Annotated in this window: 48 protein-coding genes and 2 pseudogenes (1 of these 50 running past the window's edge); 26 read left to right on the top strand and 24 right to left on the bottom strand. The window is 67.5% G+C overall.

All coding sequences use genetic code 11. The annotated features are described in order from the left end of the window. A partial coding sequence (locus P3H15_RS19625; RefSeq protein WP_276138782.1) for a class I adenylate-forming enzyme family protein occupies positions 1–510 on the top strand: 510 nt, incomplete at its 5' end. Between the two features lie 46 nt (positions 511–556). After that, the gene (locus P3H15_RS19630) at positions 557–2,371 is read left to right on the top strand and encodes an FAD-dependent oxidoreductase (protein WP_276138783.1); all 1,815 of its coding nucleotides are present in this window, start codon (positions 557–559) and stop codon (positions 2,369–2,371) included. A gap of 452 nt (positions 2,372–2,823) precedes the next feature. Here the strand turns inward: P3H15_RS19630 and P3H15_RS19635 are convergent, their stop codons facing one another. Beyond that, entirely contained in the window at positions 2,824–3,453 is a 630-nt protein-coding gene (locus tag P3H15_RS19635; RefSeq protein WP_276138784.1) for a hypothetical protein, read from the bottom strand. A gap of 391 nt (positions 3,454–3,844) precedes the next feature. On the opposite strand from P3H15_RS19635, the gene P3H15_RS19640 reads away from it, so the two are divergent. Together P3H15_RS19640 and rox are read left to right on the top strand one after the other, a co-directional pair. Continuing rightward, positions 3,845–4,558, top strand: a complete 714-nt coding sequence (locus tag P3H15_RS19640) for a GntR family transcriptional regulator (RefSeq protein ID WP_276138785.1) — start codon at positions 3,845–3,847, stop codon at positions 4,556–4,558. A gap of 10 nt (positions 4,559–4,568) precedes the next feature. Beyond that, the gene (gene rox, locus P3H15_RS19645; RefSeq protein ID WP_276138786.1) at positions 4,569–6,038 is read left to right on the top strand and encodes a rifampin monooxygenase; all 1,470 of its coding nucleotides are present in this window, start codon (positions 4,569–4,571) and stop codon (positions 6,036–6,038) included. An 87-nt stretch (positions 6,039–6,125) separates the two neighbouring features. Here the strand turns inward: rox and P3H15_RS19650 are convergent, their stop codons facing one another. The 5 genes from P3H15_RS19650 to P3H15_RS19670 form a co-directional block, all read right to left on the bottom strand. Continuing rightward, a complete protein-coding gene (locus tag P3H15_RS19650) occupies positions 6,126–7,274 on the bottom strand; it encodes an ABC transporter ATP-binding protein (RefSeq protein ID WP_276138787.1) in 1,149 nt (382 codons plus the stop codon). Positions 7,275–7,286: 12 nt separating this feature from the next. Next, positions 7,287–9,059 carry an iron ABC transporter permease gene (locus tag P3H15_RS19655; RefSeq protein ID WP_276138788.1) on the bottom strand — a complete coding sequence of 591 codons (1,773 nt, stop codon included), beginning with the start codon at positions 9,057–9,059 and terminating at the stop codon, positions 7,287–7,289. 72 nt (positions 9,060–9,131) lie between these two features. Next, positions 9,132–10,193: an ABC transporter substrate-binding protein gene (locus P3H15_RS19660; protein ID WP_276138789.1), complete on the bottom strand. Its 1,062-nt coding sequence runs from the start codon at positions 10,191–10,193 to the stop codon at positions 9,132–9,134. Positions 10,194–10,198: 5 nt separating this feature from the next. Continuing rightward, positions 10,199–11,083 (bottom strand): amidohydrolase, encoded by an 885-nt coding sequence (locus P3H15_RS19665; RefSeq protein WP_276138790.1) that lies wholly within the window; start codon positions 11,081–11,083, stop codon positions 10,199–10,201. A 56-nt stretch (positions 11,084–11,139) separates the two neighbouring features. Beyond that, positions 11,140–12,045 carry a hypothetical protein gene (locus P3H15_RS19670; protein ID WP_276138791.1) on the bottom strand — a complete coding sequence of 302 codons (906 nt, stop codon included), beginning with the start codon at positions 12,043–12,045 and terminating at the stop codon, positions 11,140–11,142. A 586-nt stretch (positions 12,046–12,631) separates the two neighbouring features. On the opposite strand from P3H15_RS19670, the gene P3H15_RS19675 reads away from it, so the two are divergent. From P3H15_RS19675 to P3H15_RS19710, 8 genes and pseudogenes are all read left to right on the top strand, one after another. Next, complete coding sequence (locus P3H15_RS19675) at positions 12,632–13,204, top strand: SRPBCC family protein (RefSeq protein ID WP_072943569.1); 573 nt, start codon at positions 12,632–12,634, stop codon at positions 13,202–13,204. Further along, positions 13,188–14,042, top strand: a complete 855-nt coding sequence (locus P3H15_RS19680; protein WP_276138792.1) for an HpcH/HpaI aldolase/citrate lyase family protein — start codon at positions 13,188–13,190, stop codon at positions 14,040–14,042. Before P3H15_RS19675 ends, P3H15_RS19680 begins: the two co-directional genes overlap by 17 nt. A 30-nt stretch (positions 14,043–14,072) precedes the next feature. Continuing rightward, complete coding sequence (locus P3H15_RS19685) at positions 14,073–15,131, top strand: amidohydrolase family protein (RefSeq protein ID WP_276138793.1); 1,059 nt, start codon at positions 14,073–14,075, stop codon at positions 15,129–15,131. Next, positions 15,128–16,780: a thiamine pyrophosphate-binding protein gene (locus tag P3H15_RS19690; protein WP_276138794.1), complete on the top strand. Its 1,653-nt coding sequence runs from the start codon at positions 15,128–15,130 to the stop codon at positions 16,778–16,780. The genes P3H15_RS19685 and P3H15_RS19690 overlap by 4 nt, the downstream gene beginning before the upstream one ends. A gap of 43 nt (positions 16,781–16,823) precedes the next feature. Then, on the top strand, positions 16,824–17,705 hold the full coding sequence (locus tag P3H15_RS19695) for a hypothetical protein (protein ID WP_276138795.1): 882 nt from the start codon (positions 16,824–16,826) through the stop codon (positions 17,703–17,705). A 35-nt stretch (positions 17,706–17,740) separates the two neighbouring features. Then, entirely contained in the window at positions 17,741–18,721 is a 981-nt protein-coding gene (locus P3H15_RS19700) for a 4,5-dihydroxyphthalate decarboxylase (protein ID WP_276138796.1), read from the top strand. Between the two features lie 31 nt (positions 18,722–18,752). After that, positions 18,753–19,604 (top strand): amidohydrolase, encoded by an 852-nt coding sequence (locus P3H15_RS19705; RefSeq protein WP_276138797.1) that lies wholly within the window; start codon positions 18,753–18,755, stop codon positions 19,602–19,604. A 101-nt stretch (positions 19,605–19,705) separates the two neighbouring features. Beyond that, positions 19,706–20,931, top strand: a pseudogene (locus tag P3H15_RS19710) (MFS transporter). Here the strand turns inward: P3H15_RS19710 and P3H15_RS19715 are convergent. Together P3H15_RS19715 and P3H15_RS19720 are read right to left on the bottom strand one after the other, a co-directional pair. Then, on the bottom strand, positions 20,928–24,182 hold the full coding sequence (locus P3H15_RS19715; RefSeq protein ID WP_276138798.1) for a protein kinase: 3,255 nt from the start codon (positions 24,180–24,182) through the stop codon (positions 20,928–20,930). The pseudogene P3H15_RS19710 and the gene P3H15_RS19715 sit on opposite strands and share 4 nt — an antisense overlap. A gap of 131 nt (positions 24,183–24,313) precedes the next feature. Beyond that, positions 24,314–25,339, bottom strand: coding sequence for a LacI family DNA-binding transcriptional regulator (locus P3H15_RS19720; protein ID WP_276138799.1), 1,026 nt, complete (start codon positions 25,337–25,339; stop codon positions 24,314–24,316). A gap of 163 nt (positions 25,340–25,502) precedes the next feature. Here P3H15_RS19720 and P3H15_RS19725 point away from each other — a divergent pair, with 163 nt between their 5' ends. Then, the gene (locus tag P3H15_RS19725) at positions 25,503–26,933 is read left to right on the top strand and encodes a cytosine permease (protein ID WP_276138800.1); all 1,431 of its coding nucleotides are present in this window, start codon (positions 25,503–25,505) and stop codon (positions 26,931–26,933) included. Between the two features lie 49 nt (positions 26,934–26,982). Further along, positions 26,983–28,119 carry a C45 family peptidase gene (locus tag P3H15_RS19730; RefSeq protein WP_276138801.1) on the top strand — a complete coding sequence of 379 codons (1,137 nt, stop codon included), beginning with the start codon at positions 26,983–26,985 and terminating at the stop codon, positions 28,117–28,119. A gap of 54 nt (positions 28,120–28,173) precedes the next feature. On the opposite strand, the gene P3H15_RS19735 is transcribed toward P3H15_RS19730, so the two are convergent. The 4 genes from P3H15_RS19735 to P3H15_RS19750 all read right to left on the bottom strand — a co-directional run bounded on the left by P3H15_RS19735 (position 28,174) and on the right by P3H15_RS19750 (position 32,192). Continuing rightward, complete coding sequence (locus tag P3H15_RS19735) at positions 28,174–28,824, bottom strand: GntR family transcriptional regulator (RefSeq protein WP_276138802.1); 651 nt, start codon at positions 28,822–28,824, stop codon at positions 28,174–28,176. A gap of 116 nt (positions 28,825–28,940) precedes the next feature. Next, entirely contained in the window at positions 28,941–29,933 is a 993-nt protein-coding gene (locus P3H15_RS19740) for a transketolase family protein (RefSeq protein WP_276138803.1), read from the bottom strand. 1 nt (position 29,934) lies between these two features. After that, complete coding sequence (locus P3H15_RS19745) at positions 29,935–30,822, bottom strand: transketolase (RefSeq protein WP_276138804.1); 888 nt, start codon at positions 30,820–30,822, stop codon at positions 29,935–29,937. Further along, positions 30,819–32,192 carry an MFS transporter gene (locus P3H15_RS19750; RefSeq protein WP_276138805.1) on the bottom strand — a complete coding sequence of 458 codons (1,374 nt, stop codon included), beginning with the start codon at positions 32,190–32,192 and terminating at the stop codon, positions 30,819–30,821. The genes P3H15_RS19745 and P3H15_RS19750 overlap by 4 nt, the downstream gene beginning before the upstream one ends. Before the next feature lie 238 nt (positions 32,193–32,430). On the opposite strand from P3H15_RS19750, the gene P3H15_RS19755 reads away from it, so the two are divergent. From P3H15_RS19755 to P3H15_RS19765, 3 genes are all read left to right on the top strand, one after another. After that, positions 32,431–33,204 (top strand): SDR family NAD(P)-dependent oxidoreductase, encoded by a 774-nt coding sequence (locus P3H15_RS19755; RefSeq protein ID WP_276138806.1) that lies wholly within the window; start codon positions 32,431–32,433, stop codon positions 33,202–33,204. A 144-nt stretch (positions 33,205–33,348) separates the two neighbouring features. Further along, the gene (locus P3H15_RS19760) at positions 33,349–33,771 is read left to right on the top strand and encodes a YciI family protein (RefSeq protein WP_072943599.1); all 423 of its coding nucleotides are present in this window, start codon (positions 33,349–33,351) and stop codon (positions 33,769–33,771) included. Then, positions 33,744–35,072 (top strand): RNA polymerase sigma factor, encoded by a 1,329-nt coding sequence (locus tag P3H15_RS19765; protein WP_276138807.1) that lies wholly within the window; start codon positions 33,744–33,746, stop codon positions 35,070–35,072. The genes P3H15_RS19760 and P3H15_RS19765 overlap by 28 nt, the downstream gene beginning before the upstream one ends. Here the strand turns inward: P3H15_RS19765 and P3H15_RS19770 are convergent. From P3H15_RS19770 to P3H15_RS19785, 4 genes are all read right to left on the bottom strand, one after another. After that, positions 35,052–36,254, bottom strand: a complete 1,203-nt coding sequence (locus tag P3H15_RS19770) for a serine hydrolase (RefSeq protein ID WP_276138808.1) — start codon at positions 36,252–36,254, stop codon at positions 35,052–35,054. The genes P3H15_RS19765 and P3H15_RS19770 overlap by 21 nt on opposite strands. Before the next feature lie 191 nt (positions 36,255–36,445). Continuing rightward, entirely contained in the window at positions 36,446–38,887 is a 2,442-nt protein-coding gene (locus P3H15_RS19775) for an excinuclease ABC subunit UvrA (protein ID WP_276138809.1), read from the bottom strand. 63 nt (positions 38,888–38,950) lie between these two features. After that, positions 38,951–39,361 carry a VOC family protein gene (locus tag P3H15_RS19780; protein ID WP_276138810.1) on the bottom strand — a complete coding sequence of 137 codons (411 nt, stop codon included), beginning with the start codon at positions 39,359–39,361 and terminating at the stop codon, positions 38,951–38,953. Between the two features lie 5 nt (positions 39,362–39,366). Continuing rightward, positions 39,367–39,816 carry a helix-turn-helix transcriptional regulator gene (locus tag P3H15_RS19785; protein ID WP_276138811.1) on the bottom strand — a complete coding sequence of 150 codons (450 nt, stop codon included), beginning with the start codon at positions 39,814–39,816 and terminating at the stop codon, positions 39,367–39,369. A gap of 390 nt (positions 39,817–40,206) precedes the next feature. Between P3H15_RS19785 and P3H15_RS19790 the strand changes: the two genes are divergently transcribed. The 3 genes from P3H15_RS19790 (at position 40,207) to P3H15_RS19800 (ending at position 41,550) form a co-directional block, all read left to right on the top strand. Next, on the top strand, positions 40,207–40,908 hold the full coding sequence (locus P3H15_RS19790) for an RNA polymerase sigma factor (protein WP_124391905.1): 702 nt from the start codon (positions 40,207–40,209) through the stop codon (positions 40,906–40,908). 3 nt (positions 40,909–40,911) lie between these two features. After that, positions 40,912–41,136: an anti-sigma factor gene (locus P3H15_RS19795; RefSeq protein WP_072943609.1), complete on the top strand. Its 225-nt coding sequence runs from the start codon at positions 40,912–40,914 to the stop codon at positions 41,134–41,136. 120 nt (positions 41,137–41,256) lie between these two features. Beyond that, complete coding sequence (locus tag P3H15_RS19800; RefSeq protein WP_276138812.1) at positions 41,257–41,550, top strand: hypothetical protein; 294 nt, start codon at positions 41,257–41,259, stop codon at positions 41,548–41,550. A gap of 82 nt (positions 41,551–41,632) precedes the next feature. Here P3H15_RS19800 and P3H15_RS19805 read toward each other — a convergent pair whose 3' ends face one another. Continuing rightward, the gene (locus tag P3H15_RS19805; protein ID WP_276138813.1) at positions 41,633–42,649 is read right to left on the bottom strand and encodes an Lrp/AsnC family transcriptional regulator; all 1,017 of its coding nucleotides are present in this window, start codon (positions 42,647–42,649) and stop codon (positions 41,633–41,635) included. An 85-nt stretch (positions 42,650–42,734) separates the two neighbouring features. Between P3H15_RS19805 and P3H15_RS19810 the strand changes: the two genes are divergently transcribed. The 4 genes from P3H15_RS19810 (at position 42,735) to P3H15_RS19825 (ending at position 47,677) form a co-directional block, all read left to right on the top strand. Further along, positions 42,735–44,213: an MFS transporter gene (locus tag P3H15_RS19810; RefSeq protein ID WP_276138814.1), complete on the top strand. Its 1,479-nt coding sequence runs from the start codon at positions 42,735–42,737 to the stop codon at positions 44,211–44,213. Positions 44,214–44,247: 34 nt separating this feature from the next. Next, positions 44,248–45,642 (top strand): amidase, encoded by a 1,395-nt coding sequence (locus tag P3H15_RS19815; RefSeq protein WP_276138815.1) that lies wholly within the window; start codon positions 44,248–44,250, stop codon positions 45,640–45,642. A gap of 38 nt (positions 45,643–45,680) precedes the next feature. Further along, complete coding sequence (locus P3H15_RS19820; protein ID WP_276138816.1) at positions 45,681–47,087, top strand: M20 family metallopeptidase; 1,407 nt, start codon at positions 45,681–45,683, stop codon at positions 47,085–47,087. A 125-nt stretch (positions 47,088–47,212) separates the two neighbouring features. Continuing rightward, positions 47,213–47,677, top strand: a complete 465-nt coding sequence (locus tag P3H15_RS19825; RefSeq protein ID WP_276138817.1) for a nitroreductase family deazaflavin-dependent oxidoreductase — start codon at positions 47,213–47,215, stop codon at positions 47,675–47,677. Positions 47,678–47,687: 10 nt separating this feature from the next. On the opposite strand, the gene P3H15_RS19830 is transcribed toward P3H15_RS19825, so the two are convergent. From P3H15_RS19830 to P3H15_RS19845, 4 genes are all read right to left on the bottom strand, one after another. Beyond that, positions 47,688–48,125 (bottom strand): type II toxin-antitoxin system VapC family toxin, encoded by a 438-nt coding sequence (locus P3H15_RS19830; protein ID WP_276138818.1) that lies wholly within the window; start codon positions 48,123–48,125, stop codon positions 47,688–47,690. Then, positions 48,122–48,349 carry an Arc family DNA-binding protein gene (locus P3H15_RS19835; RefSeq protein ID WP_276138819.1) on the bottom strand — a complete coding sequence of 76 codons (228 nt, stop codon included), beginning with the start codon at positions 48,347–48,349 and terminating at the stop codon, positions 48,122–48,124. Before P3H15_RS19835 ends, P3H15_RS19830 begins: the two co-directional genes overlap by 4 nt. 219 nt (positions 48,350–48,568) lie before the next feature. Next, complete coding sequence (locus P3H15_RS19840) at positions 48,569–49,348, bottom strand: NAD(P)-binding domain-containing protein (protein WP_276138820.1); 780 nt, start codon at positions 49,346–49,348, stop codon at positions 48,569–48,571. Between the two features lie 51 nt (positions 49,349–49,399). Beyond that, the gene (locus P3H15_RS19845; protein ID WP_276138821.1) at positions 49,400–49,801 is read right to left on the bottom strand and encodes a carboxymuconolactone decarboxylase family protein; all 402 of its coding nucleotides are present in this window, start codon (positions 49,799–49,801) and stop codon (positions 49,400–49,402) included. Between the two features lie 76 nt (positions 49,802–49,877). On the opposite strand from P3H15_RS19845, the gene P3H15_RS19850 reads away from it, so the two are divergent. Then, entirely contained in the window at positions 49,878–50,543 is a 666-nt protein-coding gene (locus P3H15_RS19850; protein WP_276138822.1) for a TetR/AcrR family transcriptional regulator, read from the top strand. A 27-nt stretch (positions 50,544–50,570) separates the two neighbouring features. Here the strand turns inward: P3H15_RS19850 and P3H15_RS19855 are convergent, their stop codons facing one another. The 3 genes from P3H15_RS19855 to P3H15_RS19865 all read right to left on the bottom strand — a co-directional run bounded on the left by P3H15_RS19855 (position 50,571) and on the right by P3H15_RS19865 (position 55,355). Next, positions 50,571–51,947 (bottom strand): NAD-dependent succinate-semialdehyde dehydrogenase, encoded by a 1,377-nt coding sequence (locus tag P3H15_RS19855; RefSeq protein ID WP_276138823.1) that lies wholly within the window; start codon positions 51,945–51,947, stop codon positions 50,571–50,573. A 32-nt stretch (positions 51,948–51,979) separates the two neighbouring features. Continuing rightward, positions 51,980–53,599 (bottom strand): NAD(P)/FAD-dependent oxidoreductase, encoded by a 1,620-nt coding sequence (locus P3H15_RS19860; protein ID WP_276138824.1) that lies wholly within the window; start codon positions 53,597–53,599, stop codon positions 51,980–51,982. 373 nt (positions 53,600–53,972) lie between these two features. Further along, positions 53,973–55,355 (bottom strand): MFS transporter, encoded by a 1,383-nt coding sequence (locus tag P3H15_RS19865; RefSeq protein WP_276138825.1) that lies wholly within the window; start codon positions 55,353–55,355, stop codon positions 53,973–53,975. 328 nt (positions 55,356–55,683) lie between these two features. Between P3H15_RS19865 and P3H15_RS19870 the strand changes: the two are divergent. Continuing rightward, positions 55,684–57,671 (top strand): annotated as a pseudogene (locus tag P3H15_RS19870) (protein kinase); it runs 1,422 nt beyond the window's last position.

Genomic DNA, 57,671 nt, shown 5'->3' on the forward strand with positions numbered 1-57,671 from the left:
GATCCGCAGACCGGTGCTGCGAGCGAACTGCTCGCACGGTCCAACGTCGTGTTCAAGGGATATTGGGAACAGCCGGAGGAGACGGCGGCCGCGCTCGACGGCGGCTGGTTCCACACCGGTGATGGTGCCGAGATAGGTGATGACGGCTACGTCACCATCAAGGACCGCAGGAAGGACGTCATCATCACCGGCGGCGAGAATGTCAGCTCCATCGAGGTCGAGGACCTTCTGTTCTCCCACCCCGCTGTCGCCGAGGTCGCGGTGATCGGAGTTCCGAGCGACACGTGGGGCGAGACGATCAAAGCCCTCGTCGTCCTCGCGGATGAGGCCGAGCCCGGCCCCGCCATGGAGCGTGAGCTGATCGCATGGTGCAAGGACCGGGCGGCCGGATACAAGGCTCCGACGTCCGTCGATTTTCGTGCCGCGCTCGCCCGCACGGCCACCGGAAAGCTGCAGAAGTTCACGTTGCGGGCGCCGTTCTGGAAGGACATGGCTCGCGGCGTGAACTAGCCCGACTCGTGCCAGCCCGATGAGCAACCACACATAGGAGAGTCCGATGACAGAAGATCAGCCTCTGCCCGAGGGCCATCACATCCTTGTCGAGGCCGAGGAGTTCGACGACTTCGGTGGCTGGACACTCGACTCCCAGTTCGAGGCGGAGATGGGCTCGTCGTACCTTCTCGCGCACGGTCTGGGTGTCCCCGTCGCCGACGCCACGACCACAATCGACGTCGACGCGGCCGGCACCTATCGCGTCTGGGTGCGTGCCAAGGACTGGGTGCCCTCCCATCACCCCGGCCGATTCGCCGTCTCGTTCGACGGCGAGCGGCTGCCGGTCGAGCTCGGCGCGAACGGACAAGACTGGAGCTGGGAACACGTGGGCCGGATCGACCTGGCTTCCGGCCCGACCAGGATCGCACTCACCGACCTGACCGGGTTCGACGGCCGATGCGATGCCCTCTACCTGACCACCGGCGACACGGAACCACTCAACGGCATCGATCCCGAAACTCGTTCCTGGAGGCGTCGGCTGCGTGGCCTGCCGCACGAGCCGGTCGACGGCGGAACGTTCGACCTGGTCGTCGCCGGTGGGGGCGTCACCGGCTCTGCAGCCGCACTCGCAGCGGGCCGGCTGGGCCTGACCGTGGCCCTCATCCAGAATCGCCCGGTTCTGGGCGGCAACGCAAGCAACGAGATCGGACTGACCCCCCGCGGAGAGACCGGTCCCCTCGTCGAGGCACTCTCAACACGGCACGAGGACGGCGATCTTGCCGCTCTCGATCTCCTGCGAGCAGAACCCACCGTGTCGGTGTTCCTCGAGCACCAGATCTTCGACGTTGCCCGTACCGGCGACCGGATCGCCTCGATCGATGCTCGGGACGCCCGCTCCGGACGTGAGACCCGATTCCACGGCGCGATCTTCATCGACTGCACCGGCACCGCGATCCTCGGCCTGCTCGCCGGCGCCGAAACCATGTTCGGCTACGAGAGCCGAGCCGAGTTCGACGAGCCACTCGCTCCCGAGAACCGAGTCGAATCGCATCACGGCAACACCGTGTTCTTCCGAACCCGACAGGCAGATCAGCCCACCGACTTCCCTGATGTCCCCTGGGCCGTCGACGTCGCCAAGGACTACGCCAACCTCGGCGGACAGCTCGAACGCCCCGGCATCGACAACGCACCCGGACCCGTGGCGGGCCCCGCCCGCACCCCGGACCCGAGCATCCGCCGACGTATGCTGTCCCCGCTGACCCACTTCTGGGAGTACGGCCACGACCTCGATCCCTACACCGACGCCGAACACATCCGTGACCACCTCTTGCGGGCCGTCTACGGAACGTTCTCGAACGTCAAGACCCTCGAACCTGAGACCTATGCGAACCTGGCACTCGACTGGGTCGGACACGTTCCCGGCCAAGGCGAGTTCCGCCGGTACAAGGGCCCGTATGTACTCACCGAGAACGACATTCGTGAACACACGAGGTTCGACGACACCGTCGCCTGGAACTCCGGCGCGTTCTGTCTCCACTACCCAGGCCACGACACGTACGATTTCCGGCTCCGGGACTGGAAGTGGGACACCCGCGACGACATTCCGTTCGAGGTGCCGTTCCGGTGCCTGTACTCAGCCGACATCGACAACCTGATGATGGCCGGAAAACACATCAGCGTGACCCACATCGCCGGATCGGTCACCAAGTTCATGGGCAATGGCGGGCAGCACGCCATCGCCACCGCTGCCGCCGCGAAGGTGTGCCTCGAGTACGACGCCACACCGGCGCAAGTCCTCGTGAATTATCTCGAGGAACTTCAGGAGACCGTCACCAAGCTCAGCGGATCCGCCGGGCACCCCGCGGGTCTGCCCAGGTGACGGTCGATCTTGATTTGTCGATGACGGGCCACCGAGGAGGGGAAGCCGCGACCAGACTCGGCACCCGTTGTCACGACAGGACCACGGTCCTCCTGCAGCTTACAGTTCGCGAGCCTCGGTCGCCTTGTCGACCTTGTTCTGCATGGTTTCTTGCTTCAGGCGAGGATCCGACGATGCTTTCACCCGGGGTGCCCTGGCCTTCGTCTGCGGATCAGTGGCGGTGGGCTGGGCTGGCGCTGCCCCTCCCGGTGACGCTTCACTTTGATTCTTCGCCACGGCGCTCAGTCTCCTTCTGCTCGATGTACCGCTTAGCCCGCGCGACCGAGCCTTGGTCACCGTCGAGATTGCCGACCAGATTTGGGTCCGACCTCAGCCGCACCCTCGGTGCAGCCTTAGGCGCGCGTTCAACGTGGGTTGATTCACTCATTGCGCCTCCTCGGCTACGCGTCGATCTAGTAATTCAGAATAGCCCCGATGAAGAGGACCAATACCGCAAGAGGAAGCAAGAGGGTAGCGCCCTGCAACAGCTGGCCCTTCCGTCGAACTCGACCTTCCTCCTCTTTGAACAAATCCGCCAAAGTGGACAGTGTGTTGAATCTGGTCACCGCCGGGTCCTCCAACGCATACCCCTCGAGCAGTTCGACCGGGGAGAGCGTGTTGGCTGTGCCAGGAAAAATAACAGCCCCGGCCAATGCGCCCGCTAGGACCGCGAGAACGCCCCCGACGATCCCCCAGCCATGCAGATGGTCGATGTCCCGGAACACAAGTCCGACAATGACACCGGCAAAACCGAGTAGCACCCCTCCTCGTTGGTCCATGCTGGTAACGCGTCGTTCCTGTGAATCGACGGTTCTTTCGATGTATCCCTCGATAAGCTCGAGCGAGGGATAGCTCCCAGGGTCACTGTGATCTTCGATGGGGGGCACCTCGGCGTGTACCGCGAGAGCGCTAGCTCGTGGAAATAGGCGAGTCCAGACCATCCAGATGGCCGCTACGACTCCCCCGGTGACTACGACGACCGCCATGATGTCGATCAAGGCTGCTTGCTCGAGTAGATGCGCGAGGAGTCGCAGCGGATCCATCTAGCGATCATCACCTACGGAAGTCCATTGGTGGCCATTGTCGGCGCGTGTCGTGCCCGCACTTGGGCCCGAGCGCTTCCGTCAACTGCTTGCGCAGCACAGTTTTTGCCCTCATCGAGCACCGCCACCTGCGGCGTCTCCATGCGATCGCCGGCGGTCCTTCGTGGTCGGCTGCGGCGACCGTGCAGACATCGGACTGGGGCGTGAATTGTGCAACAATAGTGCACGTCAGCACGGACCTGATCGACTCGGGAAGGGAAGATTTTCATGCCCCCGAACTGCGTTCGCATCGAGCGCTCGACACGGTACGTTCGATGTTGTTGTACAACATGACGGGTGAGGCTCCGATGACGACGCTGCCCACTCGTCCCGGCGAGTCAGGTGACACACGATGGTGCTAGCTGCGGGCGCAGACCCGGACAACGAGGGCGGCCCCGATTCGGGCGCCAACCGGACGCTGCAGGCGTATCACGACCTGCGCGCCCTGATCCTCTCCGGTCATTACGAACCGGACTCCCGCCTCACCGAGTCGGGACTCACCACCCAGCTCCAGGTTTCACGCGGGACGATCCGTTCGGTGCTGGCGCGCCTCGCGCAGGAGGGCTATGTCACCACCGAGGCGAACCGGAGCGCTCGCACCCGCTCGTTCTCGGTGGACGAGGCGATCGAGATTCTCGAGACCCGCGCGGTCCTGGAGTCGGCGCTGGCAGCGAAGGCCGCCGAACGCGCCACCGAGACGGACATCGCCGCGATGACCGAGACCTGTAAGCGCATGTGGGACTTGCAGAAACCCGGCGGACGCGAGGAATACTGGAATCTCAACCGCAAGTTTCACGAACAGGTCAAGCAGGCGGCACGGCAGGCCACACTCACCAGGTTCGTCGACAGCCTGCTCTATCCGCTCGTCGTGCAGCAGTACCGCGACGCGGACCGCCGCGCGAACCCGCGCACCGACTCCGTCAGAGAGCACGAGGCCATCCTCGCGGCGATCGTCACGCACAACCCGGAGTCCGCCGCCGCGGCGATGCGGCATCACCTGTCTTCGGCCCGGCGAGCACTTCAGCTGAACTTCCCGACGTCGGACGACCAGCTGCGGAAAGGATGAACGGGGTTTCATGACCGATGTGATCATCGCCGGCGGCGGACCGACCGGCATGATGCTGGCCGCCGAATTGCGACTGCACGGTGTGGACGTGCTGGTGCTGGAGAAGGAGACCCAGCCGAACGAACAGGTCCGTTCGCTCGGCCTGCACGTGCGCAGCATCGAGATCCTGGATCAGCGCGGACTGCTCGAACGTTTTCTCGAGCACGGCAAACAGTACCCGGGTGGCGGTCGCTTCGCCGGCATCGACAAACCGTGGCCCGACCGTCTGGACACCGCGCACGCCTACATTCTCGGCATCCCCCAGCCGGTCACCGACCGCCTGCTGGCCGAGCACGCCGCCGAACTCGGAGCCGACATCCGGCGCGGCAGCGAACTGGTCGGCCTGAGCCAGGACGCCGACGGGGTGACCGTCGAGCTGGCCGAAGCAGGGTCGAAGACAGGGTCGCTCGGCAAGCCTCGCTCCGGCGGCACCCGACTGCACGCGCGCTACCTCGTCGGCTGCGACGGCGGCCGCAGCACCGTCCGCAAGCTGCTCGGCGTCGGATTCCCCGGCGAACCCGCCAAGGTCGAGTGGCTGCGGGGTGAGATGGAGGCGACCACTCCGCCGGAGGAACTCGCCGCGATCGTGGCCGAGGTCCGCAAGACCCACAAGGGGTTCGGCGTCGGTCCCGCCGGGAACGGACTGTACGGGGTCGTCGTCCCCGCCGAGAGCGTCACCGAGGACAGCACCGTCCCCCCGACGCTCGAGGAGGTCAAGAGGCAACTGCGAGCGTTCGCCGGCACCGACTTCGGTGTCCACTCACCACGCTGGCTCTCCCGCTTCGGCGACGCCACCCGTCAGGCCGAGCGCTACCGGGCCGGACGGGTGTTCCTGGCGGGCGACGCCGCGCACGTGCACCCGCCGCTGGGAGGACAGGGCCTCAACCTCGGGATCCAGGACGCCTTCAACCTGGGCTGGAAACTGGCCGCCGAGATCAACGGCTGGGCACCGGTCGATCTGCTGGACAGCTACCACTCCGAACGGCACCCGGTGGGTGCCGACGTACTGAACAACACCCGCGCTCAGAGCGAGCTCATGTCCACCGAACCGGGCCCCCAGGCGGTGCGCCGGCTGGTGACGGAGCTGATGGACTTCGAGGTCGTGAGCCGCTACCTGATGGAAAAGGTCACCGCCATCGGGATCCGCTACGACTTCGGCGACGGGCACGAACTGCTCGGCAAACGGCTCCGGGACATCGGCCTCGCGAGCGGGCGCCTGTACGAACGGATGCACCGTGGCCGCGGACTTCTGCTCGACCGGACCGGCCGGCTCTCGATCGACGGCTGGGCGGATCGGGTCGACTCCGTCGTGGATGCGGACGCCGAGTCGGTCGCGCCTGCCGTGTTACTCCGTCCGGACGGCCACGTCGCCTGGGCCGGCGACGACCAGCCGGGACTCGACAAGCAACTGTCGCGGTGGTTCGGCGCTCCCGTCGGCTGAGCACTCGCGGTGAGGACCTCCTCCATTCGTGAGGAGGTCCTCGGCCGGCTCAGAACACCACGCCGGCCGCCCGCTACCCGGCGGCGGTTACGACCACAGCGCGACCGTCCACGCCGGGTCCAGGACAACGGTCACGTCGTCGCCCGGGCGAGCACGGAGGTGCGCGTCGGCGTGCGCGCGGAGCGACACGTCCCCGACGGTGACGACCATCTCCTGGCGGTCGCCGAGATACTCGGTGGTCACGATGCGCCCCGGGAATCGGTTGGGACCGTGAGTGTCCCGCTCCTCGGGGAGGATACGGATGTTTTCGGGCCGGATGCACACGAACATTTCCTGGCCGGGGGTGGGCGGGGTGGGTGGGGGTGTGAAACGCTCGCACCGCACCACCCCGACGGTCGTCTTGGCGTCGACGACGCGGTCGCCGGCGCCCGCCGGCCGGTCGAGCACTCCGGGGATGAGGTTGGCGCTGCCGACGAAGTCTGCCACGAACCGCGTCGCCGGCGAGTCGTAGATCTCGCTCGGTGATCCGATCTGTTCGACCCGCCCACGATTCATGACGACGATCGTGTCGGACATGGCCAGGGCCTCACCTTGGTCGTGCGTCACGTAGATGGTGGTGACGCCGAACTTCTGCTGGAACGAGCGCAACTCGGCGCGCAGCTGTGAGCGCAGCTTGGCGTCCAGGTTGGACAGCGGTTCGTCCAGCAGCAGGACCTCCGGCTCGCACAGCAGGGCGCGGGCCAGCGCCAGCCGCTGCTGCTGGCCGCCGCTGAGCTGGGTGGACCAGCGGTCGGCGTACTCCGACAGGCCCACCTGTTCGAGCATGGTTCGGACGCGACGCTCCCGCTCGGCGCGCGGGTACGTCTTGCGGCCGTACTGCAGGGGGAATGCGGCGTTGTCGAACACCTTCATGTGCGGCCAGATTCCGTAGGACTGCGGCACCATCGCGATCGGCCGGACGTCGGGAGACACGTCGCGGCCCGCCGCGGCGGAGAAGACGGCCTGGCCGTTCATCCAGATCTCGCCGCTGTCGGCGGTCTCCAGTCCGGCGAGGCAGCGGAGGGTGGTCGTCTTGCCGCACCCACTGGGCCCGAGCAGGGTGAAGAAGCTGTTCTGCGGCACGGAGAAGCTGACATCGTCGATGACGCGGGTCACTTCGCCGCTGTGTGGGCGGGTGAAGTGTTTCTGCAGGCCGGAGATCTGCACGGAATGGTCGGAACCAACGAGGGTTTTCATGTTCACGGCACCTCAGATGTGTTGTTGGAAGCCACGGCGGTTGACCCACCAGACGGAGACGGCGGACAGGGCGAGCAGGAGGACCGCGAGGGCGCTGGCCTCGGGATAGTTCGCGCTTTCACCGATCATGTCCCACAGCAGCACCACGACGGTGCGGTTGTCGGAACTGGACAGCAGCAGCGCGATCGGGAGTTCGCCCAGGGAGTTGGCGAACACCCACAGCCACGTGCTCGACACCGCGGGGGCAACGAGCGGGAAGACCACCCGGCGCAGCACGACGGCGTTGGACGCCCCGCTGACGCGGCCCACCTCTTCGAGTCCCTTGTCGAGTTGCAACAGTGCCGTCTGGATCATGCGTGATCCGCGTGGGATGTAGCGGGTGGTGAACGCGATGACGATGATCCAGATCGTGCCGTAGATCGGGATGGGCAGGTACAGGTAGAGGAACAGCACCGCCATGCCGAGCACGACGCTGGGGATGGCGAAGACCAGGAAGGACAGATCGAACAGGCCCCTGCCGAGGCGTCCGGCGCGGGTCGAGGCCAGTGCCAGCCACAGGGCGAACCCGGCAGTCAGCGTCGCCGTGATCAGGCTGATCACCAGGGTGTTGACGACCGCGTGCGTCAGGTTCGGGTTGGTGAAGATCGCGCCGTAGTTGGCGAGGCTGAGCGCACCCAGGTTGTCGAAGTTGATCGGCTGCAGGTACGGGGTCAGGCTCGTCCAGACCAGGGTCAGGATGGGCACGATGATCGCGACGAGAACGTAGAACGAGACGATGCCGGCGACCGGGATGCGCCACCGCCCCAGCCGCACCGGTGTGGACCGGTACCCCTTGCCGCCCACCACCTGGAATCGGTGGGACTCGCGGGTCTGACGCCGGTAGACGGCGATCATCACGAGGGACAGCAGAACGAGCATGATGCCGTAGGCACTGGCCTGGCCGTAATTGGCAAGACCCGACGGCGGCTGCAGGGACGCCTGGATGAGGCTGCTGAACACGAAGATCTGGTCCGGCATTCCGAGGATGGCCGGGATCGCGAACTCCTCGAGCGCAATGACGACGAGCAGCATGCTGGCCGCGGAGATCCCCGGCATCGTCAGCGGCAGAACCACTTTGCGGGTTCGCGTCCACCAGCCCGCACCCGACGTGGCCGCGGCCTCCTCGAATTCGAGGTTCAGCCGGGCGAACGTCGGCGCGAGCATGATGTACATGCCCGGGACCCCGAAGATGCCTGCCACCAGGATCATGCCCGGCAGCGAGTAGATGTCGATCGAGAGCCCGAAGACCCGCTCGATGACGATGGCGATGGGGCCGTTGGTGGGGTTGGCCGCCAGGACCCAGGCCACCGCCATGACCGTGGCTGGCACGGCCATGGGGGCCAGCGTGCTCGGCGCGAGGAAACGGCGTCCCGGAATGTCGGTCCGCTCGAACAGGTAGGCCAGGCTGACGCTGACGACCAACGCCAGCGACACGGTGCCGACCACGAAGACGAACGAGTTGAGCGCGACGTCGACCAGGCGTTTCGAGGAGAAGATCGCGGTGAAGTTGTCGAGCGTGAACCCGGGGACCTGGAAGGGCAGCTTCGTCTCGCTGTCCTTGAGGCTGCTGAACAACAGCATGCCCAGGGGGAAGAGCATGAGATAGGCGACGATCGCGCCGATGGCGATGTTGACGCCGACCAGGACGCGGTCCCGGCGCTTGGGGTGGTGTACGTCGGCGGGCTGAGGGCGTACGTCGTCGGGTCGAGGGCGTACGCCGGTGGAGAGCTGGGTGCCGGACTGCATCGCTGAAGTCTCCAAGGGTGAGGGGATAGAATTTGCCGCCCGTCACGGGCAGCGGTGCGGCGGTGGGAGCCGTCAGTTGACGTTGGTGCCCAAGGCCTCTTCGACCTCGGGGAAGAAATCTGAGAACTGCTCGTACTGCGCGATGTCGGTCTCGCTGAACCATTCGACACCGGCGTCACACAGGGCGCCGATGACACGGTTCGTGGCGGCGTCGGTGCAGTCCGTGTTGGTGGGAATGACCGAGTTGTACGTGCCGACCAGTGCGGACTGGCCCTCTTCGGAGGCGAGGAAGGCGGTGAGCAGGCGACCCGCCGCCGGGTGCGGTGCGCCGTCGGCCACGAACAGATACGACTTGTTGGCGTTCGTGGGGCCCACCGGTGCGACGGCGACCGGCGCGCCCTTCGACTCGTCCTCGAGCACGAGGTTGATGAGGTCGGTGCCGACCGGCGTCTGACCGGACACGACGAGTGTGTGGGCCTGCGTCGTGTTTTCGGTGTAGTGGGGATTCAGCTCGGCCAGCCGGGACGCGTAGTCGAGACCGGCGTCGGCGCCGAGGGTCGGGTCCTGGGCCCACACGGTCATGAAGGATCCGCGCGACTCGACACTGAGTTTTCCGCCGTTCCATCGCGGATCGAGCAGGTCGTCCCAGCTCGCGGGCACATCGTTCGGGGCCAGGGCGTCGGTGTTGTAGGCCCAGACCTTCGGTACCGCCCACACGTAGACGAAGTCGTCGGCGAAGATCTGGTCGCTGGGCACCTCGTATGATGCCCAGTCGACCTTCGCCGCCATGGACTGCGACGGCAAGACCGTGAGCCCACCTGCGTTGGACACATCGAACGTCACCCGGTCGGCGGCCTGCTCCACATTGAGCTGGGTGACCAGATCCGGAGCCTTCTTGTTCGTGTACCTGACCTCGATCCCCGGGTACTTCTTCTCGAACGCGTCGATCGCCGGCTTCATCTGAGCCTCCGGCTTCGGCGCGAACCAGACGACCTCCCCTTCGGCCTTGGCGGCCTGGTACAGCTCGTCGAGGTTCTTGGTGTCCGGAACGGGCGGCGGACCGCCGCAGGCGGCCAGGACGACGGCGACTGCCATGACCGAGGCCATGCAGAGCCTGCGCCGAAAGCGCTTCATAGCGATCAACATTCCTTCGCGGCAGTGGTGACGGAGCTGCCCTGGGAGAGCCCGTACAGCCGGCCGGCGGTGCCGCCCGCGATCAGCTCCAGGTCGGATGTGTCGAGTGACGGCAGTTGCTCCCTGATGAGGTCGGCCAGGTCCGACAACGATCCGGCCGAGGCGGGGAAGTTCGAACCCCACATGACGTGGGCCGCCCCGAACTCTTCGATCAGGGTGCGGACCAGCGGTGCCGCGGATCCGCTCTCGCGCTGCGCGCGGAGTACGGCCGGCGGCGTGATCTTGACGAACACGCGACCCGTGTCGCTGAGCCGGGGAACTCCGTCCGCGCTCGGGTACGGCGCGGAGTCCAGTTGCGGTCGGCCCGCGTGGTCGAGGATCGCGGTGAGTCCCGGGTACTGCTGGAGGAGCCCGGCGAGGATCGGAGCGTGCTGGGCGTGCATCTGGATGCAGACCGGCACCCGGCGGTCGGACAGGAACTGCCAGACCGGCGCCATGCGCTCGTCGTCGAGTCCGCGGCCGGGTGTCGGGACGGCGGTCGTTCCGTCCGCGGCACGGATGCGGACCCCCGAGAAGCCCCGCTCGTCGATCCAGTGGTGGAGGTCGTCGACCACCTTCGGGGAGAGGAAGTCCACCGAGCACACCCCGCTGAGGCGGTCGGGGTGCCTCGAGAGCTGATCGGCTACGTAGCTGTTGTCGAATCCGTACACCGTGGAGGCCTGGACGACGACCAGGTGGTCGACGTCGGCGGCATCGGCCGCTCGCAGCAGGCCGTCGATGTCGGTGGGCCGTTCCTGGGACCAGGTGGACCGGTGTCCGCCGAGCGGATCTGCGGGGTAGGCATCGGTGTCGGGCGAAATGATGTGGGTGTGTGTGTCGACGCTGAACATCAGTACCTCACGACTGGTGGGTGGGGTGGCGGGCGGAAAGTGGCGGGCGGGCGCGCTCAGGCGAGCTCGCCGAGATGCCGGGTGAAGTCGTCGAGGAGTTCGGCCACCGTCACGGGTGTGCGGATGACGTTCTGCTGCAACGCGTAGTCGATAGCGATCTGCAGACCGGCGACGAGCTCGTCGGTCACTCCGAAGCGGAGGGCACGCACGCGGGGACCGGGCTCGGTTTCAGCGGCCTTGCGCGCCTCGATCCGGTCTCCGAAAGCCCGGTAGAGCGCCGATACCGTGCGCGGCTCGGCCTCGAGGAGGTCACGCCGGACGGTGAGCACGTGGTTGATCGGCACCGTCTTGTGCCGGGCTCCCCATGCCTCCTCGGCCTCCCGCCAGTTCGGGATGATCGGCACCAGCGGCCCCTGCGCCCCGTCGAGCGCCGGCGGACCGAGGACGGCGGCCACGACATCGCCGCGCTCGAGCACGTCGAGCACCTTGCCGGTCGTGCGCTCGACGTTCGGCGGCTCGACATAGCCGGCGACGTGCGGCTCCTCGGTGGTCACCCAAGTGACTTCCTTGGCGTCGACGCCGAACTCCTCGTGCAGGATTCCGCGCACCCACAGACCGGTCGTCTGGCTGTAGGCCCGGACCGCGACCCGCCGGCCCGCCAGATCCGCCGGGCTGATTTCGGCCGAGCCGGGCCAGCGGGTCAGGGAGTGGTGGTGGAAGTCGCCGCTGAGTACCACCGGCAGAAGCGCGATCGGGGCTCCTGCCTCGCGGGCCTGCAGATAGGTGGCGATGGCCAATTCGCTGAAGTCGTACCGGAGCTCACGCACCATGGGAGCGAACGCCTTGTAGATCGGATCCGCTGCCGCGAGCTCGACGGGATGTCCCTCGACGCTGAAGCCGGGTTCCGCGAGGAACGCCGTGTGCGGGTAGGACTTCGCCGCGATGGACAAGGTTGTGGACATGAATACAACTCCTCTGTTGCGTCCGAACCCGGGGAGTGCATGTGGTGTGCCTCCGAACCCGGGGAGTGCACTGGTGTCAGTGCGCCGATGCCGTCATTCGACCGATGGGTGAATATCGGTTTTGTCTTACGGTTTCGCTCAATTTACGCGGGAGTGACGCCCATTACAAGCCTTTGAGGCTCAGATCGTCTAACAATTTTGCGGAAGCCAGGCCGAAGCGGGCGGCGAAGGCACCGGTTTCGCGTCCGGCGGCGCGATCACGCTGGGACAATCGGCTCACCAATCCAAATTGTTCTACAAGATGAGCCCGATCGCGTCGGGCACAATGGGCAATCCGATGCCGGGAAAACAAGTTCTTGCTGTTCGGCGCACTCCGCTGCTAGTCTGACGACAGAAAGTTGTTAAACAATCCGAGAGCCGACCGGGGAGACTCGGATGACGCCGGTGTTATCTGGCGACCGGACTGCTCGCTGCCGGCGAGGGCACGCCCTCCGACACCAGCTCGCTGATCGAGTCTCGCGAGTTTCCCCGAAGCGCCACAGTGGTCTGTGGTGGCTGTTCACGATCGTCAAGCGAGGACACAGTTGTGATAAAGATCGACGAAGCAATCGCCGTACCCGCGCCACCGGGGCGGGTGTGGGCGGTCATTTCCGACCCCACCGAGGTGGTGTCGTGCATCAACGGTGCCGAACTCGGCCAGTTCCACGACGACGGCTCGTTCGACGGCACGCTGGTCGTGAAATTCAGCGCGATCCGAGTGCGGTTCGGCGCCCGGATGTCGCTGGAGCTGGACGAGCCCGCCTGGGAGGGACGACTTTCGGCGCGCGGACGGGACGGGCAGGGCGCGACGCGGTTCACCGCGCACGCGAACTTCCGGATCACCGAGGACCACGCGGGCGGCGCACGGGTGCAGGTGACCGGCGAGGTAGCCCTCGCGGGCAAGCTCGCGTCGGTGATCGAAGCGGGCGCCGGCGCCGTGGTGTCCCGGATGACCAACGACTTCACGGACGAACTGGTGCGCCGGTGCGCCGGGGAGACCGCGGTCGTGCCGGCGCCGAGCCGGCCGACCGTGTGGGCCCGCGTGCGCGCCTGGTGGCGCAGGACCATTCACAAGCGACAGAGCGAGCAGAGCGGAGTGGCAAGTGGCAAGACTCAATAGTGTGATCGGTGCGCTGGAATCGGGGCAGCACGCCTTCGCGGCGTTCGCGGCTCCCGAGCCGGCGGCAGCGCTCGACTTCGCGACCAGCGACTACGACGGCCTGGTGTTCGAGGCCGAGCACAAACCCTGGGACGCAACGACGTTGCGGGACAGCCTGCAGTATCTGCTCAACCGGCGACGGATATTCGAATCGGGCACGCTCGCCCCGTCGCCCACCCCGCTGATCCGGGTTCCCGTCAACGGTGCCGAACAGGGCCAGTGGCACGCGAAGCAGGCTCTCGACCTCGGGGCGTACGGAATCGTGTGGCCGCACATCAGCCGGGTCGAGGAAGCGCGCAACGCGGTCGCGGCCTGCCGGTACCCCCGTCTGCCCGGCGAGGAGCGGTACGACCCGCCGGGACTGCGCGGCGACGCGCCTGCGGCCGCCGCACGGTACTGGGGCCTGTCCAACGACGAATACTACGCGAAGGCCGACGTGTGGCCGCTCGCCCCGGAGGGCGAGATCCTCGTCGTGATCCAGATCGAGGACCAACTCGGCATCGAGAACCTCCCGGCGATCCTCGAACAGGTTCCCGGAATCGGTCTCATCCTCATCGGTGAGGGCGATCTCAGCCAGGAACTGGGTGTTCCCCGCCAACTCGACCACCCGCTGATGGTCGAGGCCAGGAGCCGGATCGTGAAGATCTGTCACGAACACGAAGTCGTGGTCGGCCACCCGCACGTGACGACGAGCAACGTCGAGCAGGTGCTCGACGAGGGCTACCGCTTCCTCATGTCCGCGCCGGTGCGCAGCTACCCCGGCCTGGAACTGGGCCGCAAACTCACCGGTCGCTCCTGACCCCGAACACTCACCTGGAGAAAAACCTTCATGATCATCGACTGTCACGGCCACTTCACCACCGCGCCACCCGCGCTCGGACAGTGGCGCGAGCGCCAGATCAAGGCGTTCGAGGATTCGGGCGCGCGGGTCTCACCCGACGAGTTGCACATCGGCGACGACGAAATCACGACCGCGATCGAACAGGGGCAGCTGAAGCTCCAACTCGAGCGGGGCACCGACCTCACGGTCTTCTCCCCCGGCGCGGGAAAGATGGCCCACCACTACGGCGACGAGCAGACCAGCCTGGTCTGGTCGCAGGTCAGCAACGACCTCATCGCCCGGGTGTGCGGCCTGTTCCCGGACCGTTTCGCCGCGGTGTGCCAGCTTCCGCAGTCGCCCGGCGACGCGCTGGCCTCCTCCATCCGCCGGTCGGCGGCGGAACTCGAGCGCTGCGTCGAAGAACTCGGATTCGTCGGATGCCTCCTCAACCCGGACCCCTCCGACGGGTACTGGCAGGCGCCGCCGCTGACCGACCGGATCTACTACCCGCTCTACGAGAAGATGGTGGAGCTGGACGTGCCCGCGATGATTCACGTCGCGATGTCGCGCAACCCCGCGATCCAGGGCACGTGCGCGCACTACCTCAACGGCGACACCGCAGCCTTCATGCAGCTGTGCCAGTCGGACCTGTTCACCGACTTCCCGACGCTGCGGCTGATCCTGCCGCACGGCGGCGGCGCGGTGCCCTACCACTGGGGCCGCTACCGCGGGATGATGCAGGACCAGGGCAGGCCCCCGCTGGAGGAATCGTTGCTGCACAACGTCTTCTTCGACACCTGCGTCTACCACAAGCGGGGCCTCGAACTTCTCACCGACATCATCCCCGCCGAGAACGTGCTCTTCGCCTCCGAGATGATCGGCGCCGTCCGCAGCGTCGACCCGGAGACCGGGCGCCGCTTCGACGACACCAAGGCGCTGCTGGACTCCATCGACTCCATCAGCGACGCCGACCGGCAGGCGATCTACGGCGGCAACGCACTGAAGGTGTTCCCCCGCTTGGCAAGCCGCGTCACCAACCAGAACAAGCAAGAGGAGGTCGCGCGGTGAAGGTCTACGAAGCGCTCGCAGCAGCATTCGCCGCCGAGGGCACCACGGACGTGTTCGGCATGATGGGCGACGCCAACATGCACTGGATGAATGCCCTGGCCACCCGTGGGACGCGCCTGTACGAGGTGCGTCACGAGGGTGCGGGCCTGAGCATGGCGCACGGGTACGCCCGCGCATCCGGTAGGCCCGGTGTCGTGACGACGACGAGCGGTCCCGGTACCGCGCAGCTGGCCACGTCGATGATCGTGGCGAGCCGGGCACGCATCCCGCTGGTCGCGTTCTGCGGGGAGACGCCTCTGGGTGACACGGGCGCCGTCCAGTACCTCGACCAGCGCCGGTTCGCCGCCGCGATCGAGTGCGAATTCCTGCAGGTGACCAAGGCCGAGTCGGCCGCAGAAGTGGTGCAGCGCGCCTTCTATCTGGCCCGCACCCAGTCCCGGCCGGTGATGATCAGCGCCCCGTTCGACGTGCAGCTGCAGGAGTTCGAGGACGACATGCCGTACGTCCCGTCCACCGAGCTGCTCCGGACCCCCAAGCTGCTACCGCACCCGGACCGGATCCAGCAGGCGTGCGAAATCATCGGGGCGAGCAAACGAGTCGTGATCGTCGCCGGACGGGGCGCCCGCAACGCGGAAGCAGGCGAGCAGATCCTCGCGCTCCAGCGTCGCACCGGTGCCCTACTCGCTACCACCTTGCAGGCCAAGAACTGGCTCAGCGGCGAAACCGAGTACCACGTGGGGATCGCGGGACTGTTCGGGAGCAGGCTGGCGATGGAACTGCTGCAGGAGGCCGACTGCGTGGTGTCGGTGGGCGCGAGCCTCAACCACTACACCATCGAGAGCGGATACCTGTTCCCCGAAGCCCGGTTCATCCAGATCGACACGGCGCCGCACCTGGTGATGGGCAACGGTCAGGTCGCCGACTGCTACATGCAGGCCGACGCGGTCACCGCCCTCGATGCCCTGTCGGGCGCGCTGGGAGTTCGCGGTATCGAGATGGAAGGCTTCCACACCCCCGAGGTGCACGGCCGGCTCACGGCCCCGCTGATCGACCCCGCCGAGTTCCGCAGTCAGCCGGGCCTGCTCGACCCGCGCGAGGCGATCTCGGTGCTCGACGCCGAACTTCCCGGCGAGATCGGGCTGGTGCTCGGCAGCGGGCACCAGACGGACTTCGGCACCATGCTCTTCCAGCGGTCCCGCGAGATCACCTCGAACTACGGCATGTTCGGTGCCATCGGCCAGGCCCCGCTGCTGACCATCGGCACCGTCGTCGCCAACGGCGGCAAGCCGACGTTCGTGGTCGAAGGCGACGCGAGCTTCCTGATGCACGTGTCGGAGTTCGAGACCGCCTGCCGCTACGGCCTTCCGGTGCTCGTCGTCGTCATGAACGACGAAGGCCTCGGCGCGGAATACCACAAGGCGAAGGCCAAGGGCCTCGACCCGGAGCTCGCCGTCATCCCCACCCCCGAACTCGGCACGGTCGGAAAGGCACTCGGCGGCGGCGGCGCCACCGTCCGCACGACCGACGAACTGCGCGCCGCGCTGGCCGAGTACGTCCGCGACCCCCGGCCCACCGTGATCGACGTGCGCATCACCCGCGACGTGCTCAGCGTGCCCTACCGGCGCATGCAGTACGGCGAGGACGTATGACCGCGCGGGGACTGATCACGACCAACGAAACGAGGACTCGTCAATGAAAATCGTACTGGGCAGAGACGATCTCGCTGCCGTGGCCGTCGAGGGGGCCGCGGCCGCCGGTGCCACGCCCGAACGTCTCGACATCCGGCCCGTGCACAAGGCATCGCGCGGTTTCGTGAACGACGCGGCGGCGGACGTGTGCGAGCTGGCCGTGGTGACGCTGCTGCAGGCGGCCGCACACGACAAGCCGGTGGCGCTGCTGCCGATCACCATGCTCGGCCGGTACCAGCATCAGACCCTGGTGACACTGGGCGAACTGGACGTCGAGGGTGTGCGGGGGCGGAGCGTCGGCGTGCGCTCGTGGAGCCAGACCACCGGAGTGTGGCTGCGCGGGTTCCTCAGCGAGCAGTACGGCCTCGATCTGTCCGAAGTGGACTGGCACACGTACGAGGGCGGGCACGTCGACGGGGCCACCGACCCGGCGTGGGTCACGCGCGCCCCCGAAGGCGCAAGACTGCAGGCCGACTTCCTCGAAGGCAGGCTCGACTACGGGATCATGGGCAACGAACTGCCCTCCGACGACCGGATCCGCACCGCCATTCCCAACGCCCTCGCGGTCGCCGCCGAATGGGCCGCACGCAAGGGTTTCGCTCCGATCAACCACGTCGTGGGGTTCAGCGCGGCGGCCGGCGACGAGGACCCGAAGGCGATACTCGCGGTCTACGACGCGCTGGCCGAGGCCGCCGCGACCACCGCTCCCGCAGCGGGTCCGGTGAACCTGAGCCCGTTCGGATTCGACGGTCTGCGCGGACCTGTCACCGACGCCGCCCGCTACGCCTACGAGCAGGGGGTGCTGCCGCGCCGCGTCGAGTTCGACGAACTGGTCGATCGCACCTGCGCCGCGCTCGGGGTGACCGCGTCCCGGCTCGGCGGCTGAACCACTCGCTCCCTCTGGAATACGAAAGGCTGAACATGAACACGCTCTCGGTCGCACTCGGCGACTACCGGCACGTGCAGGCCCTGCTGGGCGGCGACGTCACGGTGAACGGCTACGAGGTGAAACCGGTCGAGGTCAGCCCGATCATCGGCGCATACCGCCGGATGATCCGCGACCTCGAGTTCGACGTGTGCGAACTCGCGCCGACCTCCTACCTGATGGCGTTGCAGGCCGGAGTTCCGCTCACCGGCATCCCCGTCTTCCTCAACCGCCGCTTCCACCACGCCGATGTGCAGTGCGGTTCGGCGTCGGGAATCCGCTTCCCCGCCGATCTGAAAGGTAAGCGGATCGGTGTCCGCGCGTACACGGTGACCACCGGGGTGTGGATGCGCGGCATCCTGCGCGACGAGTACGGCCTCGACATCGACACCGTGAAATGGGTCGTGGACGACGACGACCACATCGAAGGCCGCGCTCCCTCGAACGTGGAGCGCGTCACCGACGGCCGGTCGCTCGGCGAGTTGCTGCGGGCCGGCGAGATCGACGCCGCATTCAGCGGCAACGCCGGCACCGGACGTGCGGGGGCGCCGCGCGCCGGGTGGTCGGCGGCGGCCGAGCAACCCGCGGTCGAGGACGGGCCGTACCCGCTGTTCCCCGACCACGAGGTGCTCGCCACCGACTGGTACCTGCGCACCGGGATCTATCCGCTGCACTCGGTGATCGCGATCCGCAGCGAACTCGTCGACCGCGACCCCGGGCTGCCCACCGCCCTGTACGCCGCATTCGCCGAGAGCAAGCGCCGTCAGATCGAGGCCGATCCACAGTGGTCGGCGCTGCCGCGACTGGGCAAGCAGGCCAAGCAGATCCAGAGCGATCCGATCCCCTACGGTCTCGAGGCCAACGACGCGAGTGTGCGCGCGCTCGTGAAGTACTCCCGGGACCAGGGCCTCCTCGACCCGGACTTCTCCACCGATCCCCACCAGGTGTTCGCCAAGGGCGAGTACCCGGACGCCTGAGCCAGCCCACCGAACGAGAAAGGTGTAGACCTTGGACATCGTCGACACCCACTGCCACATCATCTCCGACGACGTGACCCGCTACCCCCGGGCCCCGATCGGCGGAACCCAGTCCGGTTGGGCGACCACCCGCCCCGTCACCGCCGACGGCATGGTCGAGCGCATGGACGAAGCCGGGATCGGCCAGGCCGTGCTGGTACAGGCGACAACCGCCTACGGCTACGACAACTCCTACGTCCTCGACAGCCGTGCGCAGCGGCCGGACCGGTTCATCGTGGTGGGCACGGTGGATCCGTTGCGGCCGGACGCCGCCGACAACCTGGAGGCCGCGGTCGGCGACAACGGCCTCGCCGGGGTCCGGCTGTTCACCAGCGGCAGCACGGTACCCACCCAGGGCGAGTGGTTCGCCGCGCCGGAGACGTATCCCTTCTGGGACAAGGCCACCGAACTCGGAGTCACGGTGTGCCTGCAGATGCGGCTCGGACCGGCGACCGAGCAAGTGCACCAGCTGCTTCGCCGGTTCCCGTCGGTCCGCGTGCTGCTCGACCACATGGGGTACCCCGACATCGCAGCCTCGCCCGCCGACGCCGGCGAAGCGGTGGCGGAGCTGGCCGTTCACCCTGGCCTGCACCTCAAGCTGACCCACCGCAACCTCGAACCTCTCCACGACGCCGGCGAAAAGGCCTCTGGTTTCCTCGATCCGGTGCTGGCAGCATTCGGAGCGCACCGGATCGCGTGGGGTTCCAACCTGCCCGCCGCCGAACAGTCACTGCCCGAACTCGTCGCCCTCGCCCACAAGGTACTGGCCGACGTACCCGAGCCCGAACGCCGCGAGATCTTCGCGGGCACCGCGCGACGGCTGTATCCCAGCCTGGCCGGATAGGTACTTTTCGCCGAGACCACGGGTCTTGCCGGGGGTTCGGCTCTTTCGAGCCGAACACCCGGCCTGTTCAGGATCGCCAATGGAAGGAGCACACGACGCCGATGACCGTCCTCTCCGGCCTCCGCGGGCAGACCTTCGCGTCGCTGCGCACCACCAACTTCCGCCGGTACATCACCGGCCAGACGATCTCGCAGGCCGGCAAGTGGATGCAGACCATCGCCCAGTCATGGCTCGTCCTCGAACTTTCCGGCTCCGCCACCGCAATCGGTGCGGTGATGGCGTTGCAGACCGTGCCGATGCTCCTCGTCGCCCCGTATGGCGGGTCGTTGCCGATCGGGTCGACAAGCGGCGCCTGATGATCGCCCTGCAAACCCTGATGGGGGTGCAGGCACTGGTCCTCGGAATTCTCACCGTCACCGGGACAGTCCACCTCTGGCACGTCTACGTTCTCGCGCTCGCGCTCGGCCTGAACCAGTGCTTCGACACTCCAACGCGCCAATCGTTTCTCCTCGAGATGGTCGGGGCCGATCAACTTCGCAACGCCGTCAGCCTGCAATCGGTGCTCACCTCCACGGCCCGGATGGTCGGCCCTGGCGTCGCCGGGATCGTCATCGCCGCCGGCGGTGTCGGGCTGTGTTTCCTTCTCAACGCCGCAAGTTTCGTCGCGGTCGTGATCTCCCTGCTCACTCTCGATGTCTCGCAGCTCAATCCGTCACCACCGACGGTCCGGGCTCGCGGTCAGCTCCGCGAAGGGCTTGCGTACGTCCGGCAGTCCTCCGAACTGACCGTACCGCTGACCATGATGGCGCTGGTCGGTTGTTTCGCCCTCGAATTCCCCGTAGTCCTGCCGGTGATCGCCGACCGGACCCTCGACGCCGGTCCGGGAGCGTACGGCTTCCTCACCGCCGCGATGGGAGCGGGATCGGTGGTGAGCGGGCTCGCTGTCGCAACCTGGGGCCGTACCGGAACCGGGCCGCTCGTCGTCACCGCGACGGCATTCGGAGCCGTTCTCCTCGTCGCCGCCGTCGCCCCAACTCTGTGGGTCATGCTGGTAGTAATGGTCTGCGTCGGAGCGTGCAGTGTCGCGTTCAACTCGACGACGAACAGCACCCTGCAACTCGCCGCCGCACCGGACAAACGCGGACGGGTCATGGCCCTGTTCGGCATGGCATTCATCGGATCCACCGCGGTCGGCGGGCCCATCACCGGATGGGTGTGTGAGCAGTGGGGCGGCCGCGCAGGACTGCTTCTCGGGGCCGTCGCCTGCCTGATCGCCGCGGCCATCGGCGCACTGCGTCCGAGAGACCGAACTCGGCCACCGACCTAGCCGTGCGCCTGCTCCACGACCCAGGCCGCGACCTGGGTGCGGGAGGTGAAACCCAGCTTGGCAAGGATGTGCTCCACATGACCCTGGGCGGTGCGCGGTGAGATCACGAGGCGGTCGGCGATGGCCTGGTTGGTCAGGCCTTCGGCGATGAGGTCTGCGACCTGGCGTTCCCTCTTGGTCAGGCGCGTCGGGGCGTCGGTGTCCGGTGTGGAGGCGCCGGGCTGCGCTTCGTGGAGGGCGTAGGCGATGGCCGCGTCGAAGCCGAGCTGTTCACCCTTGCGGTGGGCCGCCGCGAATGCTGTGTCCCCGATGTCCTGCCGGGCCTTCTCGGCGAATTCCGTTTGGTAAACAATCAGATTGGAATGGATGACCGCAGCACTGCCCACCGACCTCGCCAGCCATTGCGCGGCCCCCATCAACACCGCGGCCCGAGTCGGATCTCGCCTCTCGCACGCGATCCAGGCCAGCGCTTCGACGGCGGCTGCGGCGAAGCGGGGGCTGTGCACCTGCCGCGACAGCTCCAGTGATTCCTCGAGGTACCGGACTGCGCGATCGGCGGCGCCCTGTCGCCACACCGCAATTCCCAGGGCCCACAGCGAATGCGATCGGTACATCTTCTCGCCGTACTTCTCCGTGATCGCGAGGACCCGCTCGTGGCATACGACGGCCCGCTCGGTCTGGCCGGACAGTCCGTAGGCCAACCCGAGAAGATAGAGCACGTTCGTCTCGAGTGTGCGATCCCCGTGTGTACTGAACTCCGCGAGTGCAGTTTCGAGGTGCGCGCATGCGTCAGGGAGGTCCCCACTGTAGAGCGCCGACGTTCCGTCGGCGAAAGAGACGAACGCGCGCATCTTGGGGTCGCTCGTGTGCGCGGTGAGGTTCCGCGCCTCCGCCACGAGCGCGGCACCGGACTCGAGATCACCCTGCACGTTGGCCATCACGCTGGCGCAGTAGAGCGCCCTGATCCGGTCGACCGTCGGCTCTCGGGGACAGCGGGCCAGTAGCTCGGAGAACCAGCGCCGCCCCTCGCTGTACAGACCCTGGGAGGTCCAGAACCAGCGGAGTGCGGCGGCGGTGCGCAGGCCGGCGGCGGGATCGTCGTCGACGCAGAACTCCAGTGCCTCACGGAGGTTCGGTTGCTCCCGCTTCAAACGGGCGATCCAGTCCAACTGGTGGGCGCTGATCCACTCGGCCTCCGCGGTGAGCGCCAGCGCCTCGTACCAATCCCGGTGCCGGCGACGCAAAGTCACGGTCTCGCCGGTCTGCTCGAGCTTCTCGCAACCGTACTCGCGGAGGGTCTCGAGCATCCGGAACCGCACCACCGACCCGTGCCCCTCCCGGATCAGTATCGATTTCTCCACCAGGGAGGTCAGCGTGTCGAGCAATTCGTCCGGGCCCAGGCCGGCGCCGCACACCTGCTCGGCGGCATCGAGTTCGACACTGCCCGCGAACACCGCCAACCGGCCCCACACCAGTTGTTCACGGGCGGTGCACAGTTCGAAACTCCAGTCGATGGACAACCGCAGAGTCTGCTGCCGCGTCGGCGCACCGCGGCTGCCGCGGGTCAGAAGCGTGTAGCGGTCGGTCAGACGCCCCAGAATCTGCTCGGGCGACATCGCCCGCAACCGGGCCGCGGCCAGTTCGATCGGCAACGGCAACCCGTCGAGGCGGTGGCAGATCCCCGCCACCGCCGCCGCGTTGTCCTCCGTCAGCGCGAATCCGGGAACCGCGGCAGCGGCGCGGTCGGCGAACAACGACACCGCATCGTATTTCGGTAATCCCCGCAACGACGGCTTCCGATCGGGATCCGGCACGGCCAGCGGCGGCACCCGCAACACCGCCTCTCCCCCGATGCCCAGGGGTTCGCGGCTGGTCGCGAGAATCCGCAGCGCCGGGCACACCCGCAACAGCGTCTCGGCGAGCCCGGCCACCGCGTCCACCAGGTGTTCGCAGTTGTCGAGGACCAGCAGCAGTTCTCGGGAGGCGAGGAACTCGATCAACACCTCACGCAGCGGCCGCGCCGAGTGGTCCCGCACCCCCACCGCCGCGGCCACCGCGTCCACCAGCGACGACCCGTCGCGCAGTTCGCCCAACTCGACCAGCCGCGCACCGTCGCCGTAGTCCCGCTGCACCGCCGCAGCGACCCGCATCACCAGCCGCGTCTTGCCGACCCCGCCGATCCCGGTCAGTGTCACCAGCCGTGACCCGGCGAGCAGATTCCTGGCCTCGGTGAGCTCGTTCCGGCGGCCGACGAAGCTCGTCAGTTCCAGGAGGAGGTTGCCCGTCACACCGCTCGCCGGTGTGGTGCCGCGCCGCCGGTGCCCTCGTTCGTGGACCTGCGCGTCGGGTCCCGTCCGGAGGGCCATGTCGTCGGCCGGAAGACCGCGATCGAGTTGGACCCGCCGCAGTTCCTCCCCGAAGTCGGCCGCCGTCGCCGGACGTTCACCGGGAGTACGGGACATCGCCCGGGCGATCACGTCGGACACGTCGTCGGGGATCCCGTGCTCCCGCAGGTCGGGCACGGGTTGCGTGGTGATCCGCAGGAACTGCGCGACCACCTGCTCCCCACTGCGGCGTTCGAACGCGGCGTGGCCGGTGAGCGCACTGAACAGCGTTGCCCCGAGGCCGTAGACGTCCGCGGCCGGGCTCGGCGGGTCACCCTGGAGGACCTCCGGCGCGGTGTAGGCCGGCGACCCGGTGACCGCGCCGGTCGCGGTCTCGAAACCGCCGCTGATGTGGGCGATGCCGAAGTCCGTCAACTCTGGTTCGCCGTATTCGGTGAGCAGGATGTTCGCGGGTTTGACGTCGCGGTGCAGGATGCCCAGCCGGTGCGCCGTCTCCACCGCGCCGGCGATCTTCACCCCCAGCCGCAGCACCTCGTCCAGTTCGAGCGGACCCTCCTTGCGGACCCGCGCCTCCAGCGACCCGTCCGGGTGATACGGCATCACGATGTACGGAACTCCGCTGTCGGTGGCCCCGACCTGCAGGACGCCGACGATGTTCGGATGGCCGGTGAGCCGGCCCATCGCCCGCTGCTCCCGGAAGAACCGGGCCTTGTTCTCCTCGTCGAGATCGACGGTGAGCACCTTCACCGCCACCGTGCGATCCAGGTCGGCCTGGGTGCAGCGGTAGACGACACCGAAACCGCCGCGCCCGATCTCCTGGGCGTCGTCCAAACCGGCCGCACTCAGCTCCGACGCCACGCCGGGGACGACGTACCGCTGCGTGTCGAGCGGATCACCTTCACCCATCGGACGGTCTACTCACCCCGTCGGCTCGTGCCGCCGCGCGCTGGTTCCGACGGCACGACCAGAGCACAGATACAACCGTGGACTCGCCTCTCGATGGCGTGCCCACAAGGATATCGCTGCCATCGGTCGAATCATGACGTCCGGGTGGAGTTCCGCACGATGAGGCGTCCGTGGAGCTTCCCCGGCGGCACGGGCCGGTCGAGGTTGTCGAGTCGGTTGACGAGCTGTGTGACGGCAACGCGGGCAAGGAGTTCGGGCTGCAGGTCCACCGAGGTGATCGGGGGCGTCGCGGATCGGGTGTGCTCCGAGTCGGAGCCGCCGACGATCTGGACATCGCCTGGAACCTCGAGTCCGCGTTCCCGGACACGCGCGAGCACTCCGGCCGCGTGCCTGCCGGTGAGGCAGTACACCGCGTCGGGCGGGTCGCTGCGGTCGAAGAGTTCGTCGGCGGCGTCGCGGCCGCCGGACTCCCCGGTGGTCTCGGGCCGATGGGCGACCAGCGGGTCCTGACCGCGCGACTCCGCCCAGGCGCGGTAGGCGGCCTCGGCGCCGAGGTTCCACGAATTGGGGTCGGTTCCGGCGACGAGGGCCACTCGCGTGGCCCCCGCTTCGTCGAGGTGCCGCAGCACCAGGCCGGTCATGAGTTCGGTGTCGGTGTCGATCCAATTTTCGTACTCGGCCCGCGCCGGATCCCTGCCGACGGACAGGAACGGCACGTCTTCCCCGAGGAGCATCTCGATGAGGGGATCGTCGGTGACGGGTTCGGTGATCAGGAACCCGTCACAGGCGAGGGCGGCGGCCGGTGACTCTTCGCGCGTCGGGTCCGACACCAGCATGAGCCCGTATCCGAAGTCCATCGCGGCCAGCGCCGCCGAACCCGCGAACCGCAGGAAGTAGTCGACGCCCTCGGGGAGCGAAGAATCCAGAGTCTCGAGGGGCCGGAGCACGAGGGCGAGGATGCCGAGGCGGTTGCTGCGCAGCCCCCTCGCGACCACGTCCGGCCGGTAGCCCAGGGACTTCGCGGTCGCGCGGACCCGCTCCCGCGTCGCGGCGGCGACGACCCCTTTGCCGCTGAACGTGTGCGACACCGTAGTGGTCGACACCCCGGCGTGCCGTGCCACGTCGGCGATGGTGGGCCGCGATCGCTTCTCCGTCACCGGATTAGGCTACCAACAGTCCAACCTGCACCAAATCGATTTGTAAATTGATGTCTCACCCCCTTGTCCAAATCGATTTGGTTCCGTACGGTGACCCGGGTCACGCCAGATCGGCGATTGCGCCACCAGCCGCACATCCGTGCTCGTCTACCCGGAGGACCCCATGGCATCGACTCGAGCAGACTCCCGCGCGGTGAAACCCGGCACGCCTCCGCCCGCCGACCGTGCCGGGCAGGTGGAGACGCACGGCATCGACTTCATCCCGGACAGCGAGCGGCACGGCCGCGCCCGCGACCTGTTCGCGGTGTGGGCGGCGCCCAACGTGAGCTACCTGGCCCTGGTCGTCGGCGGCGCACTGATCCTGATGGGCCTGTCGTTCTGGCAGGCGCTCGCGGTGATCGTCGTCGGCAACCTGTTCTCGATCCTCACCGGGATCGTCGCCGCCAGCGGACCGGCGTCGGGCACACCCAGCGAGGTGATCACCCGCGCGATCTTCGGCATCCGCGGCAACCGGGTGAACATCCTCGTAACCAGCTGGTTCATCAGCGTCTGCTACCTGGCGCTGAACTGGGCGGCCGCGTCGTACACGGCGTTCCGGCTCCTCGAACGGTTCGGCATCCACGCGACCACCCCGGTGAAGGTCGTCGTCATCCTGGCCATCGCCGCCGTCACGCTGGCCATCGGTGTGTACGGGCACGCGACGATCGTGCGGCTCTACCAGCCGCTGGCCGTCGTGCTGATCGCGATCTTCGTGGTGATGGCCGGCTACGTCCTCGGGAATGCCGACTGGGGTTACGAGCCGGCGGAGGCGCTCCACGGGATCGGACTGTGGGCGACGGTGGCCGCGGGTGTTTCCATCGTGGCGTCGGCTCCGCTGTCCTACACCAACAGTGCGGACTTCGCCCGCTACCTGCCGGCGAGCACGTCGCCGGTGTCGGTCACCGTCTGGACGGCGCTCGGCGCGTTCGTCCCCAGCGTGCTGTTCACCGCGCTCGGCGCACTCGCGGGCACCGGACTCGACATGGCCGACCCGCAGAGCGCACTCGAGGCCGTCCTCCCGTCCTGGTTCACCCCGATCTTCCTGCTCGCCGTCATCGTCGGCACCATCGCCAACAACGCGATGACCGCCTACAGTTCCGGGCTCGCGCTGCAGTCGGTCGGCCTGCGTCTGCGGCGCTCGCGCAGCGTCCTCCTCGACGGCTCGATGGGTGTCGCCATGACGCTGTACGCCCTGCTCGTCTCCAACTTCCTCGACACCGTCAGCAACATGATGCAGCTCGTCGTGACCGTGATGGGTCCCGTGATGGCCGTCTACGTCGCCGACGTCCTGTGGCGCCGCAACCGTTACGACGGCCTCGGTCTCGGCGACGAAACCAGCAGCAGCCCCTACTGGTACAGCGGTGGGTTCAACTGGGCGGGAACGGTCGCCGTCTTCACCGGCATCGCCGCGGCCGCGCTGTGCGTCGCCGCCCCGGTCTACACCGGACCGGTTGCGAACGCGGTCGGCGGCGTGGATCTGTCGCTGCCGGTCGGATTGCTCGTGTCCGCGGCGCTGTACGTCGTGCTGATGCGCTCGTACCGACCCCGCCCGTGATCAATTGCTCCACAGCTTTATTCACACCATCTGGATAACTAGGACGAACATGACCGAATCCACCACTGCCCGCCCTCACGTCTGCGTCGACGACACCCGGCCGCGCGAACGCGGTTTCGCCCGCGGCACCCAGCTCCGCCCCGACCTGCCCGCGTCCGTGGAACTGTATCTGCGCCTGTTCGATACGGTCGGCGTGAGCGAGAGCCGGACCCGCGACAGCGCACACCGTCTCGCGGATGTCCTGGGGGCGTGGGGTCCCCGGTACCTCGAGGAGATCGAGGGCATCGCTGTCGGCGCCGGGCTCGAAACGTGGCACGTGATGGCGTTGAACGGCCGCACGGAGATCCTGTCCGAGGCCGCCGCGGCCCGCCCCGGCGAGTGCTCCACCATCGCCTACGCACCCGCGGATCGTGCGTCGGCGCCGTTCGGGATCCAAACCTGGGACTGGCATCAGGAACTCGACCCGTACTGGCACACCCATCGGGTGCACGGAACCCGCCACGCCTACGTCGGGCTCACCGAGCACGGAATCCTCGGCAAGATCGGGATGAACAGCGCCGGCCTCGGCGTGTTCTTCAACATCCTCGGCCACTGCGACGACGCACCGGCCGGGGTGCCCGTGCACATCCTGGCGGCGGCGGTCCTCGGTGAAGCCGGAACCGTCGACGAGGCCCTCGAACTGCTGCGCTCGGCGCCGATCGCGACCTCGGGCGCGCTGACGCTGATCGACCCCGACACCGTCGCGTGCGCCGAGGTCAGCCCCGTCGGCGTCGCGACCCTGCACCCGACGGACGGATACCTGACGCATACCAACCACTTTCTCGACCCGGCCAACGCCGCCCGCGAGAAGGCCGGCCTGTACGAGCCCGACTCCCAGGACCGGTACGGGCTGATCACCTCCCGGCAGCAGCGGTACGCGGCGCCGGCGGTCGCCGATCACCTCGTCGAGTACCTGTACTCCGATCCGGGGCAGCCCCAGCTGTGCTGCGTCCCCGCCCCGGACGCGGTCTTCGGTCAGCGCTGGGCCACCCTGTCGACGGTGCTGCTCGAACCCGAGCACCGGCGTGCCCGCATCCTCGCCGGCACGCCGATCGACGCCCGCCGACGGTCGTGGACCACCCTCGACGCCACCGCCGCCGCGCCCGCCCCCGCCACCCCGCACGTGCCCGCGTTCGTGGCCGGGTGACCCCCACGTGAGTGGCGAAGCGTGCGCCGCCACTCTTTGCCGCTCACGTGGGGGTCAGGCAACCAGATTCGCCGAGGCCCAGTCCATGTGCGTCTGAATCGCTGTGGCCGCCTCGTCGGCGTCGCCGGTTTCGATGGCGTCGACGATGGCGCTGTGCCGGCCGACGTCCATGTTGCCGACGGCGCGGTCGAGGCCGGCGAACATGATCGACATCCGGATGGATCCCTCGAGCGAGATCCAGGAGTGCAGGAGTGTGTCGTTGCCGGTCAGCGAGCACATAGTGCGGTGGAAATTCAGGTCGGCCTCGATGCGGGCCTCGAGGACCGCGGTGTCCATCACGTCGAGGGCAGCGCGCAGTTCCGCGATGGCCGTGGTGCGGTCGGCCAGGCCGGCGAGCTCCCGGACCGCCAGTGCCTCGAGGGCGGCGCGGACGGCGAAGATGTCGCGGATCTCCTTGGAATCGAGGTGCCGCACATACAGGCGACCCCGCGCACCCGCGGAGATCAAGCCCTCTTGCTGGAGTTGCCGCATCGCCTCGCGGAGCGTGCCGCGGCTGATCTGCAGCATCTCGGACAGTTCCGTCTCCACGAGTGGGCTGCTCGGCGCCAGTTCCCCGCTGGTGATCGCGACCCGCAGGGCGGCGACGGCCTGCTGACGGAGGCTGGTCTTCTCCAGCCCGAGCAGTGCGGCGGGTTGTCCGGCCATGGGTGCCTCCGTGGGGTCGGCGATCAACTGTCGACAGCGGTCTGTTGACAGCAACCTGTTGACAGCCATCGTACGGCCCTCGCCCCCTGACCCGCGGCGAGGGCCGTACGTGCAGGTCATGCCAGTTCGCCCAGCACCGTGGCGACGATCCGGTCGGTGCTCAGTCCGTACCGCTCGTGCAGGGTGGGCAGGGCGCCGGCGTCGAGGAACTCGTCCGGCAGCGCAATCGGCACGACGCGCTTGCCGAGTCCGGCCGTGACGACGGCGGCCGCCACGGTTTCGAAGAGACCGCCGATCACGGTGTGGTTCTCCAGCGTGACCACCAGGCGGTCGGTGTCGATCTCGGCCAGGACGGTCGCGGCGTCGAACGGTTTGATCGTCGGCGTGTGCACGACCGCCACGTCGACGTTGTGCCCGGCCAGCCGTTCGGCGGCCTGCAGCGCGCGCATCGTCATCAGCCCACTGGTGACGAAGACGACGTCGTTGCCGCCGCGGAGCACCTTCGCCTTGCCCAGCTCGAACGTGTAGTCGTACTCGTCGAGCACGGTCGCGACCTTCCCCCGCAGCAACCGCAGGTACGTGGGACCGTCGGACGCGGCGAGTTGCGGGACGGCCTGTTCGATGTCGATGGAATCGCACGGGTCGACGATGGTGAGGTTGGGGATGCCCCGGAAGATGGCCATGTCCTCGGTCGCCTGATGGCTGGGCCCGTATCCGGTGGTCAGGCCGGGAAGCCCTCCGATGATGTTGACGTTGAGGTTGGGTTCGGCGATGTCGAGGCACAGGAAGTCGTAGGCGCGGCGCGCGGCGAACACCGAATAGGTGGACGCGAACGGCACCAGCCCGGTCTCGGCCATCCCGGCGGCGGCCCCGAGCAGCAGCTGCTCGGCCATCCCCATCTGGAAGAACCGGTCGGGGAACTCCTGCGCGAAGATGTGCATGTCCGTGTACTTGGCGAGGTCGGCGGACAGCCCGACGATCTTGTCGTTCTCCCGGGCAGCCTTCACGAGGGCGTGCCCGAACGGCGCGGACGCGGTCTTCTGCCCCTCGTCGACGAACGAGGCGATCATGGCCGAGGTCTTGAGCTTCGGCTTGCTGGCGGTGGTCATGTCAGGCGTCCTTGTTGTCGAAGCCGGCGGTGAGCTGGTCGCGGCAGATCTGCCACTCGTGTTCGTCGATGCGCATGAAGTGCGCCTTCTCCCGGGTCTCGAGCAGGGGCACGCCCTTGCCGACGCGGGTGTCGCACAGAACGATCGACGGCCTGCCGTCGGATTCGGCCGCGGCGTTGTCGAATGCGCGCACCAGGGCGGTGACGTCGTTGCCGTCGACGCGCTCGACGTGCCAGCCGCACGCCGCCCACTTGTCGTGGACGGGTTCGGTGCTCAGCACCGTCGAGGTGGCGCCGTCGGCCTGCAGCGCGTTGATGTCGACCATCGCGGTGAGATTGCCGAGCCGGTGGTGGTGCGCGCCCATCGCCGCCTCCCACGTCGATCCCTCGTCGAGTTCGCCGTCCGAGAGAAAGTTGAACACACGGGACGTCGAATTCTGGTGCCGCAGACCGAGGGCCATGCCGACCGCGATGGTCAGTCCGTGCCCGAGGGAGCCGCCCGAGATCTCCATGCCGGGGGTGTACGTGGACATCGCCGACATCGGCAGCCGGGAGTCGTCGGAGCCGTACGTCTGCAGTTCGCTGCGGGGGATGATTCCGGCCTCGGCGAGTGCGGCGTAGAGACCGATCGCGTAGTGGCCGGTGGAGAGCAGGAACCGGTCGCGGCCCTCCCACGCGGGATCGTCGGCGCGGTACCGCAGTCGGTCGGCGTAGACGGTGGCGAAGATGTCCGCGGCCCCGAGCGCCTGCCCGACGTACCCCTGGCCCTGTTCCTCACCCATGTCGATGACGTTGTGCCGCATGCGGTACGCGAACTGTTCGACGGTCGCGACGCGCGCCGCTTCACTGGTCGTGTCTTCGGCCGCGGTGGCGGCGGTTGTGATGGTCACAGGAGTTCCTTTTCCTTGCGGATCGTGTGCGTGGTGTCGGCGCTTTTGGAATCGGCGTGCGCCGCGGCCTCGGCGGCGAGGCGACGTTCGGTGGGTCCCCAGGTCTCCCGGGTGATCAATGCCGCCCACAGTCCGATCAGGGCGTACGTGATGAACAGCACCGCGGGGCCCCACCAGCCGAAGGAGACGAACAGCAGCGTGGTGACGAAGGGGGTGAAGCCGGAGACCATCGCCGAGATCTGGTAGGCGAGGGACGCTCCCGAGGCACGGCGCGAGGCGTCGAACAGTTCGGGGAACCACGCTCCCTGCGCACCTGCGAGCGAGTTCTGGCAGACGCCGTACGAGATCACGATGGTGGCGATGATCAGGATGAACAGGCCGGTGTTGACCAGAAGGAACATCGGAATTCCGAACAGTGCCGCAAAGGCGCAGGACGCGATGTAGAGGGGGCGTCGTCCGATGCGGTCGGTGAGCCGGGCCCAGGCGACCGTGGCGAAGATGCCGATCGCGGACGCGATGCACAGGGCGACGAGGGTTTCGGACTTTCCGGCGAGACCCTGGTTGTGCAGGTAGGAGATCATGTATGTGATCGACACCGCGTAACCGGCCGTCTCGGCGACTCGAAGACCGATGCCGCGCAGGATGTTCCGCCAGTCGTGCTTGATGGATTCGAGCACCGGCGACTTGACGATGTCGCCCTCGTTCTTGACGTCCTCGAAGACCGGCGACTCGGGCACCTTCGACCGGATGATCAGCCCGACCATCACCAGGACGATGCTGGCGAGGAACGGCACCCGCCAGGCCCAGTCGCCGCCGAGGTGCACGCTGAACAGGAACACCAGATTCGCCAGCAGCAGTCCGACGGGGAAGCCGGCCTGCACGATGCCGGTGAACTTCCCCTTGGACTTCCAGGGGGCGTGCTCGTAGCTCATCAGGATCGCGCCGCCCCACTCGGCGCCGAACGCGAGTCCCTGGATGATGCGAACCAGAACCAGCAGCACCGGCGCGATCAGTCCCACCTGCGAATAGGTGGGGAGCAGGCCGATCGCGAACGTCGCGAGACCCATCGCGATCAGCGACGCCACCAGCACCGGCTTGCGGCCCAGCTTGTCGCCGAGGTGCCCACCGAGCACGCCGCCGAGCGGGCGCGCTGCGAAGCCGACACCGAGCGTCGCGAACGCCGCGAGTGTTCCGGTGACCGGGTCGGCGCCGGGAAAGAAGGCGGTACCGAAGTACAGCGCCGCGGCGGTACCGAAGCCGATGAAGTCGTAGGTCTCGATGACGGCACCCACGGAGGAGCCGATCGCTACGCGCCTGGCGTCCTTCGTGCCATGGACAGGACCTCGCATCCTGAGTGTTTCGGTACTCATGGGGACTCCTCTTCGGGCTGCCGGTTTCTACGATTGCCGCGGATTTGTTGACTGTCAACAGTGCGGTGTCCACAGTGTGATCCGAGCCACGTCAATCTGTCAACCGTTGCCCGCCGACGGTTGACTGTTAACAGTTGATCGACTTACTGTGGTGGCAGTCACCCACCGCGTCGTCGACCGGCTTCCTGCACTCCACCGCAGGCCGGGACCCGCGATCCCAGCTATACGAGGAGCGATCATGTCGTCCATCCAGCGCACCGCCGTCGTCACCGGCGCCACCTCCGAGCGCGGTATCGGTCTCGCCACCGCCCGCCGCTACGCCGAGGAGGGATGGGCGATCGTCGTTCTCGACCTCGACGGCGAGAAGTCCGCGAAGGCCGCCGCCGAGATCGGGAACGAGTTCGGCGTCCCCGCGTTCGGTCACGACATCGATGTCGCCGACGAGCAGTCGGTCCAGCGGGCGCACGACGCCGTCGCCGCCGAGGTCGCCGGCGGAAACCTCCCGGCCGTGGGGGCGCTCGCGAACATCGCCGGCATCACGTCACCGGTGCCGTTCCTCGAGACCACGCTCGACCTGTGGAACAAGGTGATGGCGGTCAACGCCACCGGCACCTACCTCGTCACCCGCGCATTCCTGCCCGCGATGATCGACAACGGGTGGGGACGCATCGTGAACATGTCGTCGGTCTCCGCCCAGCGCGGCGGCGGCGTCTTCGGGAAGGTGCCGTACTCGTCCGCGAAGGCCGCGGTCCTCGGTTTCACCAAGTCCCTCGCGCGGGAACTGGGCGACAGCGGGGTCACCGTCAACGCCGTCACCCCGGGTGCGGTCGACACCAGCATCCGGGTGGGCAGCACCGCCGAGCAGGAGGCCGCGCTCTGCCGCGACATTCCCCTCGGCCGGGTCGCGACCACCACCGAGGTCGCCGCGGTCATCACCTTCCTGTCCTCCCAGGACGCCGCGTACCTCACCGGCACCACCGTCGACATCAACGGCGGCAGCCACCTGCACTGACCGGGTACGTGAGTGGCAAAGAGTGCGGGAGCACTCTTTGCCACTCACGTAAGTTTTTTGGAAGGCGTGTCGATCCATGCCACCCCCCGTTCGACCTGAGGATGAGAAGGTCCAAGAGGGCCCCGACATCCAAGGAGACGAACCATGAAGTACATGCTGATCATGCGCGCCACGGACGAGACCTTCGCGGCATTCCAGGACGCCGACTTCGGCGAGATCATGGACGCGATGGGCAAGTTCAACGACGAGATGATCCGGGCGGGCGTGCTGCTCGCCGCCGAGGGCCTGGACCCCGACCCCGAATCGGGTGTCGTCGTCGACTACTCCTCCGAGACGCCGGTGGTGACCGACGGCCCCTACGGTGAGACGAAGGAGTTGTTCGGCGGCTTCTGGATGCTCAACGTGGCGTCGAAGGAGGAGGCCGTGGAGTGGGCGAAGCGTGCCCCGATGGCCGGTCCCGGTTCGAAGGCCGAGATCCGCCGGGTCACCACGATCGATGAGTTCCCTCAGGACAACGAATGGATTCAGAAGGAGCGGGCGTGGCGCGAAGAGACCGGCCAGCTCTGAGCGGGTCGGCGGGCGGCGGCCACACCGGGCGTGAGGCCGTCGCCGCCGTCTGGCGGATCGAGTCGGCGCGGATCGTCGGTGCGCTCGCCCGGTACACCGGCGATTTCGCGCTGGCCGAGGACCTCGGCCAGGAGGCACTGGCGGAGGCGCTCGTGAGCTGGCCACGCGACGGCATCCCGCACAACCCGGCGGGATGGTTGCTCACCGTCGGCCGCCGCCGCGCGATCGACGCGTTCCGGCGGCGCGCCGCCCTCGACGAGCGATACGCCGTTCTCGCTCACGAACTGGGCGAGGGCGGCGCCGTCTCGGGTCCCGCGCCCGCCGATCCGGCCCGCGGCACCGGCGACGTGCTGTGGGATCCGGACCAGATCGACGACGACATCCTCGCGTTGATGTTCATCTCCTGCCACCCCGTGTTGTCGCGGGAGGCGAGGGTGGCGCTCACGCTGCGGGTGGTCGGCGGTCTGACGAGCGACGAGATCGCGAAGGTGTTCCTCGTCCCGACCGCGACCGTGCAGGCCCGGATCACCCGGGCGAAGAAGACGCTCGGCGCGGCCCGGGTGCCGTTCGAGGTGCCGCCCGCCGGGGAGCGGGCCGAGCGGCTCGGCTCGGTGCTGAGCGTCATCTACCTGATCTTCACGGAAGGGTCGTCGGCCAGCTCCGGCGGCGACCTGATCCGCCTCGACCTGGCGAGTGAGGCGCAGCGCCTCGCCCGGGTGCTGACCCGGCTCGTACCCGACGAGCCCGAGGTCCACGGCCTGCTCGCGCTGCTCGAGCTGACCGCGGCGCGGTTCCCGGCCCGCACGGGGCCGGACGGTGAACCTGTGCTGCTCGAGCAGCAGGACCGCCGCCGCTGGGACCGTTCCGCGATCCGGCGGGGACGAGCCGCCCTCGCCCGCGCCGAACAGGTCGGCCGGGGCCTGGGCGCCTACGGCTTGCAGGCGGTGATCGCCGAATGCCATGCCGTTGCGCCGTCGGTCGATGCGACGAACTGGGAGCGGATCGTCCTCGTGTACGAGGCACTCGGCCGGCTCGCGCCGTCACCGGTGGTCGACCTCAACCGGGCGGTGGCGGTGTCCATGGCCCAGGGACCGGCCGCGGCGCTGCCGATCGTGGACGAGCTGGTGGCCGCGCAGGCGCTGTCGAACTCGCACCTGCTGCCGAGCGTCCGCGGCGAACTGCTCACCCGCCTGGGACGCACCGGCGAGGCGCGGACCGAACTCGAGCTCGCTGTGACGCTGTGCGGCAACGAGCGCGAGCGGACCGTGCTCGAACGGAAGCTATCCGACCTGGACGGGTGACGCGAGCGGGGCGTGCCGGTAGGCCGCCGTCTCGAAGTCCAGGTAGCCGCCGAACGAGACGGGGTCGGCGAACGGCAGGATCTGTGTGGCCCAGTACCCGGCGATTCCGGTGCGACGATCGATCCAGTAGTACGAGTTGGCGAGCCCCGCCCACCCGAGCGATCCCCGCGGACGGCCGGTGGGTGCGTCCTCCTCGTTCACCATGAACGTGTACGCCCACGACTTACGCTGTCCGGGAAAGAATTCGGCGTCGTTGGTGAGGGACGGAATCACGGCAGGCAGCATCCCGACCTCCTGACCCTCCAGACCGTTGCACACGGCCGCCTGCACGGTGCCGGCCCGCAGCACTCGCCCACCGGGCGCGTCGCCGTCGTTCAGCCACATCCGCAGGAACTTCAGGTAGTCGCCGACCGTCGAGTACAGACCGTGCCCGCCCATGTGGATTTCCGGATCCTGCGGGAGCACCAGATCCAGTGGGGTCAGCCGGCCGTCGTCCTCGCGCTGGTGGATCGTCGCGCGCCGCGCCGCCATCGACCCGGTCAGGGTGAAGGACGTGTCGCGCATGCCGAGCGGTGCGAAGACCCGCTCGGCCATCACCTCACCGAGCCGCTTGCCGCGGATCGCCTCGACCACCTGACCGGCCCAGTCGATGTTCGTCCCGTACTGCCACTTGGTGCCCGGATCGAACAGCAACGGCGTCGTCAGTGACGCCCTGCTCGCCGTGATTACGCTGGGCTGGTCGTGTTCCACCCCCAGCCGGTTGTAGGTCTCGTCGAAGAAGTCGTATCCGAATCCGGCGGTGTGCAGCAACAGCATCCGGGTGGTGATGTCGCGTTTCGGGGCCCGCAGCACCGGGTCGCCGTGGTCGTCGAATCCCTCGATGACCTGGATGTCGCCGAGTTCGGGAACGTACTCGCGGGCGGGCGCGTCGAGGTCGAGCAGCCCTTCTTCGGCGCACTGCAGCACCGTGGTCCCGGTGATCGCCTTGGTGGTGGAGAAGATCGCGAACACGGTGTCGGTGGTCATCGGTTCGCCGTCCGTGACCGACCGCACGCCGGCCGCACCCTCGAACACCGTCCGGTCGCGGTCGGTCACCATCGCGACCACTCCGGGTACCCGTGGCGCATCGTCCGCGGTGACGTCGTCGAGAACCTTGCCGAGCGCGGCATCGAGATCGGACATTCCACTCTCCTGTCGTGTCTGTGGTCACTGGCGGAACATGACGCTAGGACCGGCGGGAGGGTGGGGACGTCTCTGTTCGGCAGGGTACGTCTCGATTCGGCACTATCCGGTGGCGGTGTCACAGTCGCGGCGCGACCGGCACACGGAAAGGCCCCCGGCTGCCGTGGGCACACCGGGGGCCGACGCCGTGGTCAGGAGCCGACGTACGCCGCGAGGTGCTCGCCGGTGAGGGTGGAGCCTGCGGCCACCAGATCTTCCGGCCTGCCCTCGAAGACGATCCGGCCGCCGTCGTGGCCGGCGCCGGGGCCGAGGTCGATGATCCAGTCGGCGTGCGCCATGACCGCCTGGTGGTGCTCGATGACGATGACCGACTTGCCGGAGTCGACGAGCCGGTCGAGCAGTCCGAGCAACTGTTCGACGTCGGCGAGGTGGAGGCCGGTGGTCGGCTCGTCGAGGACGTAGATCTCGCCCTTGTCGGCCATGGCGGTGGCCAGCTTGAGCCGCTGCCGTTCGCCGCCGGACAGCGTGGTGAGCGGCTGCCCGACGCTGAGGTAGCCGAGTCCGACGTCGGCGAGCCGCTGCAGAATCTTGTGCGCCGCCGGGATCCGTGCCTCGCCGGCGCCGAAGAACTCCTCGGCCTCGGCCACCGGCATCGCGAGCACTTCGGCGATGTTCCGGCCGCCCAGTTTGTACTCCAGAACCTCCGCCTGGAACCGCTTCCCCTCGCATTCCTCGCAGGGGGATTCGACGGTGGCCATCACGCCGAGGTCGGTGTAGATGACGCCGGCGCCGTTGCAGGTGGGGCAGGCGCCCTCGGAGTTGGAGCTGAAGAGCGCCGGCTTCACACCGTTGGCCTTCGCGAACGCCTTGCGGATCGGTTCGAGCAGCCCGGTGTAGGTGGCGGGGTTGCTGCGCCGGGAACCCTTGATCGCGCCCTGGTCGATCGACACCACGCCGTCCCGGTCGGACACCGAACCGTGGATCAGCGAACTCTTGCCCGATCCCGCAACCCCGGTCACGACCACCAGCATGCCGAGCGGAATGTCGACGTCGACGCCGCACAGGTTGTGGGTGTCTGCGCCGCGCACCTCCAGCGCCCCCGACGATTCGCGGACGGACGACTTCAGCGTGGCGCGGTCGTCCAGGTGCCGTCCGGTGAGCGTGTCACTGGCCCGCAGGCCGTCGACGGTGCCCTCGAACACCACCTCGCCGCCCTCGGTGCCTGCGCGCGGGCCGAGGTCGACCACGTGGTCGGCGATCGCGATCGCCTCCGGCTTGTGCTCGACGACGAGCACCGTGTTGCCCTTGTCGCGCAGTTGCAGCAGCAGGCCGTTCATCCGCTGGATGTCGTGCGGGTGCAGACCGATGGTCGGCTCGTCGAAGACGTACGTGACGTCGGTGAGCGAAGAGCCGAGGTGGCGGATCATCTTCGTGCGCTGCGCCTCTCCGCCGGACAGCGTGCCGGACGGCCGGTCGAGCGAGAGGTAGCCCAGGCCGATTTCCGTGAACGAGTCGAGGAGGTGCTGCAGCCCGGTGAGCAGGGGCGCCACCGACGGTTCCTTCAGGCTCCGCACCCAGTCGGCGAGGTCGCTGATCTGCATCGAGCAGACGTCGGCGATGTTCTTCCCCTTGATCTTCGACGATCGCGCGCCCTCGCTGAGCCGGGTGCCGTCGCAGTCCGGGCAGGTGGCGAACGTGATCGCCCGCTCCACGAACGCACGGATGTGCGGTTGCATCGCGTCGACGTCCTTGGCCAGGAACGACTTCTGGATCTTCGGAATCAGGCCCTCGAACGTGATGTTGACGCCCTCGACCTTGATCTTGGTCGGCTCCTTGTACAGCAGGTCCTGCAACTGCTTCTTGGTGAACTTCGCGATCGGCTTGTCCGGGTCGAAGAATCCGCAGCCGCGGTAGATGCGGCCGTACCAGCCCTCCATGCTGTAGCCGGGAATCGTGAGCGCGCCCTCGTTCAGCGACTTGCTATCGTCGTACAGCGCGGTCAGGTCGAAATCGGTGACCGATCCCCGGCCCTCGCACCGCGGACACATGCCGCCGGTGATGCTGAAACTCCGCCGCTCCTTCGTCTGCTGGCCCCCGCGCTCGATGGTGACCGCGCCGGCGCCCGAGATCGACGCGACGTTGAAGGAGAACGCCTGAGGCGAACCGATGTGCGGCTTCCCGAGGCGGCTGAACAGGATCCGCAGCATCGCGTTGGCGTCGGTGGCGGTGCCGACGGTCGAGCGGGGGTTCGAGCCCATCCGCTCCTGGTCGACGATGATCGCCGTCGTCAGCCCGTCGAGCACGTCGACGTCGGGTCGCGCCAGCGTCGGCATGAACCCCTGCACGAACGCGCTGTACGTTTCGTTGATCATCCGCTGCGACTCGGCGGCGATCGTGGCGAACACCAGCGAACTCTTGCCCGAGCCGGACACCCCGGTGAACACCGTCAGCCGGCGCTTCGGCAACTCGACGCTGATGTCCTTGAGATTGTTCTCGCGCGCACCGTGCACGCGGATCAGGTCGTGACTGTCGGCAAGATGCAGCTCAGGCGACTCCGACATTTCCCCTCGCTTCGCTCGCCCCTCCGATGATTCCCCTCGCTTCGCTCGCCCCGACTTCGTGGCCATGCTCATCCTGTCTCCATCTGTTCGGGCGGAGCCGCGTTCACGGTCTCCGTCGGGTCGACTTGCTCGAACTCAGCGCAGCTCTTGGATGCGGACCATGTTGCCCGCGGGGTCGCGGAATGCGCAGTCGCGAACCCCGTACGGCTGGTCGGTGGGCTCCTGCACCACTTCGACGTCGCCGGCCTGCAGCTTCTCGAAGGTGCTGTCGAGGTCGTTGGTCGCCAGGTTGATGGCGGCGTAGGTGCCCTTCGCCATCATCTCGACGATGGTCCGGCGCTCCTCGTCGGTGACCCCGGGGTCGGCGGCGGGCGGGTGCAGGACGATGGACGTGCCGGGCTGGCCGACGGGGCCGACGGTGATCCAGCGCAGTCCGTTGTATCCGACGTCGTTGCGGACCTCGAATCCGAGGATGTCGCGATAGAAGCCCAGCGCGGCGTCCGGATTGTCCTGCGGGAGATAGGTCTGATGAATGGTGATGTCCATGACCATCACGATAAGTGCGGCTCGGCGACCGGCGCTTCTCTATTCCTGATCGGTCTGGTGACCTGTTTCGCGACGCACGACGGGATCCCCGCCGTCGCCTGCTCCGCGTCGCGCTTGTAGGTGCTGGGCGGCACGCCGACCAACTCGGTGAAGCGCGTGCTGAACGTGCCCAGCGACGCGCAGCCGACCGCGAAACAGACCTCGGTGACGCTGAGGTCGCCGCGGCGCAGCAGCGCCATCGCACGCTCGATGCGCCGCGTCATCAGGTACGAGTACGGCGACTCTCCGTAGGCGAGCCGGAACTGGCGGCTGAGGTGCCCGGACGACATGTTCACGCCGCGGGCGAGCGCGTCCACGTCCAGCGGTCGTGCGTACTCCCGGTCGATCCGATCGCGGACGCGGCGCAGGCGCGCGAGGTCGCGCAGGTAGTGCGCCGGGGCAGGGCTGCTGGACACCTACGAAATCGTGCCACGTCGAGCGACGGTTGCCTACCCTCGCGGGTCGGCTCGGCAGTGGTCGACGAGCGAAACGTGTTCGTGCGCCGCCGGGAGCCGGTCCCGCTCGGCGCCGCCGACGTGACGGGCCTCCGTTGAACCGAGTTCCTCCCAGTAGCTTTCCGAACGCGCCTGCGGAGTTCGCCGAACGTTCATGCGCCGCCCTTTCGGGATTGCCGGGTCGGGTGGACCCGGGCCGCGGCGACCGTTGCCGATCGCCGCGGACCGCCACCACCCCTCCGAATCGAGTCTTCCCCGCACCGTGCGGTCAAGACAGGGCCGTTCGGCCCTACCCACCACACGATCGGGCGCGGACCGATCGACGGCTGTGGCCGAGGTCAGTAAGGTTGTATGTCATCCGGCCGTCTCACGCGGCCACGCTTCCGGAGCACCTCGATCACCGAGGAGGAGCGGATGACGGAGATCGACACCTCGCACGAGCAGCGCCTCGTCGATTCGTTGCGGGCGCGCGACGAGTCCGCTTTCGCCGAACTGGTGGACCGGCACACGCCGATGATGCTGCGGGTGGCGCGGGGTTATGTGGCCAGCGCCGAGGTCGCGGAGGACGTCGTCCAGGAAACCTGGATCGCGGTGCTGCAGGGCATCGACCGATTCGAGGGCCGCTCGACGCTCCGAACCTGGCTGTTCCGGATCCTCGTCAACATCGCCAAGAAGCGGGGGGTGCGGGACCGGCACGATTCCGACGCCGAACTGGCCGCCTTCACGGGCAGCCCCACCGTGGACCCGGGCCGGTTCCTGCCGAGGACGGCACCGGAGGATCCACACCACTGGGCGACTCCCCCGACCAGCTGGCCGGAGTCTCCCGAGGGTTCGGTCCTCGGTGCGGAGGTCCTCGACGTCGCGAGCCGCGAACTCGAACACCTCCCCGACCGCCAGCGCATCGTGGTCGTCTTGCGCGACGTCCTCGGCTACGACGCCGCGGAAGTATCCGCGATGCTGTCGATCACCGCGGCGAATCAGCGGGTGCTGCTGCACCGGGGTCGCGCACACGTGCGTCAGGCCCTCGAGGACTATCTCGGAACGGGAGCGTGAAAAATGGACTGCCAGGACCTCGTCGAACTGGTCACGGCGTACCTCGAGGACGACATGGATCCCGACGCCCGGGCCCGATTCGAGACCCATCTCGGCGAGTGCTCGGGTTGCGCCACTTATCTGGAGCAGATCGAGCAGACGGTGCACACCCTCGGCACGCTGCCCCCGGAGGAGCTCGATCCGGCGCTGCGCGACCGTCTGCTCGACGCGTTCCGGGAGTGGCGCTAGCGGCGGGAGAGTTCCCGCAAAAATAATGTCCGGCGGGGCGTAACGTTTCGCGCCCTCGCGGACACCGTTCGAGTAGCTGTGAACGCTGGGTTCGCGGCACTCGGACAGGAATTGAAGACCATGAACGCCACACATTCGCACCAGGACGCCCGACGCACCCACCGCGGCTCGCTGCGGAAGCGGATCGTCACCGTGGTGGTGGCCGCGGCTGCGCTCGGCGTCCTTCCCATCGGCGCCGCGGGTGCGGTTACCCCGGTCGCCGACCACACGGTCGTAGCAGTGGCCGCCCCCGACACCGGCCGCGACATCCCCGGCGGCAACGACGACCGGACCCGCGATCGTCAGCGTGAACAGCGGCAGGAGCGCAGGGCCGAGGACATGCCCGCGATCATCTGGACCATCCCGCTCACCTGACGTTCACCCCTTTGCCGGACAACTGATTTCGCAGCAGTCGCGGGTCCGACTGCTGCGTTCGGCGTGCAAGGTCGGGCGATTTTCAGACCGGGTCGTCGTGCAGTGTGGACAGCCCGGTGACGAATCCCCGGGCATCCAGCAGGCGCCCCGTGTGCACCGCGGGGCGGATGACGACGGCGCGGTCGGCGATGCGGGCGCCGGCGAGGACCTTCTCGAGTAGGGCTTCGAAACGGTTGACGTCGGCCAGGTCTCGCACCCACAGGGTCATGAGGAGGTTGTACCGGCTCGCGGTGGTCACCGCGAGCCGGACTTCCGCGAGCCGGGACAGCGTCGACCGGAGCCGATCGATGGACGACGCAGGCACCTGCACGAAGTACCAGGCGTTGATCGGCCACCCGGTGTAGCTGCGCGCGACGTCCGTCCGGAGGACGAGGTCACCCGAGTGGCGCATCGTGGCGATGGCGTCGGCCACTCGCTGGGTGCTGACGCCGGCCTTCGCGGCGATGTCACCGGCCGGGGTCCGGCCGTCGCGGTACAACGCGCGGACGACGACCTCCTGCAGGTCGGCGGGAACCTGCCGGGCGGCACGCGGCCGCGGTGCCTTGGCCGCGGGGACCCGCTGCGCTTCTTCGTCGGAGAGTGCGTTCAACCTCCAGACACTGCCCTCCACGAGGATCTCGGTGACGAGGTGCGTACGGGCGTGGGTGATCAGACGCTGATCCCCCAGCCGGTCGATGACGAACGCCGACAAGGACTCCAGGTCCGGTCCCGCGACCACGGCGACGAGATCGCGCCCACCGGACGTGTGATCGATGGTGCGCACGATTTCTTCGTCGGCGAGCAGAAATGCGGTCTCGGCGGCCTTTCCCTGCGCGCATTCGATCTCGACGACGGCCACGGCGGGAAAGTGACGACGCTGCCCGCTGGTCCACGCGAGCCCCTCTTCGGTGATCCTGGCCCAGCGCCGGGCGAGCGCGACCGGATCGGTCGCGAGAGCCCTGCCCAGTTCGGTCCACGACGCCCGCGGCTCGAGTTGCAGTGCGTGAATCAGCCGTAGATCGGCGTCTCTCCGCACAGAATCCTGATTTGGTGAAGTCACTTTGCATCAATTCCTGACATTTTACCTATCGGATTTCAATCCAGCTAAGGATACGGCCACCACACGGTTTCTGCTGGAGGAACTTATGAGCACTGCGCAACACACCGGCACGAGGCGGACCACCGGAACGTCCGCGGCCGTCGGTTTCCTGATCGTCATGGAGTTCGGCAGCGGTCTGCTGCAGGGGTGGTATCCCCCGCTCCTCACGAGCATCGGACAAGAACACGGGACCTCGGCGGCAGCGCTGAACTGGGTGAATGCGATCTTCCTGCTCGCATCGGTGGCCTGCGTTCCGATCATCGCCAAGCTCGGTGACATGTACGGCCACCGCAGGATGCTCGTGGCGTCCGCAGCGGCGGTGGCCGTGGGATCCTTCGTCGTCGCGTTCGCTCCGTCGTTCGCCGTGCTTCTCGCGGGCCGCGCCCTGCAGGCCCCGCTGATCGCTTTCCTGCCTTTGGAATTCGCCATCGTCCGGCACCGCGCTCCCGACCGGGCGGGGCGCAACATCGGCCACCTGATCGGGGCACTCACCGGCGGTGTGATCGTCGGCGGTTTCGTCGCCGGCTGGTTCATGACCCGAATCGACAACCTGACGGTGGTGCTGCTGGTTCCCGGAATCATGCTGGCGCTCTGCGTTCCCGTCGCCCATTTCCTGGTGCGGGAGACAACCGTTCGCAGCGCGGGGCGGATCGACTGGGCCGGGGCGGCACTGCTGTCCGCCGGTCTGCTCATGGTCCTGGGAGGGGTGTCCAACGGCAACGCCGTCGGGTGGGGAAGCCCACTGATCGTCGCCCTCGTCGCCGGGGGTGCCGCCACCCTGGCCGCGTTCGCGGTGGTCGAGAATCGAACGGTCAATCCCCTCATCGACTTTCGTGTCCTGACGAAGGGCCGGCTCGTTCTCCCGATGCTCATCGCCGCACTGCTCGGAGCCCAGTCGTTCGGTTCCCAGGCACCCATCTCGCTGTTCTCAAGGGCCGACCCGAATGCGTACGGATACGGCCTGGGCGTGTCGGCCACGATCGCGGGTCTCCTGCTGTCGATCACCGCCACCGGCGCCTTCATCGCCTCGACGATCAGCGACCGGATCGCTCGCGCACTGACACCCCGTTACGCGGTCGCGTTCGGCGCCCTCGTCAGCGGAGCCGCGTATGCGGCGATGATCGTCTCCCACGACGGCGTGCTCACCTTCTCGATCTGGTTGTTCCTGCTGGGATTCGGCATCGGGACGCTCGCCGGCGTCGTACCTGCGATCATCGTCAGCCGCGCTCCCGAAGACTCGGTCGGAATCGCCTCCGGCGTCTACAACAGCTCCCGAACGGGTGCGGGATCGATTGCAGGCGCGATGTTCGCCCTGCTGATGTCATCACTGGTCACGTCGGTGACCGTCGGTGAGAAGACGAGTTCGATCTCGTCGTTCACCTCGTACGCCACCGTCTGGGCGATCTGCGCCGCCCTTTGCATCGTCATCGCCGTCCTGTCCCCGTTCCTCGATTCGCGCCGCCCGCGGACCGCCTCCGAGACCCCCGCACCGCCTGCCGGCGAGAACGAGCCGGCACCCGCCTGATCACGTCACGTCATCCGAACGAGAGGAAATACCCATGCCCGACCAGACAATCGCCGGACGCAGTGTCGCCGAACTGAACGACGCATTCGCCCGCGGATCGTTGACACCGCTCGACGCACTGGAGTCGACCATCGCGCGCATCGCCGCCAAGGACGACACGCACCGCGCGGTCTATGTGATCGACGCCGACGAGGCCCGCGAATCCGCCAGGCGCAGCGGTGAGCGGTGGCGCAGCGGCGCAGCACTGGGCCCACTGGACGGAATCCCGGTGACGATCAAGGAGAACACCGCGAAAGTCGGTCTGCCGCAGTCGTACGGAACCGCCGCGCGGGAACCGGTGATCGCGACGGAGAATTCGCCCGTCGTCGACCGTCTGCAGGAGGCGGGCGCGGTGGTGGTCGCCAGCACCAGCATGCCCGATTTCAGCGGGCTCGGCTCCGGGGTGTCGTCCCGGCACGGCATCGCGCGCAACGCCTGGAATCCGGCCTGGAACACGGGCGGCTCGTCCTCCGGTGCGGCCGTCGCCGCCGCCCTCGGCTACGCGCCGGTCAACATCGGCACCGACATCGGCGGGTCGATCCGCATACCCGCGGCGATGAACGCCGCGTTCGGTTTCAAACCGTCCTACGGGCGCGTCCCGATCAACGACACCTACCTCGGTCGCTGCGCGGGCCCGATCACCCGCACCGTTCGCGACGCCGCCCACACGATGGCGCTCATCGCCCGCCCCGATTCCCGCGACCACACCTCGCTCCCCGACGAATCGATCGACTGGACCGACCTGGACGTCGACATCCGCGGGCTCCGCCTCGGCGTCAACTTCGGCCCGGTGGAGGGCAAGACCGCCGACCCCGAGATCGTCGCCGCGATACACCGGGCCGTCGACGTGTTCGAAGCGGCGGGCGCACAGGTGGAGACCGTCGAGCCGTATCTGTCCCGGGACTACCTGAGCACCGGATTCATCCCGTTCTTCACCGCGCATCTGTGGGCACAGATGAACGACAAGAACATCGTCGACGATCTGGGCCGGGCCGATCAGGAGATGGTCGCTGCGGTCTCGAGCATCGACTCGCTGTCCTCCCTCGAACTCATCCAGGCGTACGACTCGATCGGGCCGTTCGTACAGGAGACCGTGAACATGCTCGGACGTTACGACGCCGTCCTGTCGCCCACCTCCGGCATCCTCGCCGGACCCGCGGAGAGCCGGATGATGACCGAGTTCGCCGGCCCGGCGAACTTCACGTCCGCGTTCAACGCCGCGGGCACCCCCGCCGCGTCGATCAACTGCGGCTTCTCGAAGGACGGACGGCCGATCGGCCTGCAGATCGCCGCCGATCGACGGCGGGACCTGACCGTCCTTCAGGTCGCCGCGTGGTACGAGGCGCACCGCGGTCCCGAGGCGACACCGCAGTGGAATTCCCTCGACTGATCACCCATCGATCTCCCGCTTCGACCGATAGGACGGACATGAGCACCACCCACGACCTCGCCCGACTGATCGACGAACTCGCACCCCGCTACACCGCACTCAGCGATGCCATCTGGGACGAACCCGAATTGCGTTGGGAAGAAACAGCATCAGCAGAAAGGCACATCGAGCTGGCACGCGCGGAAGGATTCCGCATCACACCGGCGATCGGCGGTGTGCCGACCGCGTTCAGCGCGGAAGCCGGTTCCGGTGAGCCCGTCATCGCCGTCCTCGGCGAATACGACGCGCTCGCCGGCCTCAGCCAGGAGTCCGGCAACCCGGAACGCACCCCGGACCCGGCCAACACCTCGGGCAACGGCCAGGGCTGCGGTCACCACCTCCTCGGCGCCGGTTCCCTCCTCGCCGCCACCGCCGTCAAGCGCTACCTGGAGCAGAACGGACTGCCCGGAACCGTCCGCTACTACGGATGCCCGGCCGAGGAAGCCGCGGCCGGGAAGACCTTCATGGTCGCGGCAGGAGCCTTCGACGACGTCGATGCGTCGATCTGCTGGCACCCGGGCGACAGCACCCTCGTGCAGCGCGACCACAGTCTCGCGTACATGCAGTCGTACGTGCGTTTCACGGGCCTCGCCTCCCATGCCGGGGCGTCACCGGAACTCGGCCGCAGCGCGCTGGACGCCCTCGAACTGATGAACGTGGGCGTCAATTTCCTGCGCGAGCACATGCTCTCCGACTGCCGCATCCACTACGCGATCCTCGATGGCGGCGGCCGCTCGGCGAATGTCGTCCAACCGTACGCCGAGGCGTACTACGTCGTCCGGGCACCGAATGTCCGGGAGATGCGCGCGTTGTTCGAGCGGGTTCGCAAGATCGCCGAGGGCGCCGCCCTGATGACCGAAACCACGGTGGAGATCGAGGTCGACGGGGGATCCTCGAACCTCCTCGGCAACACGGTGCTGGAAACGTCGATGCAGGACACGCTGCTCGAACTCGGACCGGTGCCGTTCGACGAGCGGGACCTCGCCACGGCGCGCCGGTTTCTCACCGCCAAGCCGCTCGACATGTTCGGCACCCGAATCGAAGAGGGTGACAGCCCACTGCACGACGGCGTGATCACGTTCGACGCCGGCGCGCCCCGGCGAGTGCTCACGGGGTCGACGGACGTCGGCGACGTCAGTTGGGTCACGCCCACCGTGCAGTGCACCACTGCCTGCGTCAGCCGCGGCACGCCCGCGCACTCGTGGCAACTGGTCGCCCAGGGGAAGCTCCCCGCCGCACACAAGGGCATGGTCCACGCCGCCAAGGTCATGGCCGGATCGGCGATGAATCTCCTCACCGACGCGACCCTGCTGAAGCTCGCGAAGGAGGAGTTCCTCGAACGAACCACCAAGCAGCCCTACGATTCGCCGCTCGTCGACGGCGTGATCGCACCGCCGCTGCGGTAGGCGACGAGGCGGGCACTCGCCCGAGTGCCCGCCTCGGATCGATCAGGAATCGAGAAGCGCCGCTCACCGGACCGACCGTAGCGTCATCATCAGAACACGACGGCTGGACCGATGGGAGAGAGCACATGACCACGAACAACCGAGCAGACAAGCGCAAGCCGGGTACGCCGGGTGCGTTTTCGCGGTGGATGCAGCAGAAGATGAACGCCCGCATGAACCGCAAGATCCGACGCGGCCACGGCCAGTTCATGGGCATGGACGTGCTGATCCTCAACACGTTGGGCCGCCGGAGCGGTCAGCCGCGGCAGTCACCCCTGGCGTGGTTCCCGGATGGTGACGACGCCCGGCTCGTCGTCGCGTCGGGCGGGGGGAGCCAGAATCCCGACTGGCACGCCAACCTGATGGCGCACCCCGGCGAGGTGTCGATCGAACTGCCCGGCACCGACGCCACCCCCGTGGTCCCGCAGCAACTCGAGGGCGCCGACCGTGAGCAGGCCTGGCAGCGCATCGCCGCCGCCCAGCCCCGCATCGCGAAGTACCAGAGCAAATCCGACCGTCAGTACCCGGTCATCCGGCTCACCTCACGATGACGGGGGACTTTCACACCGACGTCGGTCCTTCAGGAATTCCGTCCCACGGGTTGACACATCGGACACCGAGCGAGTCGAAGTGTTTGGTGTTTCGCGTCGCCACGGTCATCTCGGCTGCCTGAGCGACGGCGGCGATGAGAGCGTCGTCGAACGGCGCATGCTCGGGCACCCGGTAAGTGGCCAGCACCCGTGCGGCCGGTAGATCGAACGGCAACACACGGTCGGCGAAGGCGGGCAGGACCCGCTCGTCGAACCACCGGCGCAGGATCCCTCCCTGCTTCGGGTCGGATCGTTCCTTGGCGACCACGCCCCGCTCGATCTCGGCAATGGTCATGGCCGTCACGAACTGGTCGGCCACCGGCACCGACGCCGCCCAGGCCTCAACCAGCCGGTTACGGCCCCGAACCCGCAGCGCGGACACGACGTTGGTGTCCAGGACGTACTTCACAACTCAGCAGTTCGGGCGGTCAAACCGAGGCGTCCGGGCTCGAACTCGATGTCGGCACCCTCATCGGTGCTCAACAGGTCGACGAGAGTGACGGGCTCCCGCTCGAGGGCCGCGCCGAGGATCTCGCGTACCTCCGCCTCGACCGACCGGTGATGCTGCTCAGCGCGCGCCCGCAGGGCCGCTTTGGTTCCCGGGGGAAGATTGCGGATCAGGATCTGTTCCACCGTGACCACCTCCGATATCACACCAACGATATCACCTAGGGGTGTCGGTGCAACGCTAACAAAGCAGCAGGTCGCAGCTTCTACAATTGTCGCTGGCGTCGAGGCCCTACATCCGACGCCGACGGCGGCAATGGCTGCGGGGCGCACCTGCAGCGGTCCCGGCGTGCGAGGTGCGCTATCGAGATCGATCGGCAGCGCCGGATTCGGCGGCAGACGAACCTAGCGGGCGCCCAACAGTGCACGCGCCCGCAGGATCGCCTCTTCGACGCTGTCGTCGAGATCTCCCGATGGGAGCGCACCGATTTCGCCGCGGAGCAGCTCGACGTCCTTGAGCAGCAGGTCGTATTGGACGTCGACTAGATTGTCGCTCATCCAGCTCTGGCCGGTCGACACTCCGATCACCTCGAGGAGACCCGCGGCCGGTGTTCCGAGATTCTCCGCGAGATCGAGCATCCGTGCGGTGGCAGCCAGGTTGTAGGTGGCCAGCGCATTGTTGAGGAGTTTCACCAGGGCCGGCTGACCGTAGGACTCCATGCGGAACACGCGACCGGAGATGTCGCCCAGCAGTCGGTCCTCGGCGGGGGTGGCGTCGGGTCCGGCGAGGAAGATGGTCATCGAGCCTCGGCGCGCACCCTGGGGGCCGCCCGACACGGGCGCCTCGAAGACGCGCCAGCCGTCCGGGGCCGAGGGCATGATCTTCCGGGCGTCTTCCGGTGCCAGCGTGGTGTGGACGAAGACGGTCAGCGGCCGCGTGGTGTGCTCCCGGAGCGCCGCGAAGACGGACGACACCTGGTCTGCCAGCCGCACGGCGACGTGAACGCTGTCCACGGACGGCCAGTCCAGGGCCGCCAGGTCGCTGCCGGCCGGCGACCGGTTCTGCTCCGACCACTCGCGGACGCGCTCGGCGTCGAAGTCGTAGCCGTACACCTCCCGCCCGAGCTGGGCGAGGTGTGCTCCGATGTTTCCACCGATGGGTCCGAGCCCAATTATCAAGTGCATGAATGTTCCTCGAGTGTGAGATGTATGTGGGAAGTGCCGGGCGGCAACCTCTCAGTCCTCGGTGAGGCCGCGCTCCGCCATGACCTGTTTGACGAGAGTGAGGCCGTTGAGCACGCGCGGGAACCCGACGTAGGGGATGCAGTGGATCAGGGCACCGACGATCTTCTCCTTGGTCAGGCCGACGTTGAAGCCGGTGTTGATGTGCAGCTTCAACTGGGGTTCGGTACCCAGGGCGACGAGCGTGGAGATGGTCACCATCGTCTGCTCCTGCTGGGTGAGGCCATTGCGGGAGTAGATGTCGCCGAAGGCGAAGGAGACGATGTAGTCGGACAGGTCCGCGTCCAGGCTCTTGTAGGACTCCACGAGCTTGACGTGGTCGAACGTGTTGGCGTGGTCGGTGGAGACGAGCTCCATCATGCGGTCGAGGCCGCGCTGGTAGCGATCTGTAGCCATGAGTATTCCTCGTGAGCGGTTCTGAAGAAGTGAGTAATTTGCAAAACGATACGTCGCGTAGCGATAATAGCACTCGATGGTGGGCTACGGAAAGGCTGTCGACATGAAGGACTCGAGTGCGAGCGATGGTGGAACGCCCCGGACCGCAGGATCCGGTCACGAGAAGCGGCGCGCCCGGACGGAGCGGGTGGTCCTCGACGCCACACGGGAACTACTGGCGGAGAATGGATTCGGAAGCCTGACCGTCGAGGGCGTCGCGGCACGGTCGGGAGTGGCGAAGACCACGATCTACCGCAGGTACCGGTCCAAGAACGACCTGGCCCTGGCCGTCCTGCTGGACATGGTCGACGAGGTGAGCACGCAACCATATCGGGCGGACACCGCCACCGAGCTGACGGCGCTCGTCGACCGGACCGTCGAACTCATGTGCACCTCTCTGATGGGCCTGGTCATGAAGGGCCTGGTCTCGGAGGTCGCCGCGGACCCCGAGCTCGCACGTGTCTACCGGGAGCAGGTGGTGAGCCACCGGTTGGCGGACGTGAGCGCGCTGGTGGAGCGCGGTATCTCCAGGGGAGAGTTGAGGGCTGACCTCGACCCCGAAATGGTCACGGATCTCGTGCTCGGCCCCATCTACTACCGGTTCTTCCTGAGCGGCTCGCCCATGGACGACAAATTCGGAAAGCGGCTCGTCGCCACGCTGCTCCCCTCGTTCGCAGCCCCGGGGGGAGGCGCTCCGGAATGATCGGAGCGCCTCCTTTCCGTGACTGAATTACTTCTGCCCCTGCGGGTTTCGCACGAGTTTCTTGTTGGCAAACTCGTTGAAACCGTACCGGGCCAGCTCGCGACCGACGCCGGACCCCTTGACGCCGCCGAACGGGAGGTCGGGCGAACTCTTGCTGGTGCTGTTGATCCACACCATGCCGGTCTCGAGTTCCGCGGCGACGCGGTCGGCGTTCTCCGGACTCGAGGTGAACACGCTCGACGAAAGCCCGAACGGGGAGTCGTTGGCCAGTTCGATCGCCTCCTCCAGGGAGCCGACGCGGTGGACGACCGCCACCGGACCGAACAGTTCCTCGTCGAAGGCGCGCATCTCGCGTGTGACGCCGGTCAGGACGGTGGGCGGATAGTAGGCTCCCTCCGGCCGCCCACCGCCCAACAGCACTTCCGCTCCGCGTGAGATCGCTTCCTGGACAAGCTCGTCCAGCTCCTCGGCTCCCGAGTTCGACGCCATCGGTCCGAGCTTGGCCTCGGGGCTGGTCGGGTCGCCGGGCTGCCAGCCGGACATCCCGTCGACGAATTTCCGCACGAACTCGTCGTACACACGTTCCTCCACGAGGAACCGTTTCGACGCGGTGCAGGCCTGCCCGCCGTTGCCGAGGCGGCCGACGACGGCGGCGGCCGCCGCGGCGTCGACATCGGCGTCGGCGAGCACGATGAACGGGTCAGAGCCGCCGAGTTCCAGCACGCACTTCTTCCTGTGCCTGCCGGCGATCTCGCCGACGGCGGACCCGGCCTTCTCGGATCCGGTCAGCGACACACCCTGGATGCGGGGATCCGCAACGGCGTCGGCAACCTGCGCCGAAGAGATGAAGGCGTTGAGGTAGACGCCCGCGGGCAGGCCTGCCTCGGTCAGGACCCGTTCGATGGCGAGGGCGGACTGGGGGCAGTTCCGGGCGTGCTTGACGATGATCGTGTTGCCGAGAGCGATGTTCGGGGCGGCGAAGCGTGCCACCTGGTAGTAGGGATAGTTCCACGGCATGACTCCGACGAGCGGGCCGATCGGCTCGGTGCGGACGACGGCCGTGCCGGATCCCGTGATGTCGAGGGGCTCGTCCGCCATGAAGTCGTCCACGTGGTCGGCGTAGTACTGGTAGATCGAGGCCACCAACTCCACCTCGCCTCGGGCCTGCGCGATCGGCTTGCCCATTTCCAGGGTGAGGAGCTTGGCCAGCTCGTCGGCCTGTTCCCGGTGGATCTCGGCGGCCCGGGTGAGGACGGCGCGGCGCCGATCCAGCGGCGCGGTCCGCCAGGAGCGGTAGGCCGTGGTGCTCCGTCCGACGAGATCGTCCAACTCGGCGTCCGTGATCTCCGGATACTGCGCGTTCCGGTCCCCGGTGACCGGGTCGGTGGTGGTGTACACACCCATGGGTGGTTCTCCTGTGGTGGTGATGAACGGTGTCAGGCCGCGACCGTGGCCGCAGACGCGAAGCCCCGGTAATCGTCGGCGGTCACGTCGGCGAGGACCGCACGATAATTGCCCAGACCCCCCAGATAGAACAGGACACTGGGCTTCTTCCCCGGAATGTTCGCGCCGAAAATCCACGAATCGACCTTCGTGAACACCGTCATATTCGCGATCTCGGTGCAGGTATCGGTCCACTCCGCCTCCGCCTCCGGCGTCGGCTCGATCGCCCGCAGCCCACTGCGCTCGGCAAACGCAATCGTCTCGCTGATCCACTCGACCTGCGTCTCGATGCTCGGCGGCAAATTCGTGAACGGGCCGTTGGGGCCCAGCACCATGAACCAGTTCGGGAAATTCGCCGTGGAAATCCCCAGGTAACTCGTCGGCTGCCCACCCCAGTGATCGTTGATGTTCACACCCTCCCGGCCGCGGATCTCCATCCGCCGGTAATTACCGTCCACGGCATCGAACCCGGTAGCGAAAACCAGCACATCCAACTCGTGCAGAACCCCGTCCTCGGTCACCACACCGCGGGCGGTGACCTCCCGGATCGGGTTCTCCTTGATGCCGACGGCCTCGACGTTCGACCGGTTGAAAACCCGGTGATAGCCGTCATCGCACAGCGGACGCCGGGCGAACAGACCCGTCGGGGTCAACGTGCGGGCGGTCTCCGGGTCCTCGATGACCTCGGCGATCTTGGCACGGATGAACGACGCCGCCGCCTCGTTGGCTTCCTCGTCCGTCGCGATGTCACCGAAGGTGGCGAACATGAACCGGAAACCACCACCGTGCTGCCAGGCCTCCTCGAAAACCCGGCGACGTTCCTCCGCCGAGACACTCATCGCCGGCACCGTGGACTCCTCGAAACCGAACGCGACAGAGGAACCCTTGACCTGCGACCAGATCCGGTCGTAATCCGCCTTGACCGCATCGATCTGCGCAGCGGTCACCGGACGCTTGCCGACCGGAACCGAGTACTGCGGCGTCCGGACGAACACCGTCAGATGCTCCACCTCCGGCGCCAGCGCCGTGACGACCTGCTGACCGGTGGAACCGGTACCGATCACCCCGACCCGGCGGCCCGCAAGATCGGTGCCCTCGGGCCAGGCGGCGGTGTGGATGGTCTCACCCTCGAACGTGTCCAGACCGGGCAGATCCGGGAAGTTGATCGCCGAGAGCAGCCCGACCGCGTTGATCACATACCTCGCCCGGTACACCGCGCCGGAATCGGTGGTCACCTCCCACAGCGCCTGATCGTCGAGGTAGACCGCGGAGATGACCTCGGTGCCGAAACGGAAATGACGGCGCAGATCGAACCGGTCGACCACACCCTCGAGATACTCGAGGATCTCGGGCTGGGTGATGTACGTATGTTCCCAGGTGCCGTCCTGCAGCAAATCCTCGTCGAAGGAAAACCGATAGACGTGGCTCTCGGTATCGGACAGAGCACCCGGGTAACGGTTCCAATACCAGGTGCCGCCCGGGCCGTCGGCCTTGTCGAAACCCACCACGGTGAGGCCCAGCTCGTTGTGCAACTTGTGGACGGCGTAGATACCGCCGAACCCCGCGCCGATAACGACGGCGTCAACGCTCTGAGGTGTGGTCTGTGCAGGCATGGCGAACTCCTGTGTCGTTCCGAAGCAAAGAAGAAAAAGGGTGAAAGAAGTTGGGGCGGAGCGGCGCTGCGCTATTGCTGCGTCAGACGGTCGATTTCTCTTCCGCGTTCCGTGTCCTACCCCCCGCGGCAGTCGTAATGTGATAGCCGCCACCGCGTTTGGATCAAGGGTAAGAGCAGGGTCCAGCACAACTGCGTTCCGATGTGAAACACCTTGTGAAAACTTCTGCGCGCGATCGGGCGCGAGAGAATCGAGGCGCGTTGTGGAAAGCATGCGAAAACAACGCCCGTGCCGCGAAGATCCTGGGCCGAATGAACAGACCCCCGGACAGTGGAATCGTCGGGGGTCTGTTCACTCAGGAGTTCTCGGTGGGCTAGCTCATCGTTGCGTCTGCAGGGCGTGCTGCAGGAGTGGCGGGTTGGGGCGAGCTCAGTTGACCGATCAGCGCTTCCGCTCTCGGATCGCCGAGGAGTTCTGCCGGGGTCTTCGACGTCTCGCGCATTCCGATAACCGCGATCGCACCGATTCCGGTGGCGATCGCACCGAAGAATGCGACCGGAAGCCAGCCCGACGGGCCCGCGCCGAGCAGCACGGCTGCGATCAGGGGCGCGAATCCCGCAAGGAGGTTACCGAGCTGGTTGCTGACAGCCATACCGGTGAATCGCACCGGTGCCGGGAATTGCTCGGCGAAGAACGACGTCCACACGCCGTTGTAGCAGCTGAAGAACAGCGACATGTTGACGAACGCGAAGATCGTTATCAGCAGGACATTCGCCGTCGAAATCGCCCACAGGTAGGGGAAGATGCTGAGCGCACCGCCGACAGCGCCGATCAGCATCGTTCGCTTCCGGCCGATGACGTCGGACAGATAGCCGGCCGCAGGGATGCCGACGATCGACAGGGCTATTGCCCCGGAGATGATGGCGAGCATCGTGCCTCGATCCACCCCGACCGCCGTCGCGTACGAGAGGCTGAACACGGCGAACAGGGTTTGCATCGACGCCATCAGTGATGCTCCGGCGACTCGGATCACGTCGCGCCAATGGTGTGTGAGCACGTCGTTCAGCGGTCGCTTCCGGACCTGATCTTCTTGTCGCGCTTCAGTGAAGGCCGGAGTTTCGTCGAGATGGCTTCGCACGTAGTAGGTGATGACGACGACTACGGCGCTGAGCCAGAAAGGAATTCGCCAGCCCCAGGTGTAGAGCACGTCGTGGGGCAGCATCGCGATCGGGAGGAACACGACAGTGGCCAGTGAGCAGCCGACGGCGTAGCCGACCATGACGAAACTGGTGAAGAATCCCCGGCGCCCGACCGGGGAATGCTCGACGGTCAGCGTCGATGCGCCCGCCGATTCGGCCCCCGCGGAGAATCCTTGCACGATGCGGAGGACGACAAGCAGTACCGGAGCGACCAGGCCCAGCTGGTCATACGTCGGAAGGCACCCGATGGCAAAGGACGCGACGCCCATCATCACGACGGTGGCCAGCATGACGCGTTTGCGGCCGAGCCGGTCGCCGAAGTGTCCCATCACCACGGCGCCGACCGGGCGGGCGACGTACCCCACGGCGAAGGTGGCGAACGATGCGATGAGCGCGACGGTGGGGTCGCCGGAGGGGAAGAACAGCACGTTGAAGACCAGGGCGGCTGCGGCGCCGTATACGAAGAAGTCGTAGTACTCCAGTGCGCTGCCGAGGAGCGCGGCCGTCGCCGCGCGACGGGGAGTCATCGCGGGCGGCGACGAGGTCGTGCTTGTCATGTGTTTCTCCTGAAGCAGGCTCAGTGGTAGCAGGACGGGCGCCGAGGATGCTTGTGACCCTTGGCATCGGCGAGGCGACCTTGTGACGGCCGCCACGGCGTGTGGATCAAACGTAAGAGCATGTTCCAACCCACCTGTGTTCCGATGTGAAACACCTCTTGCCCTACCAGGTCGATATTCCGAATGCCGCCGAATGCCGCCGATCGGCGTCCCCGGTCGGTACCCCTGGTATCGGTCGCGGGAATACTCTGGGATCACCCGCCCGCCGACGACGGGATGACTCGAGCCTGGCACCGGTGTGGTGACGCCGACCGGGATGGGGTGTGCGATGGCCGAATTCGATCCGTTTGCCACCCAGCGTGACAACGCCGGGGACATCACAGCAGAGCTGGAAGCCGCCGGATTCACCGATCTCGAAGAAATCGGCCGCGGGGGGTTCGGCGTCGTCTACCGATGCCGTCAGCCGCATTTGGACCGCACGGTGGCGGTCAAGGTACTCGCCGCGGACCCGGCGCCAGAGGATCTGGAGCGGTTCCTGCGCGAGCAACGGGCGATGGGCCGGCTGTCCGGGCATCCCCACATCGTCACCGTTCTGCAGGTGGGCACCACCGCGGCGGGCCGCCCTTACCTCGTGATGCCGTATCACCGGTACGGCTCGCTCGACGCCACGATCCGCCGCACCGGCCCCCTGAACTGGGCCGATACGCTGAATCTGGGGATCGCGTTGGCCGGGGCGCTCGAGGCTGCCCACCGGGCCGGGGTCGTGCACCGCGACGTCAAACCGGCCAACATCTTGCTGACCGAGTACGGCGACCCGCAGTTGGCCGATTTCGGGATCGCCCGAATTCCCGGGGGCTTCGAGACCGGTACCGGTGTGATCACCGGTTCGCCCGCGTTCACCGCCCCCGAGGTCCTCGCCGGGCAGAGCCCCACCCCGGCGTCGGACATCTACAGCCTGGGCGCGAGTTTGTTCTGTGCACTGACCGGGCACGCAGCGTTCGAGCGCCGCAGCGGCGAGCAACTCGTCGCCCAGTTTGTGCGGATCACCACCGAGCCGGTGCCGGATCTGCGGGATCCGGCCATTCCCGCTGCGGTGACAGCGGTGATCGGGCACGCCATGGCCGCCGAACCCACGGCTCGCCCACACACGGCGGCGGAGTTCGGCGACGAGCTGCGCGACACTCAGGCCCGGGCCGGAGCGCTCGCCGACGTGCCCGCGGTCGCGCCGGAATCGGCGCCCGTGCCGACCGAGACACCCGCAGGCACGCAACGTGTGCGGCGCGCGCCGCCGACTCCGGCGACGAAGTTCCGGCCACCCACCGCACCGAAGGCCCTGGTGCGCCGGGCACGGCTGCTCGAGGCTCTGCGGGCCGCGAGGCGGCGCCGACTGGTACTCATCCATGCGCCCGCCGGGTACGGCAAGTCCACCCTCGCGGCCCAGTGGCGCGAGGTGCTCGTCGCCGGAGGCACTGCGGTGGCGTGGCTCTCCGTCGACAACGACGACACCAACCTCGTGTGGTTTCTCGCGCACCTGATCGAGGCGATCCGGCGTGTGCAGCCCACCCTGGGTCACGATCTCGGTCAGGTACTGGAGGACCGCGGGGCCGACGCCGACCGCTACGTGCTGACCTCACTGGTCGACGAGGTGCACGACCGAGGGCTGCCGGTGGCGGTGATGATCGACGATTGGCACCGGGTCACCGATTCCGCGACCCTCGCCGCCCTGGGCTACCTGCTCGACAACGGCTGCCACCACCTTCAGCTCATCGTCACCAGCCGGACCCGATCCGGACTGCCGCTCGGCCGAATGAAGGTTCGCGATGAACTCGTCGAGGTCGCCGCCGCGGACCTGCGTTCGACCTGGACGAATCCACCCGGTTTCTCGTCGACGTGAACGGACTCGCGCTGGCCGATTCCGAGCTCGCCGCGCTGACACGTTCCACCGACGGGTGGGTGGCCGCTCTGCAGCTCGCGTCCCTGTCGCTCCGCGGCCGATCCGATGCGGGCGAATTGATCGCCCACCTGTCCGGGCGACATCATGCGATCGGAGAGTTCCTTGCCGAGAATGTGCTGAGCGCACTCGAACCCGAACTTCTCGACTTCCTGATGGCCACCTCGATTCCGGAACGAATCTGCGGCGACCTCGCGGGGGTCCTTGCCGACACGACCCGCGGGCAGGCGCTGCTCGAGGAGGTCGAAGAGCGGGATCTGTTCCTGCGCAGCCTCGACGACGACCGAGACTGGTTCCGATATCACCATCTGTTCGCCGAGTTTCTCCGACGCCGGCTCGAGCGCGACGCACCCGAGCAACTCGCA

It is taken from the genome of Rhodococcus sp. T2V (assembly GCF_029269925.1).
Taxonomy (GTDB): domain Bacteria; phylum Actinomycetota; class Actinomycetes; order Mycobacteriales; family Mycobacteriaceae; genus Rhodococcus_F; species Rhodococcus_F koreensis.

Excerpts from the sequence above, each read along its gene's own strand:
- P3H15_RS19825 (WP_276138817.1), top strand. The coding sequence starts at position 47,213 with ATGACCACGAACAACCGAGCAGACAAGCGCAAGCCGGGTACGCCGGGT.
- P3H15_RS19760 (WP_072943599.1), top strand. The coding sequence starts at position 33,349 with ATGAAGTACATGCTGATCATGCGCGCCACGGACGAGACCTTCGCGGCA.
- P3H15_RS19665 (WP_276138790.1), bottom strand. The coding sequence starts at position 11,083 with ATGTTCAGCGTCGACACACACACCCACATCATTTCGCCCGACACCGAT.
- P3H15_RS19640 (WP_276138785.1), top strand. The coding sequence starts at position 3,845 with ATGGTGCTAGCTGCGGGCGCAGACCCGGACAACGAGGGCGGCCCCGAT.
- P3H15_RS19630 (WP_276138783.1), top strand. The coding sequence starts at position 557 with ATGACAGAAGATCAGCCTCTGCCCGAGGGCCATCACATCCTTGTCGAG.
- P3H15_RS19860 (WP_276138824.1), bottom strand. The coding sequence starts at position 53,599 with ATGCCTGCACAGACCACACCTCAGAGCGTTGACGCCGTCGTTATCGGC.
- P3H15_RS19700 (WP_276138796.1), top strand. The coding sequence starts at position 17,741 with ATGAACACGCTCTCGGTCGCACTCGGCGACTACCGGCACGTGCAGGCC.
- P3H15_RS19865 (WP_276138825.1), bottom strand. The coding sequence starts at position 55,355 with ATGACAAGCACGACCTCGTCGCCGCCCGCGATGACTCCCCGTCGCGCG.
- P3H15_RS19670 (WP_276138791.1), bottom strand. The coding sequence starts at position 12,045 with ATGTCCACAACCTTGTCCATCGCGGCGAAGTCCTACCCGCACACGGCG.
- P3H15_RS19725 (WP_276138800.1), top strand. The coding sequence starts at position 25,503 with ATGGCATCGACTCGAGCAGACTCCCGCGCGGTGAAACCCGGCACGCCT.
- P3H15_RS19780 (WP_276138810.1), bottom strand. The coding sequence starts at position 39,361 with ATGGACATCACCATTCATCAGACCTATCTCCCGCAGGACAATCCGGAC.
- P3H15_RS19850 (WP_276138822.1), top strand. The coding sequence starts at position 49,878 with ATGGTGGGCTACGGAAAGGCTGTCGACATGAAGGACTCGAGTGCGAGC.
- P3H15_RS19840 (WP_276138820.1), bottom strand. The coding sequence starts at position 49,348 with ATGCACTTGATAATTGGGCTCGGACCCATCGGTGGAAACATCGGAGCA.
- P3H15_RS19715 (WP_276138798.1), bottom strand. The coding sequence starts at position 24,182 with ATGGGTGAAGGTGATCCGCTCGACACGCAGCGGTACGTCGTCCCCGGC.
- P3H15_RS19730 (WP_276138801.1), top strand. The coding sequence starts at position 26,983 with ATGACCGAATCCACCACTGCCCGCCCTCACGTCTGCGTCGACGACACC.
- P3H15_RS19685 (WP_276138793.1), top strand. The coding sequence starts at position 14,073 with ATGATCATCGACTGTCACGGCCACTTCACCACCGCGCCACCCGCGCTC.
- P3H15_RS19790 (WP_124391905.1), top strand. The coding sequence starts at position 40,207 with ATGTCATCCGGCCGTCTCACGCGGCCACGCTTCCGGAGCACCTCGATC.
- P3H15_RS19820 (WP_276138816.1), top strand. The coding sequence starts at position 45,681 with ATGAGCACCACCCACGACCTCGCCCGACTGATCGACGAACTCGCACCC.
- P3H15_RS19800 (WP_276138812.1), top strand. The coding sequence starts at position 41,257 with ATGAACGCCACACATTCGCACCAGGACGCCCGACGCACCCACCGCGGC.
- P3H15_RS19775 (WP_276138809.1), bottom strand. The coding sequence starts at position 38,887 with ATGAGCATGGCCACGAAGTCGGGGCGAGCGAAGCGAGGGGAATCATCG.
- P3H15_RS19855 (WP_276138823.1), bottom strand. The coding sequence starts at position 51,947 with ATGGGTGTGTACACCACCACCGACCCGGTCACCGGGGACCGGAACGCG.
- P3H15_RS19845 (WP_276138821.1), bottom strand. The coding sequence starts at position 49,801 with ATGGCTACAGATCGCTACCAGCGCGGCCTCGACCGCATGATGGAGCTC.
- P3H15_RS19755 (WP_276138806.1), top strand. The coding sequence starts at position 32,431 with ATGTCGTCCATCCAGCGCACCGCCGTCGTCACCGGCGCCACCTCCGAG.
- P3H15_RS19810 (WP_276138814.1), top strand. The coding sequence starts at position 42,735 with ATGAGCACTGCGCAACACACCGGCACGAGGCGGACCACCGGAACGTCC.
- P3H15_RS19635 (WP_276138784.1), bottom strand. The coding sequence starts at position 3,453 with ATGGATCCGCTGCGACTCCTCGCGCATCTACTCGAGCAAGCAGCCTTG.
- P3H15_RS19650 (WP_276138787.1), bottom strand. The coding sequence starts at position 7,274 with ATGAAAACCCTCGTTGGTTCCGACCATTCCGTGCAGATCTCCGGCCTG.
- P3H15_RS19735 (WP_276138802.1), bottom strand. The coding sequence starts at position 28,824 with ATGGCCGGACAACCCGCCGCACTGCTCGGGCTGGAGAAGACCAGCCTC.
- P3H15_RS19795 (WP_072943609.1), top strand. The coding sequence starts at position 40,912 with ATGGACTGCCAGGACCTCGTCGAACTGGTCACGGCGTACCTCGAGGAC.
- P3H15_RS19740 (WP_276138803.1), bottom strand. The coding sequence starts at position 29,933 with ATGACCACCGCCAGCAAGCCGAAGCTCAAGACCTCGGCCATGATCGCC.
- P3H15_RS19770 (WP_276138808.1), bottom strand. The coding sequence starts at position 36,254 with ATGTCCGATCTCGATGCCGCGCTCGGCAAGGTTCTCGACGACGTCACC.
- P3H15_RS19750 (WP_276138805.1), bottom strand. The coding sequence starts at position 32,192 with ATGAGTACCGAAACACTCAGGATGCGAGGTCCTGTCCATGGCACGAAG.
- P3H15_RS19660 (WP_276138789.1), bottom strand. The coding sequence starts at position 10,193 with ATGAAGCGCTTTCGGCGCAGGCTCTGCATGGCCTCGGTCATGGCAGTC.
- P3H15_RS19655 (WP_276138788.1), bottom strand. The coding sequence starts at position 9,059 with ATGCAGTCCGGCACCCAGCTCTCCACCGGCGTACGCCCTCGACCCGAC.
- P3H15_RS19695 (WP_276138795.1), top strand. The coding sequence starts at position 16,824 with ATGAAAATCGTACTGGGCAGAGACGATCTCGCTGCCGTGGCCGTCGAG.
- rox (WP_276138786.1), top strand. The coding sequence starts at position 4,569 with ATGACCGATGTGATCATCGCCGGCGGCGGACCGACCGGCATGATGCTG.
- P3H15_RS19815 (WP_276138815.1), top strand. The coding sequence starts at position 44,248 with ATGCCCGACCAGACAATCGCCGGACGCAGTGTCGCCGAACTGAACGAC.